This is a genomic window from Streptomyces sp. NPDC055400 (genome assembly GCF_053644375.1).
Map to the genome: position 1 here is coordinate 150692 of NZ_JBSHLM010000019.1, position 55105 is coordinate 205796.

At 67.5% G+C, this 55105-nt stretch carries 51 protein-coding genes and 12 pseudogenes (1 of these 63 only partly in view); 39 read left to right on the forward strand and 24 right to left on the reverse strand.

Going from position 1 to position 55105, the window contains the following annotated elements; translation table 11 throughout:
- Positions 1 to 76: 76 nt before the first annotated feature.
- A complete protein-coding gene (locus ACWIGU_RS38535) occupies positions 77 to 907 on the forward strand; it encodes an oxidoreductase (RefSeq protein ID WP_454406382.1) in 831 nt (276 codons plus the stop codon).
- A 282-nt stretch (positions 908 to 1189) separates the two neighbouring features.
- Here the strand turns inward: ACWIGU_RS38535 and ACWIGU_RS38540 are convergent.
- Positions 1190 to 1567, reverse strand: a pseudogene (locus ACWIGU_RS38540) (adenosine kinase); the annotation flags it as partial.
- Between the two features lie 903 nt (positions 1568 to 2470).
- Here ACWIGU_RS38540 and ACWIGU_RS38545 point away from each other — a divergent pair.
- The 9 genes and pseudogenes from ACWIGU_RS38545 (at position 2471) to ACWIGU_RS38585 (ending at position 12052) form a co-directional block, all read left to right on the forward strand.
- Positions 2471 to 3067: a TetR/AcrR family transcriptional regulator gene (locus ACWIGU_RS38545; protein ID WP_454406384.1), complete on the forward strand. Its 597-nt coding sequence runs from the start codon at positions 2471 to 2473 to the stop codon at positions 3065 to 3067.
- A gap of 165 nt (positions 3068 to 3232) precedes the next feature.
- Positions 3233 to 3973 (forward strand): NADPH-dependent F420 reductase, encoded by a 741-nt coding sequence (locus tag ACWIGU_RS38550; protein WP_454406386.1) that lies wholly within the window; start codon positions 3233 to 3235, stop codon positions 3971 to 3973.
- A gap of 231 nt (positions 3974 to 4204) precedes the next feature.
- Positions 4205 to 5545, forward strand: coding sequence for an NtaA/DmoA family FMN-dependent monooxygenase (locus ACWIGU_RS38555; protein WP_454406388.1), 1341 nt, complete (start codon positions 4205 to 4207; stop codon positions 5543 to 5545).
- Positions 5542 to 6045: a flavin reductase family protein gene (locus ACWIGU_RS38560; protein WP_454406390.1), complete on the forward strand. Its 504-nt coding sequence runs from the start codon at positions 5542 to 5544 to the stop codon at positions 6043 to 6045. Before ACWIGU_RS38555 ends, ACWIGU_RS38560 begins: the two co-directional genes overlap by 4 nt.
- Positions 6046 to 6121: 76 nt before the next feature.
- Positions 6122 to 7162, forward strand: coding sequence for an MsnO8 family LLM class oxidoreductase (locus ACWIGU_RS38565; RefSeq protein WP_454406391.1), 1041 nt, complete (start codon positions 6122 to 6124; stop codon positions 7160 to 7162).
- An 819-nt stretch (positions 7163 to 7981) separates the two neighbouring features.
- Complete coding sequence (locus tag ACWIGU_RS38570; protein ID WP_454406393.1) at positions 7982 to 8488, forward strand: SRPBCC family protein; 507 nt, start codon at positions 7982 to 7984, stop codon at positions 8486 to 8488.
- A pseudogene (locus tag ACWIGU_RS38575) lies at positions 8481 to 10084 on the forward strand (phytoene desaturase family protein). The gene ACWIGU_RS38570 and the pseudogene ACWIGU_RS38575 overlap by 8 nt, the downstream one beginning before the upstream one ends.
- A 292-nt stretch (positions 10085 to 10376) precedes the next feature.
- Entirely contained in the window at positions 10377 to 10772 is a 396-nt protein-coding gene (locus tag ACWIGU_RS38580; RefSeq protein ID WP_454406395.1) for an SsgA family sporulation/cell division regulator, read from the forward strand.
- Positions 10773 to 11230: 458 nt separating this feature from the next.
- Positions 11231 to 12052, forward strand: coding sequence for a YhjD/YihY/BrkB family envelope integrity protein (locus ACWIGU_RS38585; RefSeq protein WP_454406397.1), 822 nt, complete (start codon positions 11231 to 11233; stop codon positions 12050 to 12052).
- Between the two features lie 305 nt (positions 12053 to 12357).
- On the opposite strand, the gene ACWIGU_RS38590 is transcribed toward ACWIGU_RS38585, so the two are convergent.
- On the reverse strand, positions 12358 to 12729 hold the full coding sequence (locus tag ACWIGU_RS38590) for a hypothetical protein (protein WP_454406547.1): 372 nt from the start codon (positions 12727 to 12729) through the stop codon (positions 12358 to 12360).
- A 240-nt stretch (positions 12730 to 12969) separates the two neighbouring features.
- Positions 12970 to 13242 carry an ANTAR domain-containing protein gene (locus ACWIGU_RS38595; protein WP_454406399.1) on the reverse strand — a complete coding sequence of 91 codons (273 nt, stop codon included), beginning with the start codon at positions 13240 to 13242 and terminating at the stop codon, positions 12970 to 12972.
- A 146-nt stretch (positions 13243 to 13388) separates the two neighbouring features.
- On the opposite strand from ACWIGU_RS38595, the pseudogene ACWIGU_RS38600 reads away from it, so the two are divergent.
- From ACWIGU_RS38600 to ACWIGU_RS38610, 3 genes and pseudogenes are all read left to right on the forward strand, one after another.
- Positions 13389 to 14322, forward strand: a pseudogene (locus ACWIGU_RS38600) (Ppx/GppA phosphatase family protein); the annotation flags it as partial.
- Positions 14323 to 14494: 172 nt separating this feature from the next.
- Positions 14495 to 15451 (forward strand): LLM class F420-dependent oxidoreductase, encoded by a 957-nt coding sequence (locus ACWIGU_RS38605; protein ID WP_454406401.1) that lies wholly within the window; start codon positions 14495 to 14497, stop codon positions 15449 to 15451.
- Between the two features lie 62 nt (positions 15452 to 15513).
- Positions 15514 to 16087, forward strand: a pseudogene (locus ACWIGU_RS38610) (isochorismatase family cysteine hydrolase).
- On the opposite strand, the pseudogene ACWIGU_RS38615 reads toward ACWIGU_RS38610, so the two are convergent.
- Positions 16081 to 16307, reverse strand: a pseudogene (locus ACWIGU_RS38615) (enolase C-terminal domain-like protein); the annotation flags it as partial. The pseudogenes ACWIGU_RS38610 and ACWIGU_RS38615 sit on opposite strands and share 7 nt — an antisense overlap.
- Positions 16298 to 16741 (reverse strand): annotated as a pseudogene (locus ACWIGU_RS38620) (FAD-binding oxidoreductase); the annotation flags it as partial. The pseudogenes ACWIGU_RS38620 and ACWIGU_RS38615, both read right to left, overlap by 10 nt.
- A 206-nt stretch (positions 16742 to 16947) precedes the next feature.
- Between ACWIGU_RS38620 and ACWIGU_RS38625 the strand changes: the two are divergent.
- The gene (locus ACWIGU_RS38625; RefSeq protein WP_454406403.1) at positions 16948 to 17724 is read left to right on the forward strand and encodes a class I SAM-dependent methyltransferase; all 777 of its coding nucleotides are present in this window, start codon (positions 16948 to 16950) and stop codon (positions 17722 to 17724) included.
- A gap of 485 nt (positions 17725 to 18209) precedes the next feature.
- Here the strand turns inward: ACWIGU_RS38625 and ACWIGU_RS38630 are convergent, their stop codons facing one another.
- Entirely contained in the window at positions 18210 to 18401 is a 192-nt protein-coding gene (locus tag ACWIGU_RS38630) for a CsbD family protein (RefSeq protein ID WP_454406405.1), read from the reverse strand.
- Positions 18402 to 19047: 646 nt separating this feature from the next.
- Here ACWIGU_RS38630 and dnaK point away from each other — a divergent pair.
- Entirely contained in the window at positions 19048 to 20913 is a 1866-nt protein-coding gene (gene dnaK / locus ACWIGU_RS38635; protein WP_454406407.1) for a molecular chaperone DnaK, read from the forward strand.
- A 2-nt stretch (positions 20914 to 20915) separates the two neighbouring features.
- Positions 20916 to 21410: a nucleotide exchange factor GrpE gene (gene grpE, locus ACWIGU_RS38640; protein WP_454406409.1), complete on the forward strand. Its 495-nt coding sequence runs from the start codon at positions 20916 to 20918 to the stop codon at positions 21408 to 21410.
- A gap of 704 nt (positions 21411 to 22114) precedes the next feature.
- Here the strand turns inward: grpE and ACWIGU_RS38645 are convergent.
- Together ACWIGU_RS38645 and ACWIGU_RS38650 are read right to left on the reverse strand one after the other, a co-directional pair.
- Positions 22115 to 23107, reverse strand: coding sequence for an SRPBCC family protein (locus ACWIGU_RS38645; protein ID WP_454406411.1), 993 nt, complete (start codon positions 23105 to 23107; stop codon positions 22115 to 22117).
- Positions 23108 to 23110: 3 nt separating this feature from the next.
- Entirely contained in the window at positions 23111 to 23845 is a 735-nt protein-coding gene (locus ACWIGU_RS38650; RefSeq protein WP_454406413.1) for a histone protein, read from the reverse strand.
- 247 nt (positions 23846 to 24092) lie between these two features.
- On the opposite strand from ACWIGU_RS38650, the gene ACWIGU_RS38655 reads away from it, so the two are divergent.
- From ACWIGU_RS38655 to ACWIGU_RS38705, 11 genes are all read left to right on the forward strand, one after another.
- A complete protein-coding gene (locus tag ACWIGU_RS38655) occupies positions 24093 to 24443 on the forward strand; it encodes a gas vesicle protein GvpO (RefSeq protein ID WP_454406415.1) in 351 nt (116 codons plus the stop codon).
- A 33-nt stretch (positions 24444 to 24476) separates the two neighbouring features.
- Complete coding sequence (locus tag ACWIGU_RS38660; protein WP_454406417.1) at positions 24477 to 24974, forward strand: gas vesicle structural protein GvpA; 498 nt, start codon at positions 24477 to 24479, stop codon at positions 24972 to 24974.
- A gap of 3 nt (positions 24975 to 24977) precedes the next feature.
- Complete coding sequence (locus ACWIGU_RS38665) at positions 24978 to 25691, forward strand: GvpL/GvpF family gas vesicle protein (protein WP_454406419.1); 714 nt, start codon at positions 24978 to 24980, stop codon at positions 25689 to 25691.
- Positions 25692 to 25700: 9 nt separating this feature from the next.
- Positions 25701 to 25952 carry a gas vesicle protein GvpG gene (locus ACWIGU_RS38670; protein WP_266569951.1) on the forward strand — a complete coding sequence of 84 codons (252 nt, stop codon included), beginning with the start codon at positions 25701 to 25703 and terminating at the stop codon, positions 25950 to 25952.
- Between the two features lie 33 nt (positions 25953 to 25985).
- Positions 25986 to 26444 carry a gas vesicle protein GvpJ gene (gene gvpJ / locus ACWIGU_RS38675; RefSeq protein WP_454406421.1) on the forward strand — a complete coding sequence of 153 codons (459 nt, stop codon included), beginning with the start codon at positions 25986 to 25988 and terminating at the stop codon, positions 26442 to 26444.
- Positions 26398 to 27252, forward strand: a complete 855-nt coding sequence (locus tag ACWIGU_RS38680) for a GvpL/GvpF family gas vesicle protein (RefSeq protein WP_454406423.1) — start codon at positions 26398 to 26400, stop codon at positions 27250 to 27252. The genes gvpJ and ACWIGU_RS38680 overlap by 47 nt, the downstream gene beginning before the upstream one ends.
- Positions 27249 to 27491, forward strand: coding sequence for a gas vesicle protein (locus ACWIGU_RS38685; RefSeq protein WP_454406425.1), 243 nt, complete (start codon positions 27249 to 27251; stop codon positions 27489 to 27491). Before ACWIGU_RS38680 ends, ACWIGU_RS38685 begins: the two co-directional genes overlap by 4 nt.
- On the forward strand, positions 27481 to 27912 hold the full coding sequence (locus ACWIGU_RS38690) for a gas vesicle protein K (RefSeq protein WP_454406427.1): 432 nt from the start codon (positions 27481 to 27483) through the stop codon (positions 27910 to 27912). Before ACWIGU_RS38685 ends, ACWIGU_RS38690 begins: the two co-directional genes overlap by 11 nt.
- Positions 27913 to 28580: 668 nt before the next feature.
- Entirely contained in the window at positions 28581 to 29273 is a 693-nt protein-coding gene (locus ACWIGU_RS38695; protein WP_454406429.1) for a HemK2/MTQ2 family protein methyltransferase, read from the forward strand.
- Positions 29274 to 29355: 82 nt separating this feature from the next.
- Positions 29356 to 29556 carry a CDGSH iron-sulfur domain-containing protein gene (locus ACWIGU_RS38700; RefSeq protein ID WP_454406541.1) on the forward strand — a complete coding sequence of 67 codons (201 nt, stop codon included), beginning with the start codon at positions 29356 to 29358 and terminating at the stop codon, positions 29554 to 29556.
- Entirely contained in the window at positions 29546 to 30598 is a 1053-nt protein-coding gene (locus ACWIGU_RS38705; protein WP_454406431.1) for an iron-containing redox enzyme family protein, read from the forward strand. Before ACWIGU_RS38700 ends, ACWIGU_RS38705 begins: the two co-directional genes overlap by 11 nt.
- Positions 30599 to 30702: 104 nt before the next feature.
- On the opposite strand, the gene ACWIGU_RS38710 is transcribed toward ACWIGU_RS38705, so the two are convergent.
- The 4 genes from ACWIGU_RS38710 to ACWIGU_RS38725 form a co-directional block, all read right to left on the reverse strand.
- The gene (locus ACWIGU_RS38710; RefSeq protein WP_454406433.1) at positions 30703 to 31374 is read right to left on the reverse strand and encodes an HAD family hydrolase; all 672 of its coding nucleotides are present in this window, start codon (positions 31372 to 31374) and stop codon (positions 30703 to 30705) included.
- A gap of 311 nt (positions 31375 to 31685) precedes the next feature.
- Positions 31686 to 32012, reverse strand: a complete 327-nt coding sequence (locus tag ACWIGU_RS38715; protein ID WP_454406437.1) for a plasmid stabilization protein — start codon at positions 32010 to 32012, stop codon at positions 31686 to 31688.
- Between the two features lie 382 nt (positions 32013 to 32394).
- Entirely contained in the window at positions 32395 to 32550 is a 156-nt protein-coding gene (locus ACWIGU_RS38720; RefSeq protein WP_454406439.1) for a DUF6131 family protein, read from the reverse strand.
- A gap of 995 nt (positions 32551 to 33545) precedes the next feature.
- Entirely contained in the window at positions 33546 to 33719 is a 174-nt protein-coding gene (locus ACWIGU_RS38725; RefSeq protein WP_454406441.1) for a CsbD family protein, read from the reverse strand.
- Between the two features lie 531 nt (positions 33720 to 34250).
- On the opposite strand from ACWIGU_RS38725, the pseudogene ACWIGU_RS38730 reads away from it, so the two are divergent.
- Positions 34251 to 34460 (forward strand): annotated as a pseudogene (locus ACWIGU_RS38730) (IS701 family transposase); the annotation flags it as partial.
- A 279-nt stretch (positions 34461 to 34739) separates the two neighbouring features.
- Here the strand turns inward: ACWIGU_RS38730 and ACWIGU_RS38735 are convergent.
- A complete protein-coding gene (locus tag ACWIGU_RS38735; RefSeq protein WP_454406548.1) occupies positions 34740 to 35066 on the reverse strand; it encodes a hypothetical protein in 327 nt (108 codons plus the stop codon).
- A 183-nt stretch (positions 35067 to 35249) separates the two neighbouring features.
- Positions 35250 to 35387: pseudogene (locus tag ACWIGU_RS38740) on the reverse strand (helix-turn-helix domain-containing protein); the annotation flags it as partial.
- Positions 35388 to 35785: 398 nt separating this feature from the next.
- Between ACWIGU_RS38740 and ACWIGU_RS38745 the strand changes: the two are divergent.
- The 4 genes and pseudogenes from ACWIGU_RS38745 (at position 35786) to ACWIGU_RS38760 (ending at position 38163) form a co-directional block, all read left to right on the forward strand.
- The gene (locus tag ACWIGU_RS38745) at positions 35786 to 36190 is read left to right on the forward strand and encodes an STAS domain-containing protein (protein WP_454406443.1); all 405 of its coding nucleotides are present in this window, start codon (positions 35786 to 35788) and stop codon (positions 36188 to 36190) included.
- Complete coding sequence (locus ACWIGU_RS38750) at positions 36157 to 36621, forward strand: hypothetical protein (RefSeq protein WP_454406445.1); 465 nt, start codon at positions 36157 to 36159, stop codon at positions 36619 to 36621. The genes ACWIGU_RS38745 and ACWIGU_RS38750 overlap by 34 nt, the downstream gene beginning before the upstream one ends.
- A 351-nt stretch (positions 36622 to 36972) precedes the next feature.
- A pseudogene (locus ACWIGU_RS38755) lies at positions 36973 to 37182 on the forward strand (IS110 family transposase); the annotation flags it as partial.
- A gap of 336 nt (positions 37183 to 37518) precedes the next feature.
- Positions 37519 to 38163 carry a hypothetical protein gene (locus tag ACWIGU_RS38760; RefSeq protein WP_454406447.1) on the forward strand — a complete coding sequence of 215 codons (645 nt, stop codon included), beginning with the start codon at positions 37519 to 37521 and terminating at the stop codon, positions 38161 to 38163.
- Between the two features lie 897 nt (positions 38164 to 39060).
- Here ACWIGU_RS38760 and ACWIGU_RS38765 read toward each other — a convergent pair.
- Positions 39061 to 39486 carry a MarR family winged helix-turn-helix transcriptional regulator gene (locus tag ACWIGU_RS38765; protein ID WP_454406449.1) on the reverse strand — a complete coding sequence of 142 codons (426 nt, stop codon included), beginning with the start codon at positions 39484 to 39486 and terminating at the stop codon, positions 39061 to 39063.
- A gap of 129 nt (positions 39487 to 39615) precedes the next feature.
- Here ACWIGU_RS38765 and ACWIGU_RS38770 point away from each other — a divergent pair, with 129 nt between their 5' ends.
- Positions 39616 to 40524, forward strand: coding sequence for an MBL fold metallo-hydrolase (locus ACWIGU_RS38770; protein ID WP_454406451.1), 909 nt, complete (start codon positions 39616 to 39618; stop codon positions 40522 to 40524).
- Positions 40525 to 40762: 238 nt separating this feature from the next.
- Here the strand turns inward: ACWIGU_RS38770 and ACWIGU_RS38775 are convergent, their stop codons facing one another.
- The 3 genes from ACWIGU_RS38775 to ACWIGU_RS38785 form a co-directional block, all read right to left on the reverse strand.
- Positions 40763 to 41674 carry a transposase gene (locus ACWIGU_RS38775; protein ID WP_454406453.1) on the reverse strand — a complete coding sequence of 304 codons (912 nt, stop codon included), beginning with the start codon at positions 41672 to 41674 and terminating at the stop codon, positions 40763 to 40765.
- A gap of 122 nt (positions 41675 to 41796) precedes the next feature.
- Positions 41797 to 42252, reverse strand: a complete 456-nt coding sequence (locus tag ACWIGU_RS38780; protein ID WP_454406455.1) for a GNAT family N-acetyltransferase — start codon at positions 42250 to 42252, stop codon at positions 41797 to 41799.
- Between the two features lie 83 nt (positions 42253 to 42335).
- Positions 42336 to 42968 carry a LysE family transporter gene (locus ACWIGU_RS38785; protein ID WP_454406457.1) on the reverse strand — a complete coding sequence of 211 codons (633 nt, stop codon included), beginning with the start codon at positions 42966 to 42968 and terminating at the stop codon, positions 42336 to 42338.
- A gap of 1491 nt (positions 42969 to 44459) precedes the next feature.
- On the opposite strand from ACWIGU_RS38785, the gene ACWIGU_RS38790 reads away from it, so the two are divergent.
- Entirely contained in the window at positions 44460 to 45032 is a 573-nt protein-coding gene (locus ACWIGU_RS38790; protein WP_454406459.1) for a GNAT family N-acetyltransferase, read from the forward strand.
- Here ACWIGU_RS38790 and ACWIGU_RS38795 read toward each other — a convergent pair.
- From ACWIGU_RS38795 to ACWIGU_RS38805, 3 genes and pseudogenes are all read right to left on the reverse strand, one after another.
- Positions 45015 to 45215 carry a hypothetical protein gene (locus ACWIGU_RS38795; protein ID WP_454406461.1) on the reverse strand — a complete coding sequence of 67 codons (201 nt, stop codon included), beginning with the start codon at positions 45213 to 45215 and terminating at the stop codon, positions 45015 to 45017. The two genes, ACWIGU_RS38790 and ACWIGU_RS38795, sit on opposite strands and share 18 nt — an antisense overlap.
- A 220-nt stretch (positions 45216 to 45435) precedes the next feature.
- Positions 45436 to 46287 (reverse strand): annotated as a pseudogene (locus tag ACWIGU_RS38800) (IS5 family transposase).
- Between the two features lie 635 nt (positions 46288 to 46922).
- Positions 46923 to 47513: a hypothetical protein gene (locus tag ACWIGU_RS38805; protein WP_454406463.1), complete on the reverse strand. Its 591-nt coding sequence runs from the start codon at positions 47511 to 47513 to the stop codon at positions 46923 to 46925.
- Positions 47514 to 47970: 457 nt separating this feature from the next.
- On the opposite strand from ACWIGU_RS38805, the gene ACWIGU_RS38810 reads away from it, so the two are divergent.
- From ACWIGU_RS38810 to ACWIGU_RS38820, 3 genes are all read left to right on the forward strand, one after another.
- Complete coding sequence (locus ACWIGU_RS38810; protein ID WP_454406465.1) at positions 47971 to 48390, forward strand: hypothetical protein; 420 nt, start codon at positions 47971 to 47973, stop codon at positions 48388 to 48390.
- 158 nt (positions 48391 to 48548) lie between these two features.
- Positions 48549 to 49139 carry an RNA polymerase sigma factor gene (locus tag ACWIGU_RS38815; protein WP_454406467.1) on the forward strand — a complete coding sequence of 197 codons (591 nt, stop codon included), beginning with the start codon at positions 48549 to 48551 and terminating at the stop codon, positions 49137 to 49139.
- On the forward strand, positions 49132 to 49884 hold the full coding sequence (locus tag ACWIGU_RS38820) for a zf-HC2 domain-containing protein (protein ID WP_454406469.1): 753 nt from the start codon (positions 49132 to 49134) through the stop codon (positions 49882 to 49884). Before ACWIGU_RS38815 ends, ACWIGU_RS38820 begins: the two co-directional genes overlap by 8 nt.
- A 401-nt stretch (positions 49885 to 50285) precedes the next feature.
- Here ACWIGU_RS38820 and ACWIGU_RS38825 read toward each other — a convergent pair.
- Positions 50286 to 50607 (reverse strand): annotated as a pseudogene (locus ACWIGU_RS38825) (ISAzo13-like element transposase-related protein); the annotation flags it as partial.
- Between the two features lie 951 nt (positions 50608 to 51558).
- On the opposite strand from ACWIGU_RS38825, the gene ACWIGU_RS38830 reads away from it, so the two are divergent.
- Together ACWIGU_RS38830 and ACWIGU_RS38835 are read left to right on the forward strand one after the other, a co-directional pair.
- The gene (locus ACWIGU_RS38830; protein WP_454406471.1) at positions 51559 to 52290 is read left to right on the forward strand and encodes a heparin lyase I family protein; all 732 of its coding nucleotides are present in this window, start codon (positions 51559 to 51561) and stop codon (positions 52288 to 52290) included.
- A gap of 159 nt (positions 52291 to 52449) precedes the next feature.
- Positions 52450 to 52598 (forward strand): annotated as a pseudogene (locus ACWIGU_RS38835) (DeoR family transcriptional regulator); the annotation flags it as partial.
- Between the two features lie 388 nt (positions 52599 to 52986).
- Here ACWIGU_RS38835 and ACWIGU_RS38840 read toward each other — a convergent pair.
- Together ACWIGU_RS38840 and ACWIGU_RS38845 are read right to left on the reverse strand one after the other, a co-directional pair.
- The gene (locus tag ACWIGU_RS38840) at positions 52987 to 53802 is read right to left on the reverse strand and encodes a class I SAM-dependent methyltransferase (protein WP_454406542.1); all 816 of its coding nucleotides are present in this window, start codon (positions 53800 to 53802) and stop codon (positions 52987 to 52989) included.
- Positions 53803 to 54521: 719 nt separating this feature from the next.
- Positions 54522 to 55105: the 3' portion of a DJ-1/PfpI family protein gene (locus ACWIGU_RS38845; RefSeq protein ID WP_454406473.1), read on the reverse strand. Its footprint extends 139 nt past the window's final position; the window shows 584 of its 723 coding nt (coding positions 140-723); its start codon lies beyond the right edge, outside the window; its stop codon occupies positions 54522 to 54524.

Below are 55105 nucleotides of genomic sequence, written 5' to 3' on the forward strand. Positions count from 1 at the left end.
TCTATTTGCACAAAGGTGAACCATGGCTCACGATAGATAGTGAACCAAGGTTCATCCTAGTCGTAAGGAACCAGCCATGCTCTCCAAGACCGCCCTCGTCACCGGTGCCTCTTCCGGCATCGGTGAGGCCACCGCCCTCAAACTGCAGGAACTCGGCTACACCGTCTACGGTGCCGCCCGCCGCACCGACCGGCTCCAGAAGCTGGCCGACCGCGGCATCCGCCCGTTGGCGATGGACGTCACCGACGAGGACTCCATGCGCTCCGGCGTCGAGCGCATCACCGCCGAGACCGGCCGCATCGACGTCCTGGTCAACAACGCCGGCTACGGCTCCTACGGCGCCCTCGAGGACGTCCCCCTGGACGAGGCCCGCTACCAGTTCGAGGTCAACGTCTTCGGCGCCCTGCGCCTGACCCAGCTCGTCCTGCCTCACATGCGCGCCCAGCATTCCGGCACCGTCGTCAACGTCACCTCGATGGGCGGCAAGATCTACACCCCGCTCGGCGGCTGGTACCACGGCACCAAGTTCGCCCTCGAAGCCCTCAGCGACTGCCTGCGCCTCGAGGCCAAGCCCTTCGGCATCGACGTTGTCGTCATCGAACCCGGCGGCATCGCCACCGAATGGGGCGCCATCGCCGCCGACAAGCTGGAGAAGTCCTCATCCAGCGGCCCCTACACCGCCCAGGCCACCGCCGTCGCCTCCTCCCTGCGCTCCGAGGCCAACGCCAAGCGCAACTCCCCGCCCGCCGTCATTGCCGACGCCATCGCCAAAGCCGTCACCGCCCGCCGGCCCAAAACCCGCTACGCCACCGGCTTCGGCGCCCGCCCCCTCATCGCCCTGCGCCGGATCCTCCCCGACCGCGCCTTCGACACCGTCATCTCCCGCGCAGTCGGCCTGCCCCGCTGAACAATTCGGGAGGCACCGGCTACGCGCAGGCGCTGTCGAATCTCGTGAACAGTTCGATTCCCCCGATCACATTGGTGCCTCCCAAACTCCCCTACAAGTGCTGTCACAGCTCATGAGCAGAGCCACGTGGCTTTGTTCGCGAGTTCGGACGGCAGTTGTTCACCGCCTCGGGAGGCGGTTGGATCGGGGCGGGGTCGATGTTCACGAGAACGGAAGGCACCTGTTTCGGGTGCCGGTTGGGGAGTGCCGAGGGGGGACGTCGTGGAGTGGTCGAGGGGGCTGCTCGGGTGGCAGCCGGTCGGACTCGCGGGAGCGGGTGTCGTCGTAGAGGGACAGCCGCCGTCCGTCGGATCCGACGAGGTTGACCGCGCGCTTGGTGCCCGCGGGCTGCGGGATCGCGGTGAGGGGAATGCCGTGGTCGCGGTGGAGGGCGCGGACCAGCTCTCCCTCGTGGTCGTCCCCAATCATGTCGAGGTGATGAGTGCGCAGGCCCAGGGCGGTCAGTCCGAGCGCGACGAAGTCGCCGCTCTGCCCCGCGCGGGCCGTGATGCCGGGCCGGATCATGTAACTGTCGGAGAACGGGAGCGGTAGTTCGGGGACGTGAACGATCGTGTCCACGCCCGCGCCGCCCAGGACCAGGACATCGATGTCGGTGGTCATCGGTTCCTCTCTGCCAGTCATCATCAGCTGAGTCAAACAGCGGGCCGGGACCGTGCCAAGAACTTGCTGGAATTTTCGGCTGGTTCGTCGTGTCTCGTCGTGACGGGCGCGCAACAGGTCGGCGCCGCCGACTCGCCGCACCGCACGGATGCCAGCTGTGGGTGGAGACCGGGTGTTGAAGGTCCCTCGTGATGTCGGACACTCGATGCTTATACGGCGAGGGCATGTGTTGCTCGTGTCGCTGTCGGGCTTCCGGCGTCGTGACGTAGCCCCCGGCCGGGTGTTTCCGCAGCAATTTGCGGTTGTAGAAGACTTCGAATCGAGGGCTGGTACGACTTGCACCGACTGCACAGCAGCCTCGGATACCGCAGCCCCGCCGCCTATGAGACCGCCCTCGCAGCCTGACCACCACACTGAAGGTGTCCGTCAAAGCGGAACAAGCTCACACCAGTGCTCCACCGCATCGCGGTACACGCGCACCGACGGTGCGGTCCACGTGCGGACGTCCGGCTGGGGTCAGTTGTGGACTGCTGAGAGGCGTCCGCCGAAGGCGATGTCGAACGCCTGGAGGGCTCGTTTCCAGCGGCTGGTCCACCGCCTGCGGCCGTTTCCTGCCGGGTCCAGCAACATGACCGCAGATCCGCTTCAGATCGACGCGGGCAGACCCGAACCGCCCTCCGCAGCACAAGCGGGCCCGGTGCACGACAGAGCGCGGGCCCCAGGACCTCACCGGTGGGTCCTGAAACCGACGGGTTCGCCGATTCCTGAAGGCTCCTGAAGGCTGCTGGTTCGGAACCACGCGCCCCAGCTTGACCGGAGGCTATCTCCGTTTTACTGTCGAGTGAGTACGGAGGCAGTCTCCGTTTTACGGAGTCTCCACAACGAGGGAGAACGGGAGGTCGCATGAGCGTCAGTGGACAGCAGGGGCGCAAACCCCGCGCGGACGTACAGCGCAACCGCACCGCTCTCCTGGAGGCGGCGCAGCGTCACTTCCTGCGGTTCGGGGTGGGTACCTCGCTGGAGGCGGTGGCCAAGGAGGCGGGCGTGGGTGCCGGCACCCTGTATCGGCACTTCCCGACGCGGGAAGCACTGCTGGCGGCCGTTCTCCAGACGCGCTCCGAGGAGCTGGTGGCCCGCCAGGCGGACATCGCGAAGCTCGAGGACGCTGCTGAGGCGCTGGAGCAGTGGCTGCGGGCGCTGGAAGACTACTTCAGCGCCTTCAGCGGACTGCCGGAGCCGCTCATGGCTGCGGCCAGGGCACAAGACCCGGACAACCCACTCACCATCCCGTGCGACACCGTGATCACTGCCACCAAGGAGTACGTGCGGGCCGCGCAACTGGCGGGACACGTCCTCGATTCGGTGCAGGGGTACGACCTGTTCCTCTCGGCCTGCTCCGTTGCCTGGCTCAAGGGTGTCGGTGGCACCGACGAGGAGTCGCTGGACCGCGTCCGCGCACTCATCGCCAGCGGTTACCGCAAGCAGGACGCCCAGGCGTAAGCCATGCCGTAACTCACATGCCGTAAGCCATCAAAAGCGCCCGCACCTGGCCGGCCGCCGGAACCCCCGGTCTCGGCGCGATGTGGGTTGCCCTCCGACAGCCCCACGGCACAACCATCACATCGCGCTGCCCTGGGGGCAGTGCGCCCTTTGAAGGAACAAATCATGAAAATTTCTGTCATAGGCGCCGGTGCGATCGGCGGCAACCTCGCCCGCAAGCTCAGCACGGCCGGTCACGACGTCGAGATCGCGGACGCCCGCGGCCCCGAGGCCGTCGCGGCCGACGTGCTGGACAGCGGTGCCCGCGCCGTGGCCCTGGAGGACTCCGTGCAGGGCAAGGACGCCGTCATCCTGGCTATCCCCTTCGGCGTGGCCGGGCAGCTGGCCGACCTGTTCGCCTCCGTCCCCGCCGAGACCGTGGTCATCGACACCGCCAACTACTACCCGGGACTCCTCGTCGATCCGATCGAGGCCGTGGACAACGGCATGGTGGAGAGCGAGTACACCGCCAAGCTGCTCGGCCGCCCCGTGGTCAAGGCGTGGAACGCGGCCCTGGCCGAGACCCAGCGCACCAAGGGCGTTGTGGCGGGTACCCCGGGCCGCATCGCGATCCCGGTCGCCGGCGACTTGGCGGAGGCCAAGCGGGTGGCCATGCGCCTGGTCGACGACACCGGCTTCGACCCCTACGACGCCGGGACGCTGGCCGAGTCCTGGCGCCAGCAGCCGAACGGTCCCGCCTACTGCACCGAGCTCACCCTTCAGGAGCTGCCGGCCGCCCTCGCCGCGGCCGACCGGGTCAAGGACGCGGCCATCCGCGACGGCCTGATGGAGCGCCGCGCCGCCGTCCTCCCGGAGAACCCCACCCTGGAGGACGTCGTCGAGATGAACCGCGCCGCCCACCGGTGACGACGCCTGCCGCCCCCGGCCGCAGCACGTTCCCGGCGTGAGAGGGCCCCGTGCTGCTCCTCGCGCGCCGGGAGCGGCACGGCGGGCCGGGGGCGGCACCTCCGGCCTCTTGTGGCGCACCACCCCACCAGCCCTGACACACCCCAGCTCTCGGCGGCTGCCGCTTCCTGCCGCCGCAGCGGGAGGCGGCGCACCTTCCGCTGCACTTCGTCTCCCCTTGGAGGAGCGGTCATGACCAGCCAACAGATGCTCCTGTGTATGCAGTTCACCAGCGGCTACGGCTCCGAACCCGGCGCCTGGCGCCTGCCGGGGACGAACCTGTCCAGCTACACGGACATGGACCAGTTCGTGCGCTACGCTCAGGCCGCCGAGCGCGGCAAGATCCAACTGCTGTTCTTCGCGGACACCCCGGTCCTGGACGTGGACCTCGAAGACGAGGCCCCGCACTTCCCCGTGGACCCGCTCCTGGTGATGACGTCCATCGCGCGGGAGACCGAGCGGATCGGGCTCGTCGCCACCGCGTCGACCACCTTCAACGAGCCATACAACCTCGCCCGCCAGTTCAAGGCCCTGGACGTGATCAGCCACGGCCGGGCCGGCTGGAACGCGGTCACCACCTCCCAACCCGCCGCCGCGGCGAACTTCGGCCGGCCGGTCCCGCCCCGTACCGAGAAGTACGAGCGCGCCCACGAGGCCGTTCAGATCGTGCAGGCGCTGTGGGGCAGTTGGGAGAAGGACGCCTGGGTCCTGGACGTCGACGGCAAGCGGTTCGCCGACATGGGCAAGATCCAGCCGGTCAACCTGCAGGGCCGCCACGTAGCCGCCCGCGGGCCGCTGCCCGTCCCGCCGTCCGAGCAGGGCCAGCCGGTCATCTTCCAGGCGGGCGGCGGCAGTTACGGCTTGGAACTGGCGGGCCGGTACGCCGACGGCGTTTACGCCAACCCGTACACCATCGCCGACGGGCAGGCCCAGCGCCAGGCCCTGCGGGATGCCGCCAAGCGCGCCGGACGCGACCCGGACGAGATCAAGATGTTCGCCGGATTCATGCCGACGATCGCCCTCTCCCGCGCCGCCGCCCTTCAGCGGCGCCGTTTCCTGGACGAATCCGTCGACCTGCGCCAGAGGGTGCGCTACCTCGGCGCGATGATCGGTCTGCCGCTCTCCTACGACCAGATCGACGAGCCCCTGACCGCGGACCAGCTCGCCGATGCCGTCCCCAGTGCGCACGATCCGCGCTCCGCCCGCGCCCTTGAGGTGGCCAAGGAGGGCTGGAGCCTGCGCGACGTGCTCGCCCACGGCGTCATCGACTACCACCCGGTCGTGGCCGGCACCGCCACCGACGTCGCCGACCACATGCAGCAGTGGTTCGAGGCCGGAGCCTGCGACGGCTTCTCGCTGGCCATCGACGGCTACCACGACGGCATCGACGCCTTCGTCGACCACGTCGTCCCCCTCCTCCAAGGCCGCGGCCTCTTCCACCGCGACTACGAAGGCCCCACCCTGCGCGACCACCTCGGCGCCCGCGCCCAGTACGGGCTCGACCCACGCGTCACAGAATCGATCCGGCCATGACCACCGCCCCGATACCCACCCCCTCCTCCGCCCGCCAGACGTTCCGCGACGCCATGGCCACCGTCGCCTCCCCGGTCGCCGTGGTCACCGCACTCGACGGCCACCGCCCGCACGGCACCACGGTCAGCGCCTTCGCCTCCCTGTCCCTGACGCCCCCGATGGTGCTGGTGTCCCTGGCCAACGAGTCGCAACTGCTGGCGATCACCCGCCGCACCGGCCGCTTCGGCCTCAACGTACTTGGCACCCACCAAGCCCAACTCGCCACGGCCTTCGCGCGCTCGGGCACGGACAAGTTCGACGGCGTCCCCTGGACGGCGAGCGAAGAACTGCCCCGCCTGCCCGGCTCGGCGGCCTGGATCGCCGCCGAGGTCGACGCGCTCGTCCCCGCGGGGGACCACACCGTCCTGCTCGCCCACGCCACCGCCGCACAGCCCGGCGAGGCGAGTCCCCTCACCTACCACGGGTGCTCCTACGGCACTCACACGCCGCTGCCCGCCTGACCACACATCGCGGGCGGGGCCCTCCCGCGCTCCACGAGCCGACCCGTCGAGCGGGCGGCAGCAAGGACCAACACCCATGAAGCTCTCCCTCGTCGAACTGGCCACCGTCGCCCCAGGCAGCGACAAACAGCAGGCCCTGAAGGACGCGGTCGACGCCGCCCGCCAGGCCGAGGACCTCGGCTACCAGCGCATCTGGTACGCCGAGCACCACGACTCCGCCAGCACCGCCTCCACCTCCCCGGAGGTCCTCATCGCCCTGGCCGCCCACACCACCTCACGTATCCGGGTGGGCTCGGGTGCGGTGCTGCTCAACCACTACAGCCCCTACAAGGTCGCGGAGACCTTCCTCCAGCTCGAAGCCCTCGCACCGGGCCGCATCGACCTCGGCCTCGGCCGGGCCACCGCCGGCCCCCTCGTCGACCTCGCCCTGCGCCGCGACCGCAACAGCCCGCCCGTCGACGACTTCGCCCTCCAAGTCCGGGAAATCCTCGCGTACTTCGATCGTGGCTTCGCCGCTTCAGACGCGTTCGCGCGCCTCGATCCGACCGCCGGCATTCCCTCCCGGCCCCAGGTGTGGATCCTCGGCTCCTCCGGCACCAGCACCCAACTGGCCGCCGAGCTCGGTCTCGGATACGCCTTCGCGGGCTTCATCAACCCCGACGGAGCCGCCCGCTCCCTGCTCCGCCATGGCGCGCACGCCCGGCCCGCGCGCCACGGGCCACAGGGGCCGGGCGGAGTCCTGTCCGTCAGCGTCGTGGTCGCGGACAGCGACGCGGAGGCGCAGCGGCTGAACTGGTCCAGGACGGCCCTGATGGCCCGCCTGGCGCGCACCGGCCCCGCCGCGCACGTGCCGACCGTCGATGAGGCCGCGCGCGAACTCACCCAGGCGCAGAAGGAGATCCCCACGGTCATCACGGACGGCCACTGGCCGCGCCAGATCGCCGGCAGCCCCGCCACCGTCCGGGACCAGCTCGAGCAAATGGCCAAGGCCACCGGCGTCGAGGAAGTCATGGTCCAGGACATCATCGCGGCCCCCGACGCAAGAGCGCACTCCCGTGCCCTGCTGGCCCAGGCCCTGAATGTCACCCCCGCCGCACCGGCCAGGGCATCGGACTGAACCGTCCGCGGCTCAGCGACACCGCCCAGCGTCCACGCCACAGCAACCACATCGGCCCCAGTCGACCTCCCGGAGCCGCTAACAGCCCAGTCACCAAGCCACGAGACCCGTGCCAGAACGGACGGGGAGTCAGGGGGGAATCGAGGTGCGCCAGGGTGCATACGTCCCCACCCTGCCCAAGTCGGGGATTCCCAGGTCACGCCTGCGATCCCCCAACCTCGCTCCTAAGACGGGTGTCGACCGCTTGCCTGTGCTGGGACAGTGCGCCGGCCGGGTCACCGGTAGCTCGCACCATGAGGGTGCCCGCTACTTCCCAATACCGATGACAAGACCGATCATGAGGTTCGTGGTCTAAAACTGACGATCACTCACGACTGGGAGCAAAACGAAGAGGCTCAGGCAGCCTGACGCTCAGTACCGACAGACCCGGCGCACAGAGAGTTCCCGGCGCGGGCATCGGCGCCGAAGCCGTGTCGCGAAGTCCCCCGGCTGACCCCACTTCGCCTCGCAGACCGGCATCCTCGGGTCCGTAGCCGCTCCATCTCACTCGCCCCCGCTCCAAAAGCGGTGGCTGGCGCCACTTCCGGCCTTCACGGCCGAGCGCTCTCTCGGCCGCGCCGATTCCCGGCTCCGCCGCAGCCGTGTGTCACACAGGCAACACCCCTGCAGTCAAGCCAACCTCGGATGGCAACCACGCGTCTACCGCCGATACACACCGAGCGACCGGTCCGCTATGAATTGCGTGGCTATTTTCGGTTCACCCGCATTGATACGGGCACTTGGTAGTGAACTCGGGGCCGAACACTCTGGAGGTACGGCATGGCGGTACGGCATCGTCTGATCAAGGTGACTCCGCAGACTGTGTGGTCCGTCCTCGCGGACGGCAGCCGATACGCGGAGTGGGTAGTGGGAACGTCGGCCTCAGAGCCGGTGCGGGGGCAGTGGCCACAGGTCGACTCGGCGATCAGCTACGACGTTCGTGTAGGCCCTCTGCGGCTCACCAACGAGACGGTTGTCCGACAGTGTGAGGAGGGCTCCGCTCTCGGGTTGGAGGCGCAAGCCGGCGCGCTGGGGACAGCGCGGATCGCAATCGAGCTCCGTCCCTGGGGAAAGTACTGCTTGGTCATCGTGGACGAGCACCCGCTGCAGGGAGCTAGCGGACTACTCCACAACGTAGCGGTGGAGGCGCTGATCCAACTACGGCATCGCGCGATGCTGGCCCGCCTTGCTCGGGTCTGCGAGGAGCAGCCCCAGGCCGAACAGCTGGAAGGCCTCCACAAGGGCCACAGGGCGGTAGCTCACGGCGCTGGCGGCGGCCATGCCTGACGCGGTGGTGATCGGAGCCGGCCCCAACGGGCTGGTGGCGGCCAACCTGCTGGCCGACGAGGGATGGAGCGTGGAGGTACTCGAGGAGCAGGCCGAGCCCGGTGGCGCGGTCCGCCACAACAGGGAGGTCGACACCGATTTCGTCAATGACCTCTTCAGCTCCTTCTACCCGCTGGCACGACTTGGTCTCGAGGACCACGGTCTGCGCTGGAGCCACGCACCATGCGTGCTGGCCCACCCGCTTAGTGACGGCAGGTGTGCCGTGCTGGCCCGCGGGATCGACGCCACCGCCGACTCCCTCGACGCCTTTCACCCGGGCGACGGGGACGCCTGGCGATCTCTGCACGAGATGTGGGAACGCCTTGGCCCCGACATTCTGGACGCTCTGTTCACCCCCTTCCCTCCGCTGCGCGCTACGGCCCGACTCGGCGTAAGGCTGAAGGCAGCCGGCGGCTTGTGGATGGCCCGCACCTGATCCTGCCGGTGCGCCGCATGGGGAACGAAGATTTTCAGGGGGAAGGCGGCAAACTGTTGCTGGCCGGGAACGCGTTGCATGCCGACCTCCCACCGGAAGCAGCGGGCAGCGGAGGCTTCGGCTGGCTGATGTCCATGCTCGGACAGACTTATGGATTCCCGGTGCCGGCCGGCGGTGCCGGGGTCCTGACGGCGGCTCTCGTCCGCCGGCTTCGCAAACGTGGCGGCATTCTCCGCTGCGAGCAACCAGTCCGCAGCATCATCGTGCGTGATGGGCGGGCCGCCGGTGTGCTCACCGCCGGCGGAGAGACGGTGACCGCGCGACGCGCCGTCCTGGCAGACGTGTCCGCGCCCGCCCTGTACGGCGAACTCGTCTCAGCGGAGCACCTCCCCTCCCAGCTCATAGACGACCTGAGGCGATTTCAGTGGGACTTGGCCACTTTCAAGGTCGACTGGGCATGCGACGGGCCCGTGCCCTGGCAGGCCGAAGCAGCGGCACAAGCCGGAACCGTGCATGTGGCCGACGGTATGGACGAACTCACCCGCTTCGCAGCCCAGATCACCATGGGCCAGGTACCCGACCGCACCTTTGCCCTGTTCGGCCAGATGACGACGGCGGACCCGTCGCGATCGCCCCAAGGGACCGAAGCCGCATGGGCGTACACGCACGTCCCGCAGGTCATCAAGTCCGACGCGGGCGACGAGGGCCTGACGGGTACCTGGAGCACCAAGGAGCAAGAGATCATGGCCGACCGGCTCGAACGTCAGGTCGAGCGATTCGCGTCCGGCTTCCGCTCCCTCATACGTGCCCGCCGCGTCCTGGCCCCGCCCACGCTCCAGTCTCTCGACAGTAATCTGCACGGAGGCGCCATCAATGGCGGCACCGCGGCAATCCACCAGCAGCTCGTCTTCCGCCCAGTTCCAGAAACGGGACGCCCCGAGACCCCCATACGCGGTCTCTACCTCGCCGCAGCTTCCGCCCACCCCGGCGGAGGGGTCCATGGAGCCCCCGGAGCCAATGCCGCCCGCGCGGCCCTGCGCCGGCTCCCCGGCCTCACCCGCGCACAACGCGTCCTGACCCACCGGGACCGCACGGGAAGTAGACCACCGCTCGCCCACTGAGGGCCGGGCCGGGGGAACACAGAGAGCGTCCGCCATGGATGACAGCCCCCTCAAAGACCGCACCGTGGTGGTGACAGGAGCAGCACACGGCATCGGAGCGGCGCTGGCGAACACACTCGCCCTGCGAGGGGCTCGGCCGGCCCCGCTTGACCACGACGAACAGGCGCTTCAGGGGGCCATAGCGGTCCTGCTTCACCGGATCCGTGCACCGAGACGGGTGAGTGTGGCCGATAGGGGCACATGGACGCAGGGCTGGTTCTCACAAGTGCGACTTACATAAGGCGGGGCAGGAATGGACGGGGTGTGCATGCGGGTGCCGATGCGTCTGCTCGACGGTGTGGCGTCGTGGCGCGAGTTGGATGTCGAATGCGGCTACCAGCCCGAGGACCCGTACGCGCTCCGGCTGGATTTCGGAGCGGCAGAGCTGGGAGCGGTGTGGCTCCTGTCCCGCGAGACCCTGGCGGCCGGGCTGCGCGGGCCCGCCGGAGACGGCGATGTCCACATCGCACCGGGTGACGGCGGCGATGTGTTCATCGCGCTCGGCGGGGGCGCGGGGGTGGCGCTGCTGACCACGCCCGCCGGCGCCCTGGCCCGGTTCCTGTCCATGACCCACGAGTTGGTGCCCGCGGGCACGGAGGCGTCCCGCATCGACTGGGACAGGTGCATCCAGGAGTTCCTGTCGATCTGAGCGGTGACGCTGTCGCAGCCTGCTTCGCCGACGGCCGCCCGATGCCCCGCCAGCGGCTCGTCCAAGGTGAGCATCCACGAAGGCACTGGATTCACCGCCGCCGTAGACATGGACGTACGTCGTCTCACGCGAGCCGGTGCCACACACGCTCTGATCAGCTGTTCGTTGACCCCAAGGAGACACTCCGTGCCCGCTCGGACGCACGCACCCGTCACTTCGGGCGCCCGCGCTCCCCCGGGGTGGTCTGGCAGCAGCCGGGAGAGGCCGGAAGCCTGTAGCCGGGAGCATCGCCAAGTCCTCCTCGCCGTCGGCGCGATTCCTGTCGCAGGCGGCACACTCGCCGAGGGACACTGGGTCAAGCGGGAGCCGAGGGCATCCGCGCGCGATGGGGCAGCTGGAAACCCGCAACCGGCAGGTGACTTCTCCGGCCGCGCCACTGGCGAAGGAAGTGTGCTTCCGTGGCCGGAGAACGGATCGGTACTCACGTAAAAAGGCTGAGCCGACAGGTCGGGGAAACCGCCGGGAGCGTGTGGCGTGCCGGTCGAGACGTCGAACTGCTGCACCGCGCGCTGGCGTTCGCCACCCTGTTCTTCGTCACCCTGGTGCCTCTACTGGTCGTGATCGCGGCGGCCTTGCCTACCCGTGGAAACGGCATCGCGGATTGGATCGCCGACGGTCTGGCGGTGTCCGGTAGCTCGGCCCACGCCGTGGACGAGCTGTTCGCCTCCCGTCGCGCCGTCCTGAGCACCACCACCGCGCTGGGCCTGGTCGGCCTCGCCGTGTTCGGGATCTCCCTGATGGCCGCAGTCCAAACCGCCTACGAGCGGATCTGGCACCTGCCGCCAGGCGCCTGGCACACCCTGTGGCGCCAAGTTCTCGGCCTGGCCGGGCTGATCGCCCTGATCCTCCTCAGTACATGGCGTGGCCTGCCCTGGCCCAACGCCGCTGCATCGACAGCTCCTCGCATCACGGTGGGCGCGTGCGGCGGCGTGCTCTACTTCTGGTGGCTGCAACACCTCCTCCTCGGATCACGCGTCCCATGGCTGCGCCTGCTGCCTGGCGCGTTGGCGACCGTGGCCGCCTTCGCCGGCCTCCGGCTCTTCTCCGAACTGGTTTTCGGTCCACTCATCGTGTCCAACGCGGTCTCCTACGGGGCAGTCGGCACCATCCTGGTGGTGCAGTCCTGGCTCATCGGCGTCGGCTACACCGTGTACGGCGGCGCGCTTGTCGGTCGTCTCGGCCAAGCACGTCATCACCCTGTCCTCCGCCACGGCCCGTGAGCTCCGGCGCCAAAGCCGCAACGGCCCAGTGGTCACCCACGAGCGGTCGGCGCCACCACGCAGCTGCGCCGCTGCATCGCAGCGGGGGCGCACGACAGGGAGCTGTCAGGCGATTCGTTGTCTGAGTCCGCGATCCACACGATGCGAGCATCGGCGTCCAGGCTGGGCTCGGGGACGTCCCGGTGAAGAAGTTGGTCGCCTCGACACAGTGCTACTTGAGCCCACCACTGCTGCGCGTTGCCTGCGGGCTAGGTGGATCGGACGCGGGCGGCGGCCATAGGGAGTGAAGATGACCGCGCCCCAGGTCAGGATCCCAACGGGTCTCGTGAGCTCTCACACCGCCCTGCCCTGCGCCTGCCGAGTGCGACCTTCGCAGCGACGGCGGCGCCGACACCGCATGCCACGGCGGACGCGACGGTTGCCGGATGACGGGCCAGTGCAGCCTCGAAGGAGCTCTTATGCGCGGCGTCGTCGAAGATGCCGTGGGCAGTCAGGAGGCAGCCGGTGCTTTCGGCGGCCTCGCGCAGACTACGGCGATCGACGAGCTTGACGGAAAAGAGGTCGATCACGTAGATGCTTGACAGCCCGATCACCTGGCCTTCGGGGCGGCCACGTCGGCAGTGAGGAATGAGGACCTCGCCGCCCGCGTGCCGCACCTCGTCCGCCGCGCCGGTCAAGCCGGCCCTGCCCAGGCAACGAGAGCGACCTGGTCGGCGCTCGCTCCGGTCACGACGACGGTCCTTGGGCGCCAGATCATGACTCGTCGGTCCTGACGTTGTCGTGTTCGAGCCGCTCCAAACGGTCCATGGCGGCCGAGTACCCGACCGCCACGGCACGTAACGCCGCTCTTTCGTGCCGGGGCCGGAGTACCCAGGGGCCTCCGACTCCCCGAGCCGTGGCGCCACCTTTGCGCCTGATCAGATCCTGGGCGCTCGCCCGCGCTGGGCGAGCTGGCGATCCAGTTCGGTGCGGATGTCGGCGCACAATACGCCCGAGCGGCCCCACTCGACCAGCAGCTCGGCAACGTGACGGAGCTTGATGTCTGTGCGCATGGACGTCTCCCGCAGGACGTCCCAGGCCTCCGCCGACGTCATCCGCCCTACGGCGATGAGCACGCCGGCCGCTTGGTCGACCACCACGTCGAAGACCCCCGGCTGCGGCTGACAGGCTCCGCCATCCCGGTCCGGCACGGGTTCCTCAGGACCTTCGGCCGCAGGCTCATCGCTTCGCTGCTCATGGGGGTGTGGCCTCAACGGTGCCTCCAGGACAATCGGCGACAAATGTAGCGACTACTCTCCCTGTCCCTGGGTGACGCGACAATCCGCCGAGAGGCGTACGACTTTCCCCTGGGCGTGGTCCGTGCCCAGAAGAGCGGCTCCTGACCGCCAACAGATTCGAGGGTTGCGGAAGCATCGGGCAACTCGTCACGGCCGTCTCCGCCGCTACGCGGGTAGCCCAACGCTGGGGCGCCGCGGCGCCGTTGACCTACGCAACAACCGTGGTACGTAACGCGCCGAACCGCCTTGATGTCATGCAGACCGTGGACGCCCGCACGGGCATCCGGATCCGGACGTTGCCCGGCGAAGTTGAAGCCGAGCTGACCTTCCTGGGAGCGCCACGGTGGATGGGGTGGCGAGCCGGCCCACTGGCGATGCTGGACATCGGCGGCGGCTCACTGGAAGTGGCGTTCGGGCGCGGCAGGCTGCCCGATTTCGCGGCTTCGTTACCTCTCGACGCCAACCGGCTCACGCGGGAGTTCCTCAGCGAAGAGCAGCCGCCCTGCGCGGAGAGCGTCAAGGCGCTGCGTCGCAGGATTCGCCATCAGCTCCGGGACGCGGCGTGGCGGATCCGCTGGGAGGGGCCCCGCACCACCGTGGCCACGTCACGGACGTTCGAGCAGCTGGGCCGCTTGTGCGGTGCGCCCCCTGGCCGACAGGGCCCCTCTCGTCCCACGCCACTTGGCACGAAAGGACCTGCGGCGGGCAGTCGATCGCCTCGCCGTCCTGCCGCCACCCGAGCGTGCTCAGCTGGCCGGGATCTCCGCACCGCGTGCGGAGCAGAGCCTGGCCGGAGCCCTCGTGGGTCACACGGCGATGAAGCTCATGGGCATCACCGAGGTCACCATGTGCCCCTGGGCCATTCGTGAGGGAATCCTGCTGCGTCTCATAGAGGAGGGCAACGCGTGGTGGTCCGACCTGGCCAAGTCCCGCGACGCGGGTGCCGCTCCCGCCGGCCCCACGCCCTTGCGGATCGCAGACCCCTCACGCTGACGCCACCCCTGCCGCACACATGCGCCCGGTGCCGCCCGCCCCTAGAGTGACGATCGAGCGCCGGAACGTCGCCGTCCGTGGGTATGCAGGGACGCAATGGGCGCAGGGAAGTCTCCTCGTCCGCCGCCGGGCCATTCGGGTGAGGAATCCATTCACTCCCTGAGGAGTCCTCATGACGGAATTCGGCTATTTCCTGTCGTGCGAAGAGCACACACCGAGCGAACTGGTGGAACAGGCCAGGATGGCGGAACAGGCCGGATTCACCTCGCTGTGGATCTCCGACCACTACCATCCGTGGAACGGCGACCAGGGGCAGAGCCCGTTCGTCTGGTCAGTGATCGGCGCACTCTCCCAAGCCGTGTCACTTCCCGTGGAGACCGCCGTGACCTGCCCCATCATGCGGATGCACCCGGCCGTGGTCGCTCAGGCGGCCGCTACGAGTGCCGTCCAGCTCGGCGGCCGGTTCCGGCTGGGCATCGGCACCGGGGAAGCTCTCAACGAGCACATTCTGGGCGATGCCTGGCCCGAGGCACCTGTCCGGCTGGAGATGCTGGAAGAGGCGGTCCAGGTGATGCGGCGCCTGTTCACCGGCGACCAGATCAGCCATCGCGGCAAGTACTACACCGTGGAGAACGCCCGGCTCTTCACCGTCCCCGACGAGCCTGTGCCCATCGATGTCTCCGCCTTCGGCCCGCAGGCCGCCGAAGTGGCCGGCCGGATCGGGGACGGCCTCATCACCATGTCCCCCGACACCGCCGCCATCGAACGGTTCCGCCGCAGTGGTGGCGGAACCAAACCGGTGGCCGCGGGTCTCAAGGTCTGCTGGAACACGGACACGGCAGAAGCCGTCCGCACCGCTCACCGCCTGTGGGCGAACGCGCACTTGCCCGGCGAACTCGCCCAGATGCTGCCCACTCCGCGCCACTTCGAGCAGGCATCAGAACTCGTCACGCCCGAACGTGTACAGGCGAACCTGACCTGTGGCGACGACGTCGACGCCCACGTGGCGGCGGTGAAGAAGTACGTCGACGCAGGCTTCGACACCGTCTACATCAACCAGATCGGCAAGAACCAGCAAGGTTTCTTCGACTTCTACCGCACCAAGGTGCTGTCGCAGCTCGGGACCTGAATCACCTGACGCGGACCGCGGGGGCTGGGAGAGGTGCCGCCGCAGCATGCAAGGGGAAAGGCATGAGGAGGACCGCGGTCGTCGTCATCGACATGATCAACACATACGGACACGATGACGCCCACCTGCTGCTGCCCACCGCGGAGGCCGCGCTCCCGGCCATCGTGCGACTGCTCGAACGTGCCCGCGGGAGCGCCGTTCCGGTCATCTACGCGAACGACAATTTCGGACAGTGGAGATCCCATCACGGCGAGCTCCTGGAGACAGCCCTCTCGGGCCCGCACGCGGACCTCGTCCGCCACCTCAGCCCAGACCCTCTTCGTCGTCAAGGCACGGCATTCCATCCTCTTCGAGACGCCGCTCAGCTATCTCCTTCGACAGCAAGGAATCGAGCGTGTCGTGCTGTGCGGCCAGGTCACGGAGCAGTGCATTCTCTATTCGGCACTGGACACCCACATCCGTCACCTCGAGGTGATGGTGCCCCGCGACGCGGTCGCCCACATCCATGAGGATCTGGCGGATGCCGCTCTGCAGATGATGGAGCGGAACATGGGCGCCGACATTCGTGGTCGTCGATCAGATCAGGTTCTGATCCGGGTTTCGCTACGCCGGCGAAGGTTCGTCGCAGCTCACTGAACTCGGAAAGGCTCAGCCGACTGGTGGCGGAAGGTCAGGCGGTGTCATGCGGCGCCGCTCCCCCAGGGCGGATCGTTCCGCCCGCTGGGTCCAGCGCTCCGTCGAAGAGGAGGGTCTCGATCCATACGTGGTCGTGGAACCACTCCAGATGGCGCGTATTGGGCACGGTGGCAGCCGGGTGGACGTGGACGTGGGGAGCGCAATGACCCGAGATCCCGAGTGGTTGTTGCCGATCATCCCGCCAACGAGCAGTGGCTGTGGGTCGAGGGTTTCGCCCCGAACTTCGGCTGATACCCGGACAGTTGTAGGTTCAACTCCCCAGGCAAAATGCCCGGCTCCACCACGCACGTGCGCCTGGCCACGACGGATACCAGCTTGTCGCAGTACTTGGTCCAGTTGATGACGACAGCGGCGTTGGTGCACTGGCCTGCAAGACTCGTTCGGCCGCCACGGGACAGCACCGGCGCATCGAATTCGACACACGGCGATCGCCTCTGCACCTGCATCGGCGGTCCGCGGCACCACCACGCCGAGCGGCACCTGACGGTAGTTCGAGCCGTCCGTCGCGTAAGCGCCCGGGCTGCCGGCATCGAAGCGGACTTCACCATCCACCCGCCGTGACAGCTCACACCGCAGCGCCGAGACGTCGACCACTGGGCCCGCCGCCGTTACACCGGGGCCCTCGCCGGACTGGCTTCGTTCACGTTCGGCAGCAGCGTTTGTCGATGAGTTTCAGCAGCAGCCGGCGATCAGCGCGCTCGCAGATGTTCACGAGAAATGACGGCGCTGTGAACAGTGAGGTCGTTCCCACCCGATCACGGGGTTGATCATCGCCTCTGGGGCATCAGTAGTCTCGGGCCATGCCTGAGATACCTGTGGCGCACTTCTATGACGAACTGGCCGACGACTACCACCTGATCTACTCAGACTGGGACGCGAGCACCCGCCGGCAAGGGGAGGCCCTGGACGCCCTGATCGGCCTGGATCGCGCGACGGTGCTCGACTGCTCCTGCGGCATCGGCACGCAGGCCATCGGCTTGGCGCTGCGCGGGCACCGTGTCACCGGGACCGACCTCAGCCCCCGCGCCGCCGCCCGCGCCGCCCGCGAGGCCACCCGCCGGAACCTGAGTCTGCGCACGGCAGCTGCCGACATGCGACGCCTCCCGTTTCCCGACGGCCGGTTCGACGCCGTCGTCTGCGCCGACAACTCGCTGCCTCACCTGCTGACAGAGCAGGATGTGCACGCCGCCCTCGCCGAGATGCGCCGCGTGCTGCGCCCCACCGGCCGCCTGCTGCTCAGCACGCGCCCCTACGACGATCTGCTGCGCGACCGCCCTGCTTCCACGCCGCCACAAGTCCACCGGAACACCAACGGCGCCAGCGGCGAAGAGCGGACGGTCACCTTCCAGCTCTGGCACTGGCACGACGACGGCGAGCACTACGACTTGGAGCACTTCCAACTCCTCCCGGCAGGTGGAGAATGGCGCGTCCAGGTCCGCCGGACCACCTACTGGGCGCTTGGCCGGGACCGGCTGGCCGCCCTCGCAGCCGAGGCCGGGTTTGTCGACCCCGAGTGGCGGCTGCCCCAAGAGACGGGCTTCTTCCAGCCGCTACTTGTGGCCCGCGCCGGCGAATAGGTGCATCCTCGGCCCGGCGACCTTCCATTCATGCCTGCTGCGACCCGGTCCTTCCACCAAGAACACCCCGATGCCGCCCTGGCAAGCCCCCCACTGACTTCAAAACTCGTGAACCTCACCAAACCGTGGATCCGGGTGACTCCCAAAGCCGTGCACGACTGCCTTCACGACTCGTGAATAAGGCCACCGGACGACGCGCCGCCTTCCAAGGCCATCTGCGGCCTCCCTTCCTCATAGCCCGAGAGCCCGTGCTGGGTCTGTCGTTCGGCGATCCAGTACCCAGAGCCGCGGCGTTGAGGTCTCGTCTTCAACACTTCGTCCTCGTCGTCCTCGCCTCGTCTCCGTACGGGGTGCCAAGATCCAGGCACGAGTTCCCAGCACACGCTCCGACTAACGGACACGGACGGTAACGCACGGAGTCAGTCCCCGAGTCTGCACACGTGAATGGGCCCCCACCGTATGGTGGGGGCCCATTCACGTGTCGGTCAGTTGTGGCGGCGCTTCATGGGCTCAGCAGCGCCTCGGGCACGGTCGTGGACCTCACGCAGGGACTCCTCAGCCTCGCCCTTCGCCTGGTCGGCCCTGCCCTCGGCCTCCTTGCCGCGATCGCCAGTGACCTTGCCGGTCATCTCCTTGGCCTTGCCCTTGATCTTGTCCGTGCCGCCCTTACCGGCCATGACAACTCCTCGTTCTCTGTGGCGTCATGTGTGACGCCTGCTCCTCCAACGTAGGAGCGACAAAGAAAGATCGCCCGCCGAACAGTCGCTCTGTGTCACCGGGCCTCAGACCGGGGTTGCGCGCCCTTCAAGAAGGCCCGCCCGGGTGGGGGCTGGGCGGGCTTCTGAGCCGACGTTTCGCCGCAATCCCGGCCCGCCCACGCGCCCACAGGCATTCAGGGACCGCTGTGAGTGAGCCGAGCGTGACGCCCCGCCGAGCAGCCGGGGAGCCCTGCGGGGCTTCGCACCCCTGGTAGCTGCGGGCTGCGGGCTGCGGGCTGCGGGCTGCGGGCTGCGGGCCATATCAGCGCTCAGCCCCAGCGAGGGGGCGTCGTATCGGTGCGGCTTACAAGAAGGCGTTGTGGCAGAGCCTGGACCGCAAGTCCTGGAGACCCCGTCCATACCTGCCCGATTCCTACTGAGTCGGCACGGCGAGCGCCCGGGGCCTGTGCCCCTCACATCCAAGCGGACCGTGTGGCTCTCCCAAGCATGGGTACTAAAGACATAAAACAGGTGGTATGCACACGCCCGAGCTCCTGCTGCGAACGGGACGGCCCGGTGAAGGTTGACGGGACTCTGGCAACCATGGCAGAGGAGGGAGAGGCAGATGGCTCGCTCGGTCGGTATCGATCTCGGCACGACGAACTCGGTGGTCTCGGTCCTCGAGGGCGGTGAGCCCACCGTAATCACCAACACTGAAGGGGCCAGGACGACCCCGTCAGTCGTGGCCTTCAGCAAGAGCGGTGAAGTACTCGTAGGCGAGGTGGCCAAACGACAGGCCGTGACGAACGTGGAACGCACCGCGCGCTCCGTGAAACGACACATGGGAGACCACGGCTGGCGGTTTCCGCAAGGCGCAGACATCGACGGCAAGCGGTACAGCGCGCAGGAGATCTCCGCGCGCGTGCTGCAGAAGCTGAAGCGAGACGCCGAGTCCTACCTGGGTGAGGACGTCACCGACGCGGTGGTCACCGTCCCGGCGTACTTCGACGACGCTCAGAGGCAGGCCACCAAGGAAGCGGGCGAGATCGCCGGTCTGAACGTCCTGCGCATCGTCAACGAGCCGACAGCCGCGGCACTGGCGTACGGATTGGACAAGGAGAACGACCAGACAGTGCTGGTCTTCGACCTGGGTGGCGGCACCTTCGACGTCTCGATCCTCGAGATGGGCGAGGGCGTCATCGAGGTGAAGTCCACCAACGGCGACACCAACCTCGGCGGTGACGACTGGGACCAGCGCATCGTGGATCACCTGGTCCAGCAGTTCAAGAATGGCCACGGCGTCGATCTGTCCAAGGACAAGATGGCGGTGCAGCGCCTCCGGGAGACCGCCGAGAAGGCGAAGATCGAGTTGTCCTCGTCCTCCGAGGCAGCGATCAACCTGCCCTACATCACGGCGTCCGCCGAGGGCCCGCTGCACCTGGACGAGAAGCTCACGCGCGCCCAGTTCCAGCAGCTCACGTCCGACCTTCTGGAGCGCTGCAAGACGCCCTTCCACAATGCGATCAAGGATGCCGGCGTCAAGATGTCGGACATCAACCACGTGATCCTTGTGGGCGGCTCGACCCGTATGCCGGCCGTGAGCGAGCTGGTCCGCGAGCTCTCTGGAAAAGACCCGAACAAGGGCGTGAACCCGGACGAGGTCGTCGCCGTCGGTGCCACCCTGCAGGCCGGTGTCCTCAAGGGTGAGGTCAAGGACGTCCTGCTCCTCGACGTGACCCCGCTGTCCCTCGGCATCGAGACCAAGGGAGGGATCATGACGAAGCTCATCGAGCGCAACACCACGATCCCGACCAAGCGTTCCGAGATCTTCACGACGGCCGAGGACAACCAGCCGTCCGTGCAGATCCAGGTCTACCAGGGCGAGCGCGAGATCGCGGCGTACAACAAGAAGCTCGGGATGTTCGAGCTCACCGGTCTGCCGCCGGCCCCGCGTGGTGTCCCGCAGATCGAGGTCGCCTTCGACATCGACGCCAACGGCATCATGCACGTGACCGCGAAGGACCTGGGCACGGGCAAGGAGCAGAAGATGACCGTCACCGGCGGCTCCGCCCTGCCGAAGGACGACATCAACCGCATGGTCCACGAAGCCGAAAAGCACGCCGAGGAAGACCGCCGGCGCCGCGAGGCGGCCGAGACCCGTAACCAGGGCGAGCAGCTCGTCTACCAGACGGAGAAGTTCCTCAAGGACAACGAGGACAAGGTCCCCGGCGAGGTCAAGACCGAGGTCGAGGAGTCCATCGCCGAGCTGAAGGAGAAGCTCAAGGGCGAGGACACCGCCGAGATCCGCACCGCCACCGAGAAGGTCGCCGCCGTCTCGCAGAAGCTGGGCCAGGCCATGTACGCCCAGGCCCAGGGCGCGCAGGCCGCGGGCGGTCCCGAGGCCGGAGCCCCGGGCGACGAGCACTCAGCCGCCGATGACGAGGTCGTCGACGCCGAGATCGTCGACGACGACAAACCCGAGGCGGGCTGACCATGAAGAAGGAGAGCCTGGAGATCACGGAGCCGGCACTGCGGCGCCTGCTCGAGGAGCGCACGGCCGACCTGCAGCGGGTGAAGGCGGAGTACGACAACTACCGCAAGCAAGTACGGCGGGATCGCATGGCCGTGCGGGAGATCGCCGTCGCCAACGTCCTCCGCGCGCTGCTTCCCGTGCTCGATGCCGTAGACCGCATGCGCGAGCACGAACCGATCACGCCGGGTCTGAACGACATCACCGACGCCCTGCGCACCCAACTCGGCGCGCTGGGCCTTCAGCCGTTCGGCGAGAAGGGCGACGCGTTCGACCCCACCTTCCACGATGCCGTGGCCCACCATGTCTCTTCGGACGCCGACCGACTGACCTGCACGCAGATCCTCCGCCTCGGGTACCGCGTCGGTGACCACCTGCTGCGTCCGGCCCACGTGGAGGTCGCCGGACCACCTCGACCCGAATGGGATCCCCACGCCGGGCGTGGCACAGAGGGCTGAGCCGATTCGGACCGGATGAGGCGACAGCACATCACGCTGCCGGCCTCGGAGTTGGGAACCTCCTCCCAGAGACGTCGCTGCGGCACGCGAGTTCTTGCGCAGACGGACGGGCAGGTGAGGATGCCCTCCTGACGTCCCGCCAGAGGCACTGCCACGCACCGTGTGAGCTGCGGTGGTGCAGGGACTCTTCGGTCGATGAATACCAAAATCACCATGTAGGTGGATGGGACCCCGCGTCAGCTGCTCGTCGACACGCTCACGACGCTGCTCGACGCCCTACGCGAACGGCTGGGGGTGGCGAGCCCCAAGGATGCCTGCGACCACGGACAGTACGGCGCATGCACGGTGCTCTCCGGCGGGACGTGTTGAGCTGCCTCACCCGCGCGGTCACGCAGCACGGCGCCCAGGTCGTCACCGTCGAAGGTCACGCCGCCAGGTGAGAGATTGCGGGGGCTCGTCCAGGCTGGCCTGGTAGGGGGCGGGCTGCGGGAACGACGGGGTGCACAGCCAGCGTGGGTGAGGTGGACCCTCGCGTGTACCTGACCGGGTTCTCCTCGTAGGGACTGACACCCACGTTCTCGATGTGGTCCGTGACGGTACCCACACTGGTGATCGTGCTGGTGGGACTCGTGCGGCGAGAAGGGGTCTGGTTGGCGGGGGACAGCGGCCCAACACGCCTACAGACCTCGCAGGTTGGAGAGGGCTCACTCTTGATCGTCTTCGTACTCCTCTTCGTCTTCCTCCTCATCAGGGGCCTCTTCGTACTCTTCCTCCTCATCGGGCCCCTCTTCGTCTTCGTACTGCTCTTCCCCGTTCTCCCCCGTGCCCTCGTCCGCTTCGTCTTCGTCTGCTGCTTCCTCCTCCTCCAGAACTTCCTCATGGGACCGGACCACCTCGCCGTCGCGAATTTCTCCGCGCCAGCCCTCGACGTCCTCGTCGGCGAACGTGACGTAACGCTGGAAGTGCTTGAAGTCCAGGCGCAGGCGCCGTCCTTGGGCGCGCCAGAGGTTCCCGGTCTTCTCGAAGGGCCCCGAGGGGTAGTACTCGACGACGAGCACGAGACGCGTCAATGTGGGTGTCAGTTCATGGAAACTCACGCAGCCGCGGGTGGTGCCCTTGGCGCCTTCCGAGGTCCAGAGGATCCGCTCGTCCGGTACCTGTTCCTGGACGGTGGCCTTCCAACTGCGGCTCGACGGGCCGACCTTCAGCTTCCAGTCGCTGGTCGTCTCGTCGTTCTTGGAGACGCTGCGTACACCTTTGGTGAAGCTGCTGAACTCCTCGTACTGGGTCCAGTGGTTGTATGCGGTGCGAATCGGGACGCCCACGTCCAGCACTTCGACGATGTTCATGGACTTGGTGTCGCCGGACTTCTTTCCGCCTCCGCCTCCGAAGGCCTGCTGAACCTTGCCCACCACGTTGTCCTTCATGTCCTTGGCCTTCTCGCCGACGATCGCCTTCAGCGGGGAATCGCCCTTGAGAATGCGTCCACCGATACCGGTGAGAGACCCACCGAGTCCACTGAGGGACCCACCGTTCTCGGCTACGTCGAGGAGTTGGTCGGTCACATCCTCCAGCTTGTCCCCGGCACGCTCGACTAGGTGCTCCGCCTGTGCGCCAAGGTAGGCGGCAAGCTCGTCGCGCAGGATTTCCAGGCCCGTTCCTTCTTCGCGGTCGACGCCGCGATCTGTGGTGGCCATGACCTACCTCCGCCGCGCAGCAGTCTTCTTGGCGGTCGACTTCTTCGCTGGCGCCTTCTTCGCTGCCGTCTTCTTGGCCGGCGCCTTCTTCGCTGCCGTCTTCTTGGCCGGCGCCTTCTTCGCTGCCGTCTTCTTCGCCGGCGCCTTCTTCGCTGCCGTCTTCTTCGCCGGCGCCTTCTTCGCTGCCGTCTTCTTCGCCGGCGCTCGCTTCTTGGCGGGAGCAGTCCTCTTTGCCGCGGTCTTACGAGGGCGGGCTTTGTCCGCCTGCTGCTTCGCGGTGGTTCCCGCTCGACGGCGGCGCCGCGGTGGTTCCTCCTCGGCCTCTTCTTCGTCTTCCTCCGGCTCCCCTTCCTCCTCCTCTTCCTCCGGCTCTTCCTCTTCCTCCGGCTCTTCCTCCTCCTCTTCCTCCGCTTCGTCCTCGCCCTTCTCGCCGATGCGCAGCGTGCGTTCATGGAGGGAGTCGGCGAGGCTGACGAGGCTACGATCGGCCACAGCAACCAGTGCTCCACGTCCCGCGTCCATCAGTTGGCCACGCACCTGCTCGTTCAGCTCGCCAACCCCTGGAACATCTCCGAGTTTCTGCATGCCTTCAGTCAGGAGCTGCTGAGGATTGAGCCCAAAGCGGCGTCCGGCGAGATACGTCGCCACCGCGAACGCGAGACGCCCTTTCTTGGTACGCCCTAGCACGTAGCCGCCCGCCACCGCGGTGGCAAGAGCAATCTTGGTTGTGTCGTTCATGAAGCGGTTCCCTTCGGAAAGGGCAGGGGCAAGGAGCCGGTTCAGGGCCCCCCGGCCCGGCCCGGATCAAGGAGAGAGATCGCATGCGCCGTCTCGCACAGCCCCATGTCACCCCCGAAAAGCCTCACATCCTCGTCCGGCAGACTTCCTCGAAGCCACCCACCACCACTGCGAGATATGGCCGTATATGATGAAATTCTACGTTCGCGCGTGGGATCTGGCGCCCGCACCGACGACGGGAGTGACCATGGCCCCGGCAGAACCCGCCAAGCGGCGCTCCACCGGTGACCGCAGTACCACCCGGGGCGCCAGCGGTGAAACCCGACGCCATTCAGGCAAGGGCGGTGCCGCATGGGCTATGCGTGCCGCAGCAGAGCAGTTGCAGGAGCTGCTCGGGCGTGCGCCAGAGTCGGTTTCGGCACTAAAACCCACCGATGACGGGTGGGAAGCCGATGTCGAGGTACTCGAATTGGAACGCGTCCCCGAAACAACCAGCGTGATGGCCAGCTACCGAGTGACTCTCAGTAAAGAGGGCGATCTCATGGCCTACGAAAGGACGCGCCGCTACACCCGAGGACAGATCGATCGGCGAGGCTGAGACACAGCCGAATTGCCGGTGAAGGGAGGCACCATGACTGTGGTGCCGCAAGGTGGAGGTACTGTCGCACAGGGCGGTGGCACCAGCAGCAGCCTCTACGACGTCCTGGAACTTATTCTTGATCGCGGGCTTGTGATCGACGTCTTCGTCCGCGTGTCACTGGTAGGCATCGAAATACTGAAGATCGATGCTCGCATCGTCGTGGCCAGCGTAGACACGTACTTGCGGTTCGCAGAGGCATGTAACCGTCTCGATCTCGAGTCCGGGCGAAAAGCACCGAGCCAGCTCACCGACATCGTCGGCGATTCGGTGGAGAGCGGAGCCAAAGGGAAATCCAAAGGCGCCCTCTCGGGCGCCGTGGAAGCCATCACGGATTCCGTCAAAGGTGTCACCGAAGGTAACTCCGACGAAGAGGAGGAGGAGGGCGAGGCTGAAGAGGAGGAGAAGGAAAGGGAACCCGTGGAGAGGCGACGGCGGCCTGCCCGGCGTGCCTCCCGACGGGAGAAGGGCTCGCCCCGCGAGAAAGAGTAAGCCATGGCCGTTTACGTATACTCCATCACCGGCAAGCAGCACCCTCTGCGCCTCGGCGATCTCCACGGCGTCGGCGAGACTCCGGCCGAGCTGCGCGTAGTGACGGCCGGATTGCTGTGTGCTGTTGTCAGCGACGCCCCAGAGAACCTTCGCCCCAAACGTCGCGACATCAACGCGCACCAAGCGGTGCAGGAGCGGCTCATGGCGGACGGCACGGTGCTTCCTCTGAGATTCGGGCTCATGGCTGCGGACGACGAAGCCGTACAGGCGGCCCTGGAGGAACGTGCCGAGGAGTATGCGGACAGACTCCGCGTACTTGAGGGTTGCACCGAGTACCACCTCAAGGCGTCGCAGAACGAGGACGCCCTGCTGCGTGAGATCCTTCAGGAATCGACTACGGCGCGGCAGCTCAACGAGGAGATTCGCGCGGGTACGGCAGGTCCGGATACGCCCGTCCAACTCGGCGAGCTGGTGGCCCACGAGGTGCAGACACGTCAGGAGGCCCTGGCCGCAGGTGTGATCGAGGCCCTGCGCCCCTTCGCCCGAGAGTTTGACTCCTCGACCCCGACCGGATCGGACTTCCTCAGCGTCTCGTTTCTTGTGACCGATGACCAAGAAGAGGGCTTCCTGACCACGGAGTTGAGCGTGGCGAATCAGTTGGGCGACGACTTCGAGCTCCGGCTGAGCGCCCCTCTCCCTCCCTACAGTTTCGTCTGAGGAGTACTCATGGGTCTCTTCACGCAGCTCGTCACCCTCCCCCTCGCGCCGGTGCGCGGCGTCGTATGGACGGTCGACCGCGTCCTGGAAGCAGCGGAGAAGGAGTACTACGACCCAGCCCCTGTGCAAGCCGATCTCGCAGAACTCGAGCGGCAGTTGCTTGCGGGGCAGATCGACGAGGAGACGTTCGACCGACGCGAGGACGAACTGCTGGACCGCCTGGAGGAGATCCGGGCGCATTGGCGGGGCGGGCAGCCCTGACCCCGCACGACGAGGGAACACGAGGCCACCATCGTGAATGAACCTCTGGCCAGCAGGCCTGGCTCCTATCCTTCCAGAGCAGCTCCACCATACGGGCAGGGCTCTTCCGCCAATCTCGCCGACATTCTTGAGCGCGTGCTCGACAAGGGCATCGTCATCGCGGGCGACATCCAGATAAATCTCCTCGACATCGAGTTGCTGACGATCAAGCTCCGGCTCATCGTCGCGTCGGTCGACAAGGCGAAAGAAATGGGCATCGACTGGTGGGAGCACGACCCCTCACTGTCGTCACGGAGCCGGGACGATCGGTCACTCACCGAGGAAAACCGGCGGCTCCGCGCCGAGATCGATGCGCTCCGGGACCGCGAGGCGCTCCCCGAGCACGGGCATGAACGCCACGAACGCTCGGACGAAGACAAGGACGCCGAGGCAGAGGCAGAGGCAGATGAACCACGCGACAGCCGTCGACGAGGACGTGCCCGCGATGAATGACCTCGTCACCTACGTGTATGCCGTGGCACGCAATGCCGACCGGCTCGAGGAGCTCATCACCGCGCTCAATGGGGTCGCTGACACCCCGGTCCGCCTCGTGCCGAGCAGTCACGACAACACCCTGGTACTCGTGGCAAGTCACGTGCCCGCGCAGGACTTCCAGGAGGACGCCCTCAAGCAACGCCTGGAAGACCTGGACTGGCTCGAGGCCGTCGCCCGCGCGCACCACGCCGTCATCGAGGCCGTTGCTACCCGCACGACGGTGCTTCCGCTGCGTCTGGCAACGGTGTATCTCGACGACACCAGAGCGCGCGACGTCCTGGATGGTGGGCAGGCCGTGTTCACGGATCGCCTGGCGCGCCTGGCCGAGCACGTCGAATGGGGGGTCAAGATCTATGTCGAGCCGTCCACTGCTCCAGCCGCCGCTGAGTCCCGGCGAGAGGCAGACATGTCGCCGGGACGCGCCTACCTGCGCAACCGCAGGCACCAGCAGAGCGTCCGGGACAGCGTCTACCAGGCTGCCCAGCTAGCGGCCGATGCGGTCGAGGGAGTGGGGCGCCGGCACGCCGTCGACAGGGCGCGCCACCGTGTGCAGCAGGGCGCTCTCGCCGACACAGCGGGCGAGAACGTCGTCAATGACGCATACCTCGTGCCTCTGGCTCAGTGTGAGGAGTTTCGAGCCGGGGTTGAGCAAGCCGCTGACGGACTGCAGGGCGTGCGTATAGAGGTTACCGGCCCCTGGGCCCCCTACTCCTTCGCCATGCCACCCGCCGAAACCGATGACGCCTCGACAAGTCCGCGACCATGACCACTCCCTACGAACCGTCGTCCACGGTCGAGCCACTGGCGCAGCGGCAAGTCGCGCTCATCGATCTGCTGGACCGCCTGCTCAGCGGTGGCGTCGTGCTCACCGGTGACGTCGTATTGTCCATCGCCGACATCGATCTGGTGCGGGTCTCGCTCAGGGCGCTGATCGTGTCCATCAGCGCCCAGAACCCCTCACCCTGGGCTGAGACGACGCCGTCTGGAGACGACCATGGCGGCTGAGGACGGGCACGAGCCGCCCGCTGAGCGCAAGAGTGGCTCGGCCCGCCGCCGTGAAGAGGTCGCGGAGGCCGCTGAGCGCGCCTTCCGGCTTCTGCCCGCAGCGCCTCGCGATTTGTCGCCGTCGAGCAGGCGTTCACACTCACCCGCACGTCGGATCACCTCCGACCCCGACACCGTGGAGCGGGACCTCATCAAGCTGGTCCTCACCTTGGTGGAGCTACTGCGCCAGCTCATGGAGCGGCAGGCGTTGCACCGGGTCGATCAGGGAGATCTCACCGACGAGCAGGAGGAGCGCCTCGGGGCGACGCTCATGGTCCTCCATGAGCGAATGAGTGATTTGTGCGCCCAGTACGGGCTGACCATGGAGGACCTCAATCTCGACCTCGGTCCGCTGGGCACATTGCTGCCACCTTCCGACTGAGCACGCCGGGGCACGGCCCCTGCGGCACGACGGCTCCGAGGTGCCTCGGGAGGTGAGGACTTCGCGGGTGTCGGGTTCTTGCGACGGTCCGCTGCTTCCATGTGCTCGGCTGTTCCGTCGGCGTGCACCTGCGAGTTCCCTGACGAGCCTTCAACACCTGCCCCACCCTCATTCAGCCCCCATGTCACACACTCCCCTGGCAGGATCCGGCCGTGAGCGAACGCCGCTATCTCACCGGGACGGGTTTTCGATCCCCAGAAGTGGCCACAGCGAGGTGCTGGTCGCCGTGGGTGGCCCTGAGGAGCACGTGGGTCACACCCGGCAGGGCGTGCGGCGGTGCCCACAGCGCCGCCGATCCGTTGCGCTGTCTGCAACGCACCACCCGCAGCGCCTGCCATCCGCACGGGTACACCGCGCAGGGCATCGTGACTTCGGGCGACATTACACAGGCACTGCCTGCCGGGACGCCGGAGAGGACGAGGCCGCGACGCTCGGGGGCGCGACGCCCGAACGCCCTCCAAGCCTTCCTGCCAGACAGTCCCTCTTGCGTGTGGATCCCGCCTCGTAGGGCACTCGGTGTCACACGAGACCAGACAGCGCATCCGCCGAATGTGAACGACGCACACCCGACTGCCACGGTCGCGCGTCCCACGGATCGGAGTCAGCCGATGGCTCAACAGGCACCGGCCCTGGCCCAGGCGCCCACGACCACGCCCCACCTGCTCCGCCCGCCCGGCGTGTACGCACCGCAGTGCGACACCCGGATACTCACCAGCGCGCTGTACCGGGAGCCCATCGGTCCCGGCACTGACGTGCTGGATGTGGGGACTGGGACTGGGGCGCTGGCCCTGCACGCCGCGCGGCGGGGCGCCAGGGTGACCGCCGTCGACATTTCATGGGCCGCCGTATGGACCACCCGTCTCAACGCGCTGCTGTCCCGGCAGCGCGTCACTGTACGGCACGGAGACCTGACCACGGCGGTACGCGGACACACCTACGACCTCGTCATCAGCAATCCGCCCTACGTCCCGTCTCCGTCGGACGGTCCGCAACGTCGTGGCAGGGCCCGTGCATGGGACGCGGGGGCCGATGGGCGGGCCTTGCTGGACCTCATCTGCGACACCGCCCCCGGCTCCTTGCGGGCCGACGGTGTTCTGCTGCTCGTGCAGTCGGCTCTGTCCGGAACCGACGCCACCCTGGATCGGCTCACCGGAGCAGGGCTGTACGCCGAGGTCGTCGACCGGGCGCGTATCCCTTTCGGACCGGTGCTCCGTGCCCGTGCGCCCTGGCTGCGCAGGCGCGGACTCATGGGCGACGAGAACAGGGAAGAGCTGGTGGTCATCCGTGCCGCACGCATCTGAGCGACCGCGCCGTGTGACCGTCGACCCGGACGGGCCACTGCTCGTGGAGGGACCCGTCGAGGTGGTAGCCGACGACGGGACGGTGTCCGTCTCGCATCGCTTCACCGTCGCGATCTGCATCTGTCGGCGCAGCCGCACCTACCCGTGGTGTGACACCAGCCATCGTGGACGCACCAAGTCACAGAAGACGGCGGACGCGAGCCCGCTGTCCAGGGGGGCTTCTGGTACCACCAGGCCGCCAGCCGATTCACGCGGCCGAGAGCGGTCCGATCATGAATCCTGACACTCGGGAGCCCCGACGCCGGCCGACGCTCCCCCTGCCGCGCGGCGACATCTCGCGTCACGTCGTCGACGCACTTCGCGGTGCGACCACCACACCACGCATCGAGCCGCTGCCGCGGACCACCGACCCATACGCGGATGACCTCCAGCTCGCCCTGTACATGCTCTACGAAATGCACTACCAGGGGTTCGCCGGTGTCAGGGACGAACTCGAATGGGACGCCGATCTCCTGGCTCTGCGCGGGCTCCTCGAAGAGCGCTTCCACAGTGCACTGCGGGCCGATGTACCCTCGCAGGCCGATGCGGACGCCGCACTCGCACCTCTCCTGCTGGAGCCCGCCGACCACGACGAATCGAGCGTGACCCACTTCCTGCAGAGGGACGGCACGGCGGAGCAGCTCAGGGAGTACGCCGCGCTGCGGTCCCTCTACCACCTCAAAGAAGCCGATCCGCACGTGTGGGTCATCCCGCGCCTGCGCGGACGCGCCAAGGCCGGCATGGTGGCCATCGAGTTCGACGAGTTCGGTGCCGGGCGGCCCGAGAACATCCACGCCCAGCTCTTCGCCGACCTCATGACCGATCTCGGCCTGGACACCGACTACGGTCACTACGCCGACGTCGCTCCCGCACAGGCGCTGGCCACCGTCAACGTCATGTCTCTGTTCGGTCTGCACCGCGCTCTGCGCGGAGCCCTCGTGGGTCACTTCGCCGCCGTCGAGGTGACCTCCTCACCCGGCTCGCGGCGACTGGCCGCGGCCCTGCGGCGCACCGGCGCGGGTGCGGCCGCGACACGCTTCTACGACGAGCACGTGGAGGCCGACGCCGTCCACGAACAGGTCGTGCGCCGCGAGGTCGTCGGCGGCTTGCTGTCCGACGAACCGGCACTCGCCCCCGATGTCGCCCACGGTGTCGAGGCCACCGTCTTCCTCGAAGAACGTCTCGGCAGCCACCTTCTGAGAGCCTGGCGAAACGACCGCAGTGCATTGCGCACACCGTTGGATCCGGCACCGTCGAGGTTGACGCCACGTCACACAACGGCATGAGAGCCTCGCGGCCGGGCACCCGGTCCCGCGGGAGGGAACTCATGGCTCGTACGTTCGCGGGATCGGTGGCAATTCTTTCCAGCAGGTAGGCGCATGCGTCAAAACTATGTGCGATTCATCGGGGCCAGGACGCTCGTGTCGAGCAGGCCGAGCAGGTGCGCAGGACCGTCGTACACCGCCTCGGCTCCCGCCTCTTCGAGGTCCGTACGTGGGATGCCGCCGCACACCACACCGACGGCGCGCACACCTGCCCTGGAGGCAGCCTTCATGTCCCAGACCGTGTCCCCCACGAACACCGCGTCGCAAGCGTCCGTCTCCGCCAGCTCCAGCGCCCGGTGGACCGGATCGGGCGCCGGCTTGCCCTCAGCCACATCGTCGGCGCTCGCCACCCCCGTGATCACGTCGTCCGCGCCGATGGCACGGCGCAGCGCCCTCAGTTCCGGGCCCCCGGCCGAGGTCGCAAGGACGATGCGCCAGCCCCGTCCGGCCAGCTCCCTCAACAGATCCTGGGCACCTTCCAGCGGCGGCAGTCGGTCGAAGTAGGTTCCGTACAACGCGGTGTGCCCGGTGCTGAGCCGCGCGTCCTCGTCCTGGTCACGGTCCTCGCCGAGGAGGTGCGCGAGCAGGTCATCGGAGCCGAGGCCGATCGCCCGGTGGATGTCATGCATCGTGACGTCGTGTCCGGCCTGCCGCAGCGCCTCCCACCACGTCACCACATGCAGGTGGTTGGTGTCGACGAGCGTGCCGTCGACGTCGAACAGAGCCGCGCGCGCCATGTGCCTCACGTCCTTCAATGCGTCCGGTCCGGGTTCGTCCTCACCTTCCGAGCATGCCCCGGCCGAGGTCCGTGACATCTCGCAACGCCCACCCGGCGCCGCCGGAGCGGGTACAGGGTGCCTAGGGGGCGGGATTGACTCGGTGCCGCACGCCGCGGGACACGGGGTACCCACTTGCCTGGCTCACCGCGTTCCGTACTTGTGATGCGGCTCGGCTCTGTCGCGACGCGAAACTGTCGCGATGTTTCGCTGCAAGGCATCGTGACGAGAGCGTCGAGAGCCGACGCTGCGGACTCCATGCCGCCGAGTCGTCAGCGGCCGAGAGCCTTGCGCAGCTCCTGCTTGTTCATCGACGACCGCCCGTCGATGTTGCGCTTCTTCGCCTCCGCGTACAGCTGATCCTTCGTCGGTCCCTGCGCGCCGGTGTGCGAGCGTTCCCCGCCACGCTGCGGGGCCGACTTCTTGTCCTGTGTGGAGGTCTTGCCGGCCGACTTCGATTCGCCCGACCGGGCGCGTTCCTTGTTGACGGTGCGCGCAGCGATCTCTTTCGCCCGGCCCTTCGAAGCACCACGCTCTTCGGCGCTCTCCTTGATGTGCTCATACTGCCGTTCCCGCTTGGGACTTGAACCTGTGGGCATCGTCTGCCTCCTTGCCCCTCAAGCGACGTCTATGTGTCGAGTACCCGAAACGTCGCGGGTCATCGGCATCAAGAACACGCCACGGCGCCTGGGGCGCAACAGCAGGCCAACAGCGGTCCTGGAGGGCCCGGAGCTCTCATAGGCTATCCAGGGCGCCGCGCGTGAGTCTGATCGCCATCTCGCACGTGAGGTGAACGAGCGTCAGATCAGCGTCCATGGCCGGAATGAGCGGGCACTACGTGCACTCGCATGTCTCCGTCACGCACCCCTGGGCCACTCGAGCGGAGCCCACACACATCCTGGTGAGGAGCGTCGTCATGGGGGTGCCCGTGTGCAACCCGTCGGACGGTGGCCAGGAATCCTGCGCTGGCTCAGGCGGTCATCACCAATAGTGCCGCCTGCCACCCACAGAGTGACCAACAGCTCCGAGGACCCACAGGATGGCGCCTATCACCAACAGGACAACCCCGATGGTCCACAGTATGGAAATTCCAGTCACAAATCCGATGACAAGCAGGATGACACCGAGGATGACCATCAGCCTCTCCAATCCCAGACAGACACTTTCAATTATGCGCCTCTCTACGATTCGGGGCTGGATGTCATCCAGTGGAGCAAATCGCTTCAGCTATGAAGTCATTGCACTTGCGGAATCTGAGGCGGCAGGTGCGTTGTCGCAGCGACACGAACGAAGCGAAGGAAGCGTTCGTCCATGCGTTGTGTTCCTGGCGACGAGCAGTCTGCGGCACCCGACAACGGAGCGTCTCGCGACCGATGCCGTCCGAGCTTGCTCTGAGTTATTGGTGCCGCGACGGGAGATGCGGGGTGATGCAGCGCGAGCGGAGCCATCGACGTCAGGCGACGTACGTCTTCACACTAGGTCGCCAGACGCTCGCCAGCAGCACGACGCAGCCGTCGCCGACGCCTGTCCTGCTGGGCGTACGTGACGCCTAACGGCATTTCCACATGGGCAAGTTGGCCTGCGATCCGTGCGAACCGCTCGACCACATGCGAAACCCACCTACCCGCCGGTGGGTGGGCTCTGCGGGACAGATTTCAGGCGCCTCCGCGGCCGTGGAAGCCTGGCGGCAGCTGGACAGATGCCGAGCATGCGCGGCTTCATGCTGTCACTGATGCTTTCGCCGGCCGCACCGAGGGCATCTGTGAACGCTGTGGTGGGGACGGCTCACTGCGTGGGAGCCGACGGGCCCACCTCGTGCTGTGTGATCGTTTGCGAGAACGCTCGTTTCGGAGCACAGACTCTGACGGGTGCTGGTTGCTCGTCAATCGGGCATAGGGCGGCGGCCTGCGCCGTGCTGACGTTCGGGGGGCCAGGGCACTCTGCCACCACTGCACGACTCAGTGAGAAGAGCAGTGGTGGGATACCCGCCACCGTATGCGAATCGACAACAACGGTCGCCGGTGGTTACAGGCCCGGGCAAATGACTCATCGATCTGTACGTCGTGGCGCTTCTCCGCACCGCCCTGTGCCTGCCACGCGATATCGTGCGGCAGGCTCACAGGTAGTCTTCATCAACCGCGGAAGATGTCCTTCCCCTTCTCCTTGGCCTGGCGTGCATCCCCCTTGGCCTTCTCCGCGCGACCCTTAGCGGTCATCTCTTCATTGCCTATCGCGCGCCCGGTCGTTTCCTTCACCTTTCCCTTCACTTGCTCCTTCTTGGCTTTGGCCTTCTGGTTCCCAGCCACAGCGCGCTCCCGTCCCAACCCCGTCAAGGGAGTTGTCCTTCTCTGCACCTAACCGCAAAGTACCCCTCATAGCTATTGTCAAGCCCACCGTGGTGGCTTTTACACAGAAATTCAAAAAATGGAGTTCGTACCACTACGCTGAGCCAACGACCGTGCGACGCAGACCGGCCGTCGCCTCGCCTTATGCCGATTGCCCGGGATCACGGGCGAGGGTTGATGCGCCGTCCAGCATGGTCGGACACCGCCGGCCACCGAAGGGCGCTGAGAGCTACCGCTCCACCCAAATGTGCTGCGCCGCCGGACCCAGGAAAGATGTCCGGGCCGGTGACGCGCGAACGCGCAGACGGCCTAGTACTCCAGCCGTACTTCTCCATTACTGCTAGTCAACGGCATGGGTCTGGGGAGTGTAGCGGGGTGGGTTTGGGCGATCCTGGCGGACCGTCTCGCGAACGTGTGACCGCGCCACATTTAATGTGACCGCGCCGCATGTAGTGACAACAGACCGAGCAGTCCGTAGACGTGATCAACGGCGTGCCCACGAGCGTCTGGGGCCGTGAACTTGAGAATCTGTTCCTGCGGTTCGGATCCTGTTTCGTCCGGGTAGAGCCACAACGCCGGAAGCCGGATTACGTGCGTGGGCTGCTGGGCCCGGTGGGGCGCAAGAACGGCTGACAGCTCGCCGAGTACGCCGGTCATGCCACCCCGGACGGGCTTCAGCACGACTGGGCCGCCGCCCGGCTGCCCGCCGTCTGGGAGTTCGACGGCGACGAACCCACCCGGCAACGCCGGCAGCCCCGGGTGACCGGGCAGGCTTCCGGGGCTGCCGGCCCAGGTGGCGTGGTGCGGGGCCCCGGGGGAAGGCCCGCCGCGCCACGCCGGTCTATCGGGTCGGCCACGGACAGTGGCTCACGAGCATGTTCCACTCCTGGTCGACCTGACTGGGCACGACACGCCCCGCCGCGGTCCACCGGGCTGCCAGCGCCGTGTAGATCGGCTCGTTCGCCGGGGGGCACAACGGCTTCACCCGAGCGGACGGGCGGGGCGCTGGCGGGCACCGGCCGCAGCGTCGTGGGCATCGTCCCACCAACGCGCGAGGCCGCTTGAGGTCACCGGCCCTGGTTGCCGCGCTGGGCGAGGGCGGCACGGGCCTGCCCGTCGTCGAGCAGCAGGGAGAACTCCGGACAGGGCGATGCGCTGCACGTCCTCTGCGGTGAGCGGCTCGTCGCCACTGCGGCGGGCGTGAGCGAGCTCGGCCGCCCCCAGGGCAAGCAGTTCCTCGCGCACGTGCTGCTCGTGGGGGTGGTCGTTGTGGAGGGCGGCCAGGACCTGGCGCCACAGGCCGCTCATGCTCCCCGCCTGTCACGTGGCGCGGGGAGGGCCGGGGCGCTGGCGTCCTGCGGACTCTCCACCTGGTCGTCCTCGTCGTGGTGCACCTCGAAGGGGCCAGGCATTTCGAGGAAGGCGCCGAGAACGGGAGCGCCCTTCGCGCGAAACGGCGGATCGTGGATCACGTTCGTCCAGGTCAGGACTGCGGGCGGCACCTCCGCGGCCCTGCAAAGGGGTGCCGGCCTCGGTGAGGATGTAGTGCACGAACCCATACGACCTGCCGGTGCTCTCGGCGAGGATGCGGACGGTGGCACCGCCGTCGTACGCGGTCTTGAGTGACGAGGTACCGCGCCCGCCAAGGACCACGCTGCACGCAGCGTGGCAAGGGGCGTGGGGCCCGCTCGACCGGCTGACGTTGCGGCGCCAAACCTCCTGCCCAAGGCGTATTGCTTTTGATTACAAACCAAGCTATATGGGATTTATAGGGCACGGCCGCACGGTGAGAGGGGGTACTCCCGTTGGTGCTGTTACGTTCCAGGCCCTCCGCAGACTCGATCGGCTCGCCGACGGGGCACCCGCAAAGGCCGGGTGCCGCCGTGACGCTTGCGGCGCTGGACCGGGAGGTCACCGCGTGCAGGATGGCCGCCGCGTGGGCGGAGGCCATCCGCTGACGTCGCCCGCGGGCCCTCAGCCGCCCGCGACGGTGGGCGTTCCCGACACAGGCTGAGGGGGTGAAGTTGATGGACTGGCTGAGAGTGTCGTCCCGTCGCCACGGTGGATGGACGGTCGTCGAGGTGAGCGGTGAGCTCGACATCGCTACCCAGAACCAGCTCGGCGACCACCTCGAAGAGGTCATCGCCGAGCGCACCCCGGCACAGGTCGTTGTGGACATGTCCGGGTTGGACTTCTGCGATGCGAGCGGCCTGAGCGTCCTGGTCGCCGCGCACCACGCGGCCAAGGACCGTCAGGGCCAGCTGCGCCTGGTATGCCCGCAGCGGCGCATCCGGCGCCTCCTGCACATCACGGACTTGACCGACGTGATGCCCGTCGTCGACACCGTCGCCCAAGCCACCGCTACGGTGAAGGAAGGCGAGAAGGAGGTGCTCCGACCATGGCCCGGCTTACGGCCCGAGGTGACGAGTTGATCGTCAGACTGACCTGGTGGGAGAAGATCGTCGCACGCCGAGGCGACGTCAAGGTGCCACTCTCCGCGGTGACAAAGGCGACCGTTGAGCCCTCCTGGCGCCCCGTCCTGCGCGGCACACCCGGCCAGGGCATGTGGATCCCAGGCGCACTCTGCCTCGGTGTCCGGGAGCACGCGGGAACGCAGGATTTCGTCGCGATCCGCCCCCGCAAACTCCCGGCGACCTGCATCGATCTCCACTCAACGGCCTCGCCGTTCGCCCGTATCGTCATCTCAGACCGGGTCCCCCAGGCGACAGCGGCCCTGGTGCGCACCACCCTGAACCGGCTCACCGACGACTCCGGCCGACTGAACGTCCCCACCGCGCCGGCGCCCAAGCCCGCCTGGCTTCCCGGGAGCTCGCCCTCGCCGTGTCCGTCGGCCGGCCCCTGAGCTGAGCCCCGGCCCTACCGGACCGCCGCGAAGCCGACCGCCCCGCGGAGCGGTCAGCGGTTCAGCGGTTCAGCGGTTCAGCGGTTCAGCGGTTCAGCGGTGACAAGCATGTGGGCCTCGGACGGACGCCTATTGGACCGCGCGCCCAAGGATGGATCGGCTACACCACATGGCGGGACGCCATCTACACCTGTCGCCGTCCAGCCTGTGTTGGCGCCGGTTTGTGCTGGACGGATGTTTGACGTCCTCCCTGCACGCGAGGCCTCCCGAAAGATCGGCGCCGTCCCGTGCTGCCGGGCGTCAACACCCGTCGAAAGATGGCTCGTCGGTGTTGGTGATGCGAGCCCGGCGGCTCCGAAACCGGCGTGGGCCTCGCGGCTGACGCGCACGCAGCTGCAGGCTGTACTCAAGCGCGCCGGCCGCCAACGCGGCATCGAGACCGAGGCCGACCGGCCCCGGGAGATCCTCCGCGCCAACTGGGCGCACCAGCCATCGCTGGTGGAGGACGCGCTCCGCAAGCAGATGCTCGCGCTCTTGGTCCAATTGGAGGCCGCCTGCACCGTCCCAGCGAGACCGTCTGATCGAGATCCGCGACAACCTGCTCGATCGGATCGCCGAAGCTCAGCGCGAAGGCTGAATCGGAGAGGTCGAGGGCTTGGAGGTCAGCCTGGCCAGCGCCGAGGAGAAGCCGGCCCAGCTCCATAAGCCAACCACCGTGAACCTCGGCATGCCCGATCTCAGCCGAATCGCCGGGCGCACGGTCACTACCAATCCGGGTGACCTCTCGCCAGCAGGCAGTAGTTTCAGAGAAAGCCGCCAACCACGACGACCGCAACGAGGCTCACCTTGGTCGTCCCACCGGATCGGAGAAAGATGCAGCCCGGACAGCATGAAGAGGTGACCGACGCCGCAGAGCTTCCGGCACGGCTGCAGAACGTTTACTGGATTGGTGGCGGGAGTGGTGCAGGCAAGTCGACCATCGCACGCCGACTCGCCGATCGCTACGGCTGGCGCCTCTACGCAACCGACGACGTGATGCATGATCACGCGATGCGGACCACCCCCGAAGAGGCCCCCCACCTGCACAAGTTCATGGCCATGGACATGGACGAGCGATGGGTGAGCCGGACTCCGGAGGTCATGCTTGAGACCTTCCACTGGTTTCAAGGCGAGGGCTTCGGCCTGATCATTCAAGATCTCCTTCGCCTGCCGCAGGAGCCATGCGTCATCGTCGAGGGATTTCGGCTGCTGCCGCACCTCGTGAAACCTCTGCTTGCTGCTCCTGAGCACGCACTCTGGCTTCTTCCCACACCCGATTTCCGCCAGGCCGCCATCCGAAGTCGGTCGTTACCAGGGCAAGGGTTTGCATGGAAGACCAGCGATCCCGCAAAGGCTGGCCGCAACATTGCGGAACGTGACCACATGTTCACAATACGCCTAGAGGAGGAAACCGAGCGTCTCCAACTGCACACCATCCACGTCGAGACCACGATGACCGAAGACGATCTCACTGAGCAGGTGACCACCGCGTTCGGACTCTGACGTCGGCTGACCCAACCCCATGCGAGCTTTAGTTCGGAGAAGGATTGCTCTGCGCCTTGTTTAACCCGGACTCTCCAGGAATGCCCGCACCCCAGCGGTTACCCCAAGGCCGATTACATGCCCCCCGGCCGCGCACCTGGCGCTAACGTAACCGTCGCGCCTGGCGTGGAAGCCGAAGGAGTCCACCCGCGCCAGGAAGGTCCAATTGCTCGGCTTCGACCCGTTCGAGGAGTGGATGCCGGATGCCGGACCCGTGGATTGGCATGGACTTCACCGAGGACGAGCCAGAGCTGGGGCCGGAGGGCTTCCTGTGACGGCCCTGACGCGAACGGCGTCCTCTGGCGCGACAGGCATGCCTCTCAGCCCCTAACGTCGACGCAGGACGTCTGTACGCGACGTGCCTACGGCCCCGCGCTGCCACGCCAACCGCGCGCGGGGCCCCAACGGCTCCTGGGGCCCGTTCCCGAGGGCGGGCCTCAGGGCAGTTCTTGCGCAGCGTAGGCCAGCGCGCATCCCCGGCTCGACCGCCGCAGGCTGGCCAGGTGGAGTACGGCCTTCGCCGTAGCGGACCGCCTGCGAATGGGGAGCGGATCACTCTCCATCCCCGCCCCGCGCGATCAATCACCGGTCTTGCCGGATATTACGTTCGCGGCCACGGAAGTCACCAGGATGGTGCGAGTGCCACGGCCGTCCGTCGTGGCCCGCCGTCAGATCAAGATGCGGAGCCACTTCCCGATCAGCGTCACCACGACGCCTCCAGCGGTGTAGGCGGCGCCCAGCAGCGCGTGCCAGACGCCCTTTTCGTCTCCTCAACGAACCTGAACATCTAATTCGCCCCGGATATCGGCCGGTTGGTTACCTCCTGGTGTCCGAGCCGGATTCCGAGACCTTGGCTCATCAGCGGATGACGGCTTGTTCCAACAGGTCTTGGAGGGCGCGCTGTTGCTCAGGTGTGAGTCCGGCCAGCGGCGAGTCCTGGGCGAGGAGTTCGAGGAGCCGTTCACGGAGGGCCGCGCCCTCCTCGGTGAGGATGAGGTGCTTTGCGCGGCGGTCGGTGGGGTGGGCGCGGCGCTCGACCAGGCCGAGCTTCTCGACCTTGTCGATGACGAAGGTGGCGTTGGAGGGCTCGCAGCTCATGCGTTCGGCGAGCTCTCGCATGGTCATGGGCCCGGTCATCTCCCGCAGCGCAGTCGCCTGGGCCGGGGTGAGGCCGAGCGCGACGGCACGGACGCGTACGTGATTGGCGATCTGCTGGGCAAGTGCGCCCACCAGACCGCAGATCTCCCGCTCGGCGATGGCGTGCGGTTCCGGAAGCGTCGTCATCACCCCACCCTAGCAAGTTCATCAAGTCAGAATAATTAGAGCTTGAATGATTTGAGCTTGACGCATATGGTGACGCCGTCGCTGAGACCCACGGAGACGACACGACGCCGCACCAGGAGAGGAAGAACCATGGCGAACTCTGCACTGGACCGCACCGACCGGTTGCGCAGGCCGGCAAGAATCCGCTCGCTGCAACTGGGCGACACGAAGGTCTCGTACGTACCGGACGGCGATGTACGGCTCCGGCCACGGGCCCTGTTCCCGGACACCACCGATGAGGTGTGGGCTGCCCACCCGGAACTTCTGGACGCCTCGGGCCATCTCGTGGCAAGTATCGGCGCCCTGCTGGTGGAGCACGGTGATCGCGCCCTGCTGATCGATGCAGGTTTCGGACCGCAGAGGCTCCCCGCGGCTCCGGAGGGCCCGCGCGGCGTCATTCATGGGGGCGCGCTCCTGGAGAGCCTGGCCCAGCTCGGCCGTGGGTCGGAAACGGTCGAGGCAATCGCATTCACCCACCTCCACCCCGACCACCTGGGCTGGGCCTGGCATCCTGCCCCGGGCGGTGCTCGGCCCGCCTTCGCCCATGCCGACTACCTGGTGTCCGCGCCAGAATGGGCCCAGCGCGACCTGCTGAAGGAGCAGGGCATGACCGCAGAGGTCACAGCCCTGGCGCCGCTGGTGCGTCCCGTGGCGGACGGACAGGAGATCTTCCCGGGCGTACACGCGCGGATATCCGCAGGTCACACGGCCGGGCACGCCGAGTACGTCATCACTTCGGGCGGGCGGCGACTGATCGCCTTCGGCGATTCCCTGCACTCGCCGATCCAGGTTGACCACCCTGAATGGTCCTCGGCCTTCGATCACGACCCCGTGGGGGCCGCCGATCACCGCCGCCGTCTCGTCGTCGAACTGGAAGAGCCCGACACAATCGGCTTCGGCGGCCACTTCGCCGACGCGGTCTTCGGACAGGTCCGGCAGAGCGACAGCGGCCCTGCCTGGCGCCCCCTGGACGCCCGCCCCAAGGGTGATGACCAGTGACGACAGCGATCGCGCGCTGCTCGTGGATTCGCGCGCTCCGGGACGACGATGCGGGTGAACCACACCTACGGACGCGGCGGCGCGCTCGCCTACCTGCCCGCCTACGACGTCCACCGCGCGAAGGTGTTCGGCCGCTGCGAGGAGACCACCGGCATCGACCCGTTCATGAACCTGGTCGCCCAGGTCATGAGCCAGGAGCTCTACGCCAGAGACAAGCGGGGGATCAACATGCCGTGGATCAGGGGGAGTTCGCCGCAGTGGTCGAGCCACGGGCCGCGGGTGGCCAGGCGTGGGTGCATCCGGTCCCAGGCGAGCGGCCGTCCCGTAGTGGTTGGTGTCGCAGGCGGTGGTCCGGTCGGGGGTGTGCCAGGAGTCGGGCTTGGAGAAGGTGAGGACGCCGCCATGCATGCGGGGCTGCCCGCCGTGCGGGGTGGAGAGGCGAGGGGCTGCGTCGCGGAGCATGACCCCGGTCCGAGCGAAGCCGGCCGACCAGTTCGACGGGCAGATCCGCCAGGACGAAGGCGAGGCGGGTGACGTCGTAGCCGGCGTCCATCACGACGAGGATGTCCGCGTCACCGGGCTTCCACTGCCTGGCGTGGATGAGGCGGGGGACGACATCGCGGAGCTGGGTAGCGGCCACCGCGGTGGCATCGTCGGCCGGCCCCAGCCTGATCGCGTCGCGCAGGGCGGTCCAGGAGGTGCGTCCCGATTCCAGGGCGGCGACGAAAGGATAGAGCCATCCCGGGATGAACTGATCCGAGCCGCGGCCGCGGCCGTAGACGTGGCAGAACAGCAGGTCCGGGCTGGTCGGGGCATCGGGTCGCAGCCAGTTGCTCACATCGACCGCGAGAACGATCCGCCCGTCTGCCGCACGCGGCACCGGCGTTGCGGCGAGGAGTCTGCACAGGCGGCGGGGTTCCAGCCAGCCGTGGTTGACCGCGTCGTACATCGCCCCGTGCCCACGCCGGTGCTCGGCCGTCAGCGTGAGCCCGACCAGCGACGTCACCGGACCGTCCGCGCACAGCACCGCGTCGGTCAGCTCGAAGAGCGAGTCCGCCCGCTGGTAGAGGCAGTCGTAGAACTCGATACGAAAGTGGGACAGCACGCCCAACGCGGCGTCTGCGGGACCTGCAGGAGCCAGACTCTTCACAGCGGCCGTTCCTTCACGCGACGTTGCTCGACACCTCGAAGCGTGAAGAACGGCCGTCCTGCTGTCTCAGGAAGAAGCCGAGATCAACAGGTCGGGTGAACCGGCGAGGTTAAACAAAAAGCTTAGAGCTTCCTTGTCATGAACTTACTGTTCGGGTCGGTCTGGTAGTCAGCGAACGGTTCGCAGTGGACGAACCCGAACTTCTCGTACAGCTTCCTAGCTGGCAGGAAGAACTCGGCCGTGCCCGTCTCCAGGCTCAGCCTCGTGAAACCCATCCGCTTGGCCTCGGTGATGATGTGCTCCAGCAGCAGGGACGCGATCCCGCTCCGCTCCCGCGCCGGCATGGTACGCATCGACTTCAGCTCCGCGTGCCCCCCGTCCAGCCTCTTGATCGCACCGCAGCCCACCAGGGTGTCACCATCCCTCACTGACCAGAACGTGACCTCGGGCTTGCGGAGGGCATCGAGATCAACGGCGTGCTTGCTCTCCGGAGGCGTGATGGACCGCATCTGCTGGACATGCTCATCGAGAAAGCCGACGATCTCAGGGCCGGATAGGTCGTCTACCACGATCTTCACTTTGGTTTCTCCTTCTGCAGGTCACTCGGTGCCACGGGTGCCGCTTCGCCCGTCAGTTGGAGACTTTCGGCGGCCGATACGTGTCATGGCGCTGAAACGAGTAGGTGAATGGCGAGCGCCGTGATCAGGGTGCTGGAGGCCATGGCGGTGATGAGTCGCCCGTGACTGCCGGCCAGAGTTCGGCCGAGTAATGCTCCGCCGCCGGCGAGAAGCAGTTGCCAACTGGCGGATGCTGCGAAGGCGGCGAGGACGAATAGGACCTGTTCCAGGCGGTCTGGAGCCGTCGCGGTCTGGCTGCCGAGCACGAGTGCCGCGAAGTAGATCATGGTCATGGGGTTAATCATCGTAATTCCCAGCAGCCCCATATAGGCCCGTGCGGGGCTGAGGGGGACCTCACCGGCCCGAGCTGCCGTCTGCCGCCTACGATGCCGACGGATTGCCGCCGCGCCGCTGCGCGCCGCCAGTGCGATGAGCACCAAGGCCGAGACCCATCGCAGCGGAAGGGCGATCGGCTCGATGACGGGGATGAGCGCGGAGCCTCCAAGCACGGCAATCAGCGCGTAGAGGCCGTCGGCGGTTGCGACACCCAGTGCAGCACAAGCACCGATCTTCAGAGACGTCCGGGCTGCCAGAGCTACAAGGTAGGTCGCGACCGCTCCCACAGGCACGGCGATGCCGTAGCCAGCAAGGAGTCCCGCGACCAGGGCGGCGATCACGAGTGCGCGAGCGTCGGCTTCCACAGTCGGCCGGGCTGCTGCTGGACTCGCGCCGAACGGGCGGTCGAGGTCAGCGGCATGAAGGCGGTGATCGTGGTCATGGGTAGATCTTGTGGGCATCGCGGCCGCCGGGACAACTCAATTTCGAGAGCGGCGTTGTCGGCAATGATCGCTGTATCTCATGGCACCGACGCCGGCCGTCAGCGCCGCCGCAGGTCAGCGCCGATGGCGAGGGAGCAAGGTGAGCAGACCTGGGGAACGGGTTAGCGGCGGTGAGGATTTTCAAGGCTCTGACCGGAGTTCCGTGAAGCCGCAGGCCAGCGTGGGAATGCCGGAAGGATTCAGCAAGGGACTTCTCAGGGGGTGTGGAGGTCTGGCTCCACCGGCTGACGTTCGCGCATCTGCCGCTCGGGACGCACGATCGGGGGTCCACGGTCATCGCGACCTGGCGCGGCCGGTCGCTGTGCCGCGGGCACGAGGTGCCCGTGCCCGCGTCCCCCGAGCCGGTCCCCGACTGGTGCCGATGACCCAACCCCTGTTGCTTGCCCCCGAGTTGGGGCAAGCCTCGCAGGCGTCGAGCAGCATCGGATCGCTGCTGCGTCCGCTTCGCTGAATGCCCTCTGAGAGAGCACCATCAATCTCCCCAGGCTCTGCACGGCCTCGTTCGCCATGCCGGCGACCGGGGCCTCCTTGTCGCCCGCCCTTGCCGGCGGGCGTATGCCGCCGTCCGGGAGTCTGCCCGACCGCGCGGTGTCCTTGCCCTCCAACTGCCATGCCCCGATTCCGCATGCCCCGACGAAGGAGACCGCCCACGCCTCTTCCCAGCCCGCGCACTCGATGACCGGGGCGTCGACGGACGCCCCCATACGCCAACCGCGGCACCGCAGGATCAAAGTGCTGCTGTGGCGGGCATCGCCCTGCGCGGCCTCGGCCGCAGGCGCCGGCCTTGCCATGCTCGGCGTGGACTGGCTTCACGCCTTGCCTCGTGCGCGCTCGGCCGACCGCTCGACCGAGGGCGCCATCAGCCCTGCGACAAGGAACGACACGACCGTCGCCGCCTGCGGGTAGGGCGATGCGGCCGTGGGCAGCCCAGACAGCGGCCGCCCGTACGTCTCCAGCACAAGGGCTTCCCGTCGCGGGTCTGCCGGCGGACGACCTGGGCGACGACATGGAAGAGCCCCGCGGACCTCGGGATCCGCGCTCGCGATCGCCCTCGGAGGGCGCCACCGCAAGCAGAGCGATGACCTGGCCGTTCGGCCGCTGGTATTGCCGGATGCTGAGGTGAGTCAACTCGGTGAGCGGTAGCCGCTCTGTCCGGGTCGCCGGCGGGCAGGCCATGTAGTCGTGCCGTTCGTGGATCATGAATGCCCGGCCGGTGAGCTGGTCGAAGGCGTGCACGATCGGCTGGTAGGCGGTGCCTTGGCCGTGAGAACCGGATCGAAGTCGGATATTCGGTGTCTGCCCGCCTCATGAGGACGCAAGATGGTGCGCATGACTTTGGCCACCCCCATACTGCACACCGCTCGCCTGCGACTGCGCCCCTTCACCGACACCGACGCAGACCCCCTCTTCGCGCTGCACAACAGCAGCCACGTGATGCGCTACTGGGATTCCCCGCCGTGGAACGAGCGGGCCCGCGCCCATCGCTTCATCGCGATGTGCCGGAAGATGGCGGACGAAGGCACCGGGGCACGGGTGGCCATCGACCGTGCCTCTGACGGTGCCTTCGTCGGCTGGTGCGGTGTGACCGAATGGAACCCGGACTACCGCAGCGCATCGTTGGGCTACTGCCTCGACGATGCGATGTGGGGCCACGGCTACGCGACGGAGACCGCGCACGCCGTGCTGCAATGGGCATTCGACACACTGGACCTGAATCGGGTTCAGGCCGAGACCGATACGCGCAACCTGGCATCTGCCCGGGTCCTGGAGAAGATCGGATTCGTGCGTGAAGGGACGTTGCGGGAGGACTGCGTCGTGAACGGCGAGGTATCCGACTCGTGGGTATTCGGATTGATCAGGCGAGAGTGGCGGCCGTCGCCGCTCTCAGTTCCAGCCCGCTAAGCGGATGTTAGTCCCTTTCCGGTAGCGGTCTCGTCCGGGTTGAGTGAGGAAGCCCTGGCGGACGAGGCAGCCGAGGCGGCTGCGGGTGACGTTGACGGTCGCCTCGTCGGCGGGCATGCCGAGGATTTCGTGCAGCTCACGGGCTCGGGATGTCTGGCCGGGGCGCTGGCTGAAGGCGTACACGATGGCCTGGTAGGCGGTGGTCGACTCTGCCGGTTCGGAGTCTTCTTCGGCCGGTGCGAGTTCGGTGATGCCCTTCCGGGTGGTGGCGCCAGGTCCGCGAGTCGCGCTTCGGTCCCGGCCAGGATCGCGGTCAAGTGCTCGATCTGGCCGCGTAGTTCACCGGCCCGGTCCGTGGTCTCGACGTGCTGGGCCTGGAGGTTGGCCAGGAGCTCGGTGACGTTCACGCGGCCAGCTTGAGGATGTCACGCCAGGTGGGGGCGGATGTGGTGAGGCGGCGGGCCATGTTCGCGATGGAGGCAAAGTAGACGCGTGGGGCGAAAGTCTCAGGTCGGTGGTCTCGCGGGCCAGGGCGGCGGTGCAGCATCAGCGTGCCGTTGACCTGCTCCACGATCCACCTCTTCGGCTGCGGGACGAAGCCCGGGCCCTGGTCTTGGGGGTTGCGGCGGACGACCTCGACGTCGATGTCCAACAACGCGCCGTGGATGATGACTTGATCCTTGAATCCCTGGTCCACCAGGGCCTTCTCCAGGCGCGTCCCGCACCGCGTCGCCGCATGGTCGAGCACGGCGGCGCCGGCGGCGTTGTCGTGGGCGGATGCGGCCAGCACCACGACGCCGATGATCAGCCCCAGAACGTCGACGGCCAGTGCTCGCTTGCGCCCCGAGTCTTCTTGTTGCCGTCCAGTCCCGTCGTGGTCTTCGGGACACCCGCGGCCGCGCGGGTGGACTGGGTGCCGGTGATCACGCGAGACGGGTCCTCTAATCGCCGGGCCCTCTCCCGTAACTGACAGTGTCTTCGGTTCCTGGATCCGCTGGTCTAACCCGCCCTCGCGCCCCAGGCCGAAGAAGTAGAACACCGCCGACCAGGTCGGCAAGTCGTGGGGCAGATATCGCCACTGACAGCCCGTCCGGTTCTGATAGAGGATCGCGTTGACGACTTCCCTCAGGTCGCAGGATCCCGGATCTCCGGTCGCTCACCGCGCCACCCGGTCCTGCTTCCAGGCCGTGATCATCGGCTCGATCAACGCCCACTGCTCGTTTGCTGAGTCGCTCGGGTACGGCCCTCGCTCCATACCCGCATCTCAACCTGGACAGGCCCAGCAGACGACCTGCACGGCGATCAGTCCCAGGACCGAGCAATCACGAACCGAGGAAGACCGGACTTAACGTCCACTGAGGGCCTGGGTCAGCAGCCGGTTGCCTTCGCCTCGATCACGAAGCTCTTGGGAGTGTCCCGGACCACGATCTACAAGTGCGTACCCGAACTCGCCGCCGGACGGGACTCTCTGATCACCGGCCCCACCCCGGCACTGCCCGCTCCTCGCGCCTGACCCGCGCAAGAACGGCCCCTCAGCCGAGGGGCCGTTCGTCGTTTCTCCCTGCGAGTAGCAACTGTGGTCCGCTACTCCTGGGCTCCCTGACGTAGGACTGCCGCATGAGCGCGGGCTTCGTCAGCCTGTTGTGCGCACTCCGGGCGCCGGTCCTCGACGGCGATACGTTCCAGCAACGCCGCCTTGCGTTCGATGACGGCTGCGCGTTCGCCTGGTTCGGCATCGAGAGCGCGCAGAGGCTGCACCGGACGTCGTCGGCGAGGACGTGCTGCGGCCGGGCGGGCGGGCGGGTTGTCGTCGCGGAATTCCGCCCGCCGCGGGGCGGGTTCGCCCGCCATGCGGCGTCCAGCGTTGTCCTCGGAGGTAGCCATCCCCGGCTATCCGCGGGCGGTGCTGCCACCGGAACCGAAGCTGATATCGCTCGCGCCGGATCCGACGTTGATGCCACCTGTGCCGGCACTGATGGTGTTGCCTGCCCCCATGCCGGCGGAGCCGCCCGGGTTGGGTTGTGCGGGGACCGTGTGCACGGAGACCTGTGTCGGCCCGGTCCGTACCGACACCTGCGGCGTGGTCGGTGTGGTGCCGCGTGGCGCCGTGATGGTGACGCGCAGCGGTGTCTTCGGCAGGAAGACGTGGACGCGGTTGTTGTCGACGTTGAACCGGTGGGCTCGGCGGAATTCGACGTGCTTGACGAAGTGGTGCCGGAAGAAGTCGTGGTGCCGGCGGACGTCACACCGCACGATCTTGCGGATGACGATGAGTCGGCCGTGGTCCTTCTTCACGATGATGACGACCGTCCGGTGGCCGAAGCGGCAGAACTCGTGACTCCGCTCGACGACCACGATCACCCGGTGCCCCTTGGGGTCCGGGGTGGCGGCGGCCGGACCGGCCAGGGCAACACCCGCGGTACTGGCGATGGCGCTCGCCACCACGACGGCGGCACCACGACGAAGGATGGGGGCGCTCATGGTTGCGGCCCTCCTTAGTTGAACTTCGCTGCAGAGGAATAGCTGTGGCGGAATATGAGACGAAGTAGCCGCGCGCCCACCTCAGCCGTCTCGCTACCGAGGGGGTTTTCGTCCCATCCGCGGCCTTGTGCGGATCGTTCGGCCACTCGCCCCACCGCGCAGGGGACTTGGACTGTAGCCCGTAATGGATGTGTCTATGGATATACGCTGCTGCCACGAAATAAGTTCATGATTCATTCGAAGCAGAAGTGAAGTCGGCCCGGCTTCATGACCGATCATGAACCGTTTGCCAGCCCGTCGCGTATACCCCACATGAGGCTGGCTCGTCGGCCCTGGCGGACGCCCAGCGGCCCCAGCCCAACAGTTCCCGTCGGCGTGCACGGCCCCATCGGAGTCCCACCCGCAGGCACCTGCGCGGCGTTGGTCTGCCGTCGGCGGTGCCTGGTCAGGAGGTCTGATGTCTTCCCGTTCCGCCGCCGCAACGCCGGCAGGGGTTGCCGTCTGCTGCGCGCTACTCAGCGCCGTGGTCCACCTCGTCATCGCCCCCGAGCACCTTGCGGAGACGTTGTACATAGGAATCCTGTTCATTGCCGGCGGCGTGGCGCTGCTCGTCACTGCCGGCGCCCTGGCGCTACGGAACTCCGTAACGGCATGGTGGGCCGGCGCCCTGGTCAGCGGTGGCATGATCCTTGGCTTCGCCCTCTCGCGCACCACCGGGCTGCCCGGTTACCACGAACAGGGCTGGGACCCCCCGTACGGAGTTTTGTCGATCACCGCTGAAGGCATGTATCTGGTCGCCTTCTTCGCCTGGTACGGCACTCGGTCGGCGCACGCCCCCTTCGCCCCGTTCCGAAGGAAGGTGCCCGTGGGCAGATGACAGCGCCGCAGGAACCGAAGGTGATGGTCCCCCGGCGCCACCAGGGGGAGGGACCGCCTCGGCCCGTGGATGCGGCGGCGGGATCGGGAGAGAATGTGAGGGTGATTTTCCGTGGCCGTCTGGCAATCCGCCGGCCGGGGCGGACCGTATATCAAGGTATGCAGAGGTTCCGGTTCCCGGTCGGCCGCCTCCCGGACGAGGCTCTGCTGTCCGGGCTGGCAACGGGCGACCCCGAGCTCGCCGCCACCTTCGTGCGGCGGTTCCAGCACACCGTCTTCGGCGTCGCCATCGCAGTCCTCGGCGATCCACAACTCGCCGAGGACGTCTCCCAGCAGACGTTCGAGCGGGCGTGGCGGCACGCGCAGATCTACGACTCCCGCCGCGGATCGGTGACGACATGGCTGACGGCCATCGCGCACAACCTCGCTATCGACGTCGCCCGAGCGCGCCGACCGGTGCCCGTGGCCCCTGAAGACCTCGACACGCTCCTCGACGTCGTGACCGACACCGCTACGCCTGAGCAGCTGGCCCTGGCCGACGAAGCATCGGCGGCCCTGCGTACCGCCCTGGCGCAGCTGCCACGCGAACAGGGCCGGGCTCTGGTGATGGCGGGCATCTACGGGATGACGGGCCAGCAGATCGCCGATGTGGAGCAGATCCCGCTGGGCACAGCCAAGACACGGATCAGGTCCGCCATGGGAAAGCTGCGGTCCACGCTCGTGTCTCCGAAGCGAGGCGACCATGGGTAATGACGTGACCTGCGAACAGCTGCGGGAGATCGGCGCCGAGCTGGCTCTGGGCGTCCTCCCGGGCCGTCAGCGGGCCGGGGCAATGGAGCATCTGGACCGCTGCGCGGACTGCCGGGAGTACGTCGAGCAGCTGACCCTCGTCGGCGACGGTCTGCTCGGTCTGCTTCCGGGCAGCGAGCCGCCGGCCGGGTTCGAAACCCGGGTGACGCGGCGGCTGCACCAGGCGGCGACACACGACGACCGCAGCCGCCTGCACGGCCGGGGACTCCTCCCTCGCAAAGGGTTCCGCAGCCGTGCCCGAGTGCGGCTCGCAGCCGCCGCGGCCGCGCTCGCGCTGGCCTTCGGGTTCGGCGGCTGGGCCGTCGGCACGGTCCTTTCGAATGAGGCGGCCGCTCCTTCCCGTCCCGCCGAGATCGGCGCCGGAATGCAGCATGCGCAGCTGACCACGGCAGGACACGGCCAGGAGCCTGTCGGCGAGATCTACCTCCATCGCGGGCCGCCGACCTGGGTCTACATGTCCGTTGACCTCGCGGACGCCGGCAACATGTACGGCGGGAAGGTCTCCTGCGTGCTGGTACACAAGGACGGCAGCACCGTACGCGTCGGTACCTTCACCCTGCACAACGGCTACGGCTACTGGGGAGCCCCGGCCTCCGTGAACCCGACCACGCTCTCCGGCGCCCGCCTGACCTCCCCCGACGGCACGGTGCTCGCCACCGCACATTTCGGGGCAGGGCAGCCCTGACTGTCGGTGCCCTGCTCAACACCGCCGCCGCATCCACCACACAACGCCGATGACGACCGCGCCGGTCGCAGTCGTGGTGAGATCCCGCGCACGAGGCCGAGGCCGGCGCAGCGCTGCGACGCAAGGGCTTCACCGTGGAGTTCGAGCTGCTGTGGGGGAAACTGACACCGGACTGGACCGTCGTCGGTGAGGGCGGCACGCCGGTCGCCTTGGTCGAGGTCCTCACTCACAGCCCGCAGCAGGGAACGTCCGCCCAGATGAAGGCTTGGCGCGCCTTGGTCGAGCGCCTCAAGCAGGTACCGGTCCCCGTCGTCCTGCCGGTGGCCGGTGCCCCCTCACGCCTACTCGACGCCCCCGATGCGCGCACCTCGAAGGAAATCCCTCAGGATCTGCGCCGGGCGCTGCCACCAGCGGCGGACGGATTCCACCGCGAATGCACCCGTGTCGTGGTCGGTCCCGACGCTGACCCAGCCGGTGTTGCGAGCGACGTCGTAAATCCAGTAGGTGATGACCACGGGCTGGTCACGGGTGATGAATGGGTGGCAGTCCACACGGATGGGGGTCTTGCCCGGCCGCCAGATGCGCTCCGGGCCGATCGCGGTTGCCGAGCCATTCGATGGCCTTGCTGTCCGCGCTGATCACCGGCTGGTTCTCTCCGAGGAAGGCCGCGGCGGCGGCGTTGATGTGCGTGAACTGAGCGTCGCGGTCCGGATGACTGGCGCCCGAGTCGATCGGCATGCTGAGCACCCCTTCACTGGGCATGGTTCTGCTCTGCGCTCAGCATGATCAATCAGTCCGGCGGTCGCGGCCCGACACAGCCGCATCACACCCGGATGGCGCCACCTCGAGCGCCAAGCCTCGCCCGACTCGTACCGCCCCGAGCACGCCCTGCAAGCGTCCTCGCTCACGCGCTCACGCGGGCGATCAACCAGGACTCGCCAGACCTCAAGAGCGCGGCGAGCCCCGATCAGACCCAGGCGTCAACGACGATCCTCGGTGTTCGACCTAGCGAGCGAAGGGAAGTCGGATGGCCCTGCCCTCGGTTGAGTGAGCCGCGCGCTGTTGGGCTGAGCTGGGCACAGCGCTGGCAGTGGGTGTGGGGGGCGAGGAGAAGCGGCGCGGCCGATGTGCCCCGACAGTTCGGAGTGCTCATGCCGCAGTGACGTGGGGGCGATGCTCTTGACCTCAGGTGCTCTTCTTCCGAGCGCAGGGAACGAACTCGCAAGGGCAACGGCTGCGTTGGCAGTTACGTTTGATTCTGCGTCAGCCCCTGACGGTGATCCGATCAATCCATACGTTGCTGGCTCATTGAGCTGCCCGTCACGCTGGAGTGACCGCCGCTGCGACTGATACATCCCACGAATGAGCGATCTGCGCCGTAGTCAGTTCCTGCTTCCGAGGAACGCTATGACACTCGAACGAATCACCCGGCGGCTCCGGGCCGCCATGCGTGCGGGCTGCCGGTGTGCTTGCAGGCAGCCTGATTCCGCAATCCGGGGCCTCCGGGACCGCCGCCGCGCCATCAGCGGCCTGGGCACCCGGCGAACACGCCGTCCAGGCCCGTGAGCGCACCTCCGGTTACGCCGCGCTCGGCTGCTCTCGGACGCACGGTGCGGCCCAACCGCCCTCACACACCGAGGGTCGCCGCGCCCTCCTCCCCTCAAGGAAGGCAACATGATGCGCAGACACTTCATGGCCCTGCCCGCAGTCGCGCTCGCGTGGTGCTGTGTCGTCGCCTCCCCCGCGAGCGCGGCGGCGATCTGGGACGGAGATGCCACGCAGGACACCGGCGTGTTCCCGACCGTAGAGTGCAACGCGCCCGGCAGCCTCGTCACGGCCGCGCAGACCGACGGTCACGGAACGGTGTTCCGCTACACCAAGGGCACGACGGAGTGGCGGTGCGAGTCGCGTGGCATCAAAGCCGACGGGTGCAAGTACGTGTTCCAGAACAACGCGACGTACTACCTGGGCTGGGAGAGCAAGGTCGACACCGTCACTCTGCCGAACAGTGGTGACTTCGTCGTCTTCCAGTGGAAGTCGTATCCCGAGGCGGACCAGAACTATCCGCTGCTGATGACGTTCAAGAACGGGGCGATCCACGTCTACTACGTGGCCCCGGGCGAGGTGCGGCACGAGATCTGGTCCGCGCCCGTCGCCGTCCTCGACTGGCACCGCTTCGCGGTGGGGATCCACACGTCGGACTCGACGACGGGCGGCTGGGTGGAGCTGTGGTTCGACGGCGTCAAGCAGACGTTCAACAACGGTGCACAACACTACGTCGGGCGGACGTGGGACAGCGCCAACGAGCCCAAGTGGGGTGTGTACGACCGCGACAACACAACCGACCAGATCATCAACCGAGTCGACAGCCAGAAAGTCGGCACCACATACGGGGACGTCGACTGAAACCCCACACCCGCACCTGCCACACTCGGTTCCAACCAAGCAAGAAGCCCGGTCCGTGCATCCGTCCAGAAGAACCCTCCTGCGCGCCACGGCTCTGACCGGCGCCGCAGTGAGTCTCGCTCTCACCACCACAGCGCCCGCGCACTCCTCCACAGCCCCACCGTCGTCCTCGCCTCGTCCGAGAAGATCGGCACAGCATCACGGTTCCGCGTCCTGCCCGGGAAGACATCAGCGGACTGATCACCGACGCCGCCGACCCCCACCACGCAGTAGTCGAGTTGCTTACAGCACGCGGCGTGGAGCCCTGACAGCCGGCGGAAAACTACGGGCCGAACAGCACGGGATCCCAGGAGATTCAACGCACCAGCCCACCACCTCGGTTCAACCATCCGCAGGAAATACAGGAATTGACAACTGCTCATCTGGGAATCCCGAGGCGCGAAATCAGGGACTCTCCATGAGCCCCATCGCCAGCCGCAGCCCTGCCACTTACCGAGGACCAACGAAACTGCGCACCGCCCGAACAACCTGGTCAGTCAGGACCCGAGTTCAGAACTCTGCAGGTCAAATGGCTGACACGCCACGCATTGTGCGCAGATTCATTGAGCCAACAACCTACCGCCCCACTCAACCAACGTGAACAACACCAGGTCAGGGACACAACGACTCCACAGGCCACTGAACGACGACAGCGCTCTACCGGCGGACCGCCGAGATCAGTCCGCCGGGCCGCTCCTCGCGCTGCGGCGGGGTGCTGATCGGGCGGCCGTAGGCGGCAGCACGCTCACGCAGGGTGTGGCTGCCGGCCTCCCAGCCGTGCCCGGCTAGCCAGCCCACCGGGTCGTCGGGCATCTCCGAGACCCACATGGACGCCGGCGATCCCGGCACGGCGTCCACGCCGAAGCGCTCGATCACGCCGCGCGAGCCCAACGTCAGTCCCATCCGACTGCCTGCCGCCGACCGCGCGCTGATCCGGGCCAGCAGCAGCTCCACCGCGTCCTCGGGCAGATAGATCAGCAGTCCTTCGGCGATCCACACGGTCGGCACCGCCGGGTCGTGCCCTGCGGCGGCCAGCGCGCCTGGCCAGTCCTCACGCAGATCCACCTCGACGGTGATCCGCTCGCAGCGTGCGACGGCCCGCTCCTGGCGCAGCACCGACGCCTTGAAATCCAGCGGCGCGGCGGTGTCGACCTCGAACAGCCGGGTGCCCTCGGGCCAGTCCATCCGAAAGGCCCGGCTGTCCATGCCCGCGCCGAGCAGCACGACCTGCCGGACCCCGGACGCGCAGGCCTCCTGCAACAGGTCGTCGAGGAACCTCGTCCTGATGACGATGGAGAACGCCACGCCCAGCCGGCGGCGTCGCGCGGCCTCGTCACCGGGCAGCGGCGGCGAGGAGAGCCCCCGGCCGCCGGCGGTGGCGAAGGCCTGTGCCAGTGGGTCACGGAACAGCGCGTTCTCCCGCTCGCTCTCCAGCGCCCGCACCCTGGCCACCCCCACCGCCGTGGCCCACACCCCCGACGGCTTCACCTGCTCCTCCTCATCAGCCACCGCGCCAGCCTAGATGACCGATTCCAAGGGAGCCTGATGAGGGTAGAGCCAGGTTCATGCGCGGCCGGCCCGTCATGCTCACACTGACCGCCTACGACCACTAGGGCCTTTCCGATGGATCGCGCAATGGCGTTCATGGATGCGCAGTCGTCCCCGGTAGCTCAGGGCGGCTGGAATGCTCAGGTGCTGAACTGGGCACAGATCTACGACTGCTACGGGGACATCGATCGCGTCCCCGGGCTCCTGACGCAGGCCGAGCGCGACGACGAAGCCGAGGCGTGGGATGAGCTGGGTTACCGGCTGATCCTCGAGACCGACTTGGTGTGCCCCGCCAGCCTTGCCGCACTGCCGCGTCTGATGCGTCTGATGCGTCTGATGCGTCTGATGCGTCTGATGCGTCTGATGCGTCAAGGGTCGGAGAGCGCGAGGGCTCGTGGGCTGGCCGAGGCGATCGTCCGGTGCGCGGCAGGAGGCCACGGCTGCGACGATCTGCTGGCTGGCTGTGCCGAAGCGATCGCGGAGTTCCGTGAGCTGCTGGGGCACCTGCGGTCGCAGCCACACGACTACGCCGCGGCCTTCCGCGACTTGATCGCGGTCGAAGGGCACTACCACTGGAGTGTGGTCCTGGGGGACTTCTCCCTCGGCCCGCCCTCTCCCACAGGCACGCACAAGCATCGCAACGGTCACCGCCGGCGGGACATGACGGCATGGGCCCTACTTCGGGTGGAGACGTACGGCCATCCCGGCAGCCGGCCAAGCCGAGCCGCGCCGATCATCCTTTGGTGCGCAGCCGCCGAACTGCCCGGCACCCCGCACACGCCCGGCCAACCCGCACCCGCCGCACGGGCTTCGGGGGCGACTTCCTTCCACGAAGTCATGTTGCGTCCATCGGCGAGGCCGGCGGCGATGAGGAGTTGAGGGCCGTTGCAGAGGGCGGCGATGGGCCTGCCGGTCTTCGCGAACTGCTGGACGAAGGAGACGGCCTGCGGGTCCTCGCGTAGTGCGGTGGGGGCGAGGCCGCCGGGGATGAACAGGAGGTCGTAGGCATCGACGTTGGCAGTGGCCAGCAGGCGGGTCTCCTGCAATTGCGTCCCGCGGAAGGCGGTCAGGATGGTGCCGCCGGGCGTCAGGACAGCAACGTCGTACCCTTCTTCGGCGAAGCGGTAGTAGGGGTAGAAGAACTCGATGTCCTCCACCTTGTCGGCGGTCAGGACACGGTGAGGCCCTGGCTGCCCAGAGTGACGGTTCTCATTGCTCTTGATTCCCT

Coding starts and splice junctions, on each gene's coding strand:
- ACWIGU_RS38820 (WP_454406469.1), top strand. CDS start 49,132: ATGGGTAATGACGTGACCTGCGAACAGCTGCGGGAGATCGGCGCCGAG.
- ACWIGU_RS38805 (WP_454406463.1), bottom strand. CDS start 47,513: ATGAGCGCCCCCATCCTTCGTCGTGGTGCCGCCGTCGTGGTGGCGAGC.
- grpE (WP_454406409.1), top strand. CDS start 20,916: ATGAAGAAGGAGAGCCTGGAGATCACGGAGCCGGCACTGCGGCGCCTG.
- ACWIGU_RS38715 (WP_454406437.1), bottom strand. CDS start 32,012: ATGCCCACAGGTTCAAGTCCCAAGCGGGAACGGCAGTATGAGCACATC.
- ACWIGU_RS38815 (WP_454406467.1), top strand. CDS start 48,549: ATGCAGAGGTTCCGGTTCCCGGTCGGCCGCCTCCCGGACGAGGCTCTG.
- ACWIGU_RS38695 (WP_454406429.1), top strand. CDS start 28,581: ATGGCTCAACAGGCACCGGCCCTGGCCCAGGCGCCCACGACCACGCCC.
- ACWIGU_RS38720 (WP_454406439.1), bottom strand. CDS start 32,550: ATGGTCATCCTCGGTGTCATCCTGCTTGTCATCGGATTTGTGACTGGA.
- ACWIGU_RS38750 (WP_454406445.1), top strand. CDS start 36,157: ATGGCCCGGCTTACGGCCCGAGGTGACGAGTTGATCGTCAGACTGACC.
- ACWIGU_RS38650 (WP_454406413.1), bottom strand. CDS start 23,845: ATGAACGACACAACCAAGATTGCTCTTGCCACCGCGGTGGCGGGCGGC.
- ACWIGU_RS38705 (WP_454406431.1), top strand. CDS start 29,546: ATGAATCCTGACACTCGGGAGCCCCGACGCCGGCCGACGCTCCCCCTG.
- ACWIGU_RS38550 (WP_454406386.1), top strand. CDS start 3,233: ATGAAAATTTCTGTCATAGGCGCCGGTGCGATCGGCGGCAACCTCGCC.
- ACWIGU_RS38645 (WP_454406411.1), bottom strand. CDS start 23,107: ATGGCCACCACAGATCGCGGCGTCGACCGCGAAGAAGGAACGGGCCTG.
- ACWIGU_RS38555 (WP_454406388.1), top strand. CDS start 4,205: ATGACCAGCCAACAGATGCTCCTGTGTATGCAGTTCACCAGCGGCTAC.
- ACWIGU_RS38745 (WP_454406443.1), top strand. CDS start 35,786: ATGGACTGGCTGAGAGTGTCGTCCCGTCGCCACGGTGGATGGACGGTC.
- ACWIGU_RS38790 (WP_454406459.1), top strand. CDS start 44,460: ATGACTTTGGCCACCCCCATACTGCACACCGCTCGCCTGCGACTGCGC.
- ACWIGU_RS38765 (WP_454406449.1), bottom strand. CDS start 39,486: ATGACGACGCTTCCGGAACCGCACGCCATCGCCGAGCGGGAGATCTGC.
- ACWIGU_RS38710 (WP_454406433.1), bottom strand. CDS start 31,374: ATGGCGCGCGCGGCTCTGTTCGACGTCGACGGCACGCTCGTCGACACC.
- ACWIGU_RS38665 (WP_454406419.1), top strand. CDS start 24,978: ATGGCCGTTTACGTATACTCCATCACCGGCAAGCAGCACCCTCTGCGC.
- ACWIGU_RS38630 (WP_454406405.1), bottom strand. CDS start 18,401: ATGGCCGGTAAGGGCGGCACGGACAAGATCAAGGGCAAGGCCAAGGAG.
- ACWIGU_RS38690 (WP_454406427.1), top strand. CDS start 27,481: ATGGCGGCTGAGGACGGGCACGAGCCGCCCGCTGAGCGCAAGAGTGGC.
- ACWIGU_RS38735 (WP_454406548.1), bottom strand. CDS start 35,066: ATGAGCGGCCTGTGGCGCCAGGTCCTGGCCGCCCTCCACAACGACCAC.
- dnaK (WP_454406407.1), top strand. CDS start 19,048: ATGGCTCGCTCGGTCGGTATCGATCTCGGCACGACGAACTCGGTGGTC.
- ACWIGU_RS38810 (WP_454406465.1), top strand. CDS start 47,971: ATGTCTTCCCGTTCCGCCGCCGCAACGCCGGCAGGGGTTGCCGTCTGC.
- ACWIGU_RS38570 (WP_454406393.1), top strand. CDS start 7,982: ATGGCGGTACGGCATCGTCTGATCAAGGTGACTCCGCAGACTGTGTGG.
- ACWIGU_RS38565 (WP_454406391.1), top strand. CDS start 6,122: ATGAAGCTCTCCCTCGTCGAACTGGCCACCGTCGCCCCAGGCAGCGAC.
- ACWIGU_RS38685 (WP_454406425.1), top strand. CDS start 27,249: ATGACCACTCCCTACGAACCGTCGTCCACGGTCGAGCCACTGGCGCAG.
- ACWIGU_RS38560 (WP_454406390.1), top strand. CDS start 5,542: ATGACCACCGCCCCGATACCCACCCCCTCCTCCGCCCGCCAGACGTTC.
- ACWIGU_RS38830 (WP_454406471.1), top strand. CDS start 51,559: ATGATGCGCAGACACTTCATGGCCCTGCCCGCAGTCGCGCTCGCGTGG.
- ACWIGU_RS38580 (WP_454406395.1), top strand. CDS start 10,377: ATGGACGGGGTGTGCATGCGGGTGCCGATGCGTCTGCTCGACGGTGTG.
- ACWIGU_RS38605 (WP_454406401.1), top strand. CDS start 14,495: ATGACGGAATTCGGCTATTTCCTGTCGTGCGAAGAGCACACACCGAGC.
- ACWIGU_RS38680 (WP_454406423.1), top strand. CDS start 26,398: ATGAACCACGCGACAGCCGTCGACGAGGACGTGCCCGCGATGAATGAC.
- ACWIGU_RS38545 (WP_454406384.1), top strand. CDS start 2,471: ATGAGCGTCAGTGGACAGCAGGGGCGCAAACCCCGCGCGGACGTACAG.
- ACWIGU_RS38625 (WP_454406403.1), top strand. CDS start 16,948: ATGCCTGAGATACCTGTGGCGCACTTCTATGACGAACTGGCCGACGAC.
- ACWIGU_RS38670 (WP_266569951.1), top strand. CDS start 25,701: ATGGGTCTCTTCACGCAGCTCGTCACCCTCCCCCTCGCGCCGGTGCGC.
- ACWIGU_RS38770 (WP_454406451.1), top strand. CDS start 39,616: ATGGCGAACTCTGCACTGGACCGCACCGACCGGTTGCGCAGGCCGGCA.
- ACWIGU_RS38535 (WP_454406382.1), top strand. CDS start 77: ATGCTCTCCAAGACCGCCCTCGTCACCGGTGCCTCTTCCGGCATCGGT.
- ACWIGU_RS38655 (WP_454406415.1), top strand. CDS start 24,093: ATGGCCCCGGCAGAACCCGCCAAGCGGCGCTCCACCGGTGACCGCAGT.
- ACWIGU_RS38660 (WP_454406417.1), top strand. CDS start 24,477: ATGACTGTGGTGCCGCAAGGTGGAGGTACTGTCGCACAGGGCGGTGGC.